This window comes from Acinetobacter sp. MF4642 (assembly GCF_002018925.1).
Taxonomy (GTDB): Bacteria; Pseudomonadota; Gammaproteobacteria; order Pseudomonadales; family Moraxellaceae; genus Acinetobacter; species Acinetobacter johnsonii.
In genome coordinates this window covers 57,672-115,342 of record NZ_MVON01000009.1, presented here as the reverse complement: position 1 = coordinate 115,342, position 57,671 = coordinate 57,672, and the positions used below count along the sequence as shown (strand labels likewise).

The following is a 57,671-nucleotide window of genomic DNA, read 5'->3' as shown; positions in this document are numbered from 1 at the left end:
CGAGCGTATTACTGCAGAAGACATTCCACTTAAAGATGGTGATGTGATTGCAGCTAATACCTTGTTAAGTCATGAAATTATGGTGAAATTGGCTGAAGGTGGTGTTAAACAGTTTAACATTCTATTCACCAATGACATCGATCGTGGTTCATTCGTTGCAGATACTTTACGTGCCGACACCACGACAGGTCGTGAAGAAGCATTGGTAGAAATCTACAAAGTAATGCGTCCAGGCGAGCCACCAACGAAAGAAGCGGCTGAAAACTTATTCAATAACTTATTCTTCTCTTCTGAGCGTTATGACCTCTCTCCAGTGGGTCGTATGAAGTTCAACCGTCGTTTGGGTCGTCCTTACGAAGTGGGTACGGATCAGAAGTCTCGTGAAGTTGAAGGTATTTTGTCGAACGAAGATATCACTGATGTACTCAAAACATTGGTTGAAATCCGTAACGGTAAAGGTGAAGTCGATGATATCGACCACTTGGGTAACCGTCGCGTACGTTCAGTAGGCGAAATGACTGAAAACCAATTCCGTGTTGGTCTAGTTCGTGTAGAACGTGCTGTTAAAGAACGTTTAAGCCAAGCTGAAACAGATAACTTGTCTCCGCAAGATTTGATCAATGCGAAACCAGTGGCTGCTGCAATCAAAGAATTCTTTGGTTCAAGCCAATTATCTCAGTTCATGGACCAAAACAACCCATTGTCTGAGATTACGCACAAACGTCGTGTATCGGCGCTTGGTCCTGGTGGTTTGACACGTGAACGTGCAGGCTTTGAGGTACGTGACGTACACCAAACTCACTATGGCCGTGTATGTCCAATTGAAACGCCGGAAGGTCCAAACATTGGTTTGATCAACTCGCTTTCTGTTTATGCGAAATGTAACAATTTCGGTTTCTTAGAAACACCATACCGTAAAGTGGTTGATGGTCGTGTAACGGATGAAGTTGAGTATCTATCTGCAATTGAAGAAGTAGGTACTGTGATTGCACAGGCCGATTCTGGCGTAGATAAAGACGGTAACTTAACAGAAGAATTTGTTTCTGTACGTCACCAAGGTGATTTCGTACGTATGCCGCCTGAAAAAGTGACGCATATGGACGTTTCTGCACAGCAGGTTGTTTCTGTTGCGGCATCACTGATTCCATTCCTTGAACACGATGACGCCAACCGTGCATTGATGGGTTCAAACATGCAGCGTCAAGCTGTGCCTACATTGATTGCTGACAAACCGCTTGTAGGTACAGGCATGGAAGCAAATGTAGCGCATGACTCAGGTGTGTGTGTGATTGCGGGTCGTGGTGGTCGTATCGAGTTTGTCGATGCTTCACGTGTCGTGATTCGTGTCAACGAAGACGAAATGGTTGCAGGCGAGGCAGGTGTAGATATCTATAACCTGATCAAATATACACGTTCGAACCAAAATACTTGTATTAACCAAAAAGTTCTTGTGAAACTTGGTGATAAAGTCGGTCGTGGCGATGTATTGGCTGACGGTCCATCAACAGATGGCGGTGAGCTTGCGCTCGGTCAAAACATGCGCGTTGCGTTCATGACGTGGAATGGTTACAACTATGAAGACTCGATCTTACTTTCAGAGCGTGTACTTCAAGAAGACCGTTTAACCTCGATTCACATTCAAGAATTATCATGTGTTGCACGTGATACGAAATTAGGTGCTGAAGAGATCACGGCGGATATCCCGAATGTGGGTGAAGCTGCACTGTCTAAGCTTGATGAATCAGGTATCGTATATATCGGTGCTGAAGTGACTGCTGGCGATATCCTTGTAGGTAAAGTAACGCCTAAAGGTGAAACGCAGTTAACACCAGAAGAAAAATTGCTTCGTGCAATCTTCGGTGAAAAAGCAGCTGACGTAAAAGACTCATCTTTACGTGTTCCATCAGGTACCAAAGGTACAGTGATTGACGTTCAAGTGTTTACACGTGATGGTCTTGAAAAAGACGAACGTGCTCAAGCAATTGAAAAAGCTCAGCTTGATTCATACCGTAAAGACTTGAAAGAAGAATACAAAATCTTCGAAGAAGCAGCACGTGAACGTATTGTTCGTTTGTTGACAGGTCAAGAGTCTAACGGTGGTGGTACAACCAAGCGTGGCGATAAGCTTTCTGCAGACGTATTGTCTGGTTTAGAGTTGGTTGATTTACTTGAAATCCAACCGACTGATGAAGCTATTGCAGAGCGTTTAACTCAAATTCAAGTGTTCTTGAAAGAGAAGAGCTTTGAAATTGATGAGAAATTTGCAGAGAAAAAACGCAAACTTTCTACAGGTGATGAATTAACAACAGGTGTATTGAAAGTTGTTAAGGTTTACTTGGCTGTTAAACGTCGCATCCAACCGGGTGATAAGATGGCGGGTCGTCACGGTAACAAGGGTGTTGTTTCTAACATCTTACCTGTTGAAGACATGCCGCACGATGCCAATGGTGTTCCAGTCGACATCGTATTGAACCCACTGGGTGTACCGTCACGTATGAACGTGGGTCAGATTCTAGAGACTCACTTAGGTATGGCAGCGAAAGGTCTTGGCGAAGAAATCGACAAGATGTTAAAAGCGCAACGTACTGTACTTGAGCTTCGTGGATTCTTAGACAAGATTTATAACAAAGTTGGTGGCGAGCAAGAAGATCTTGATAGCTTAACTGATGATGAAATTTTGGTGCTTTCGGGTAACTTACGTACGGGTGTTCCACTTGCAACGCCAGTATTCGATGGTGCTGAAGAATCACAAATTAAAGACTTGTTAGAGCTTGCGAACATTTCACGTACTGGTCAAACAGTATTGTATGATGGTCGTACAGGTGAACAGTTTGACCGTCCTGTAACTGTAGGTTACATGTACATGTTGAAACTGAACCACTTGGTAGACGACAAGATGCACGCGCGTTCTACTGGTTCTTACTCATTAGTAACTCAACAGCCGCTTGGTGGTAAAGCACAATTCGGTGGTCAGCGTTTCGGTGAGATGGAAGTCTGGGCGCTTGAAGCATATGGCGCAGCTTACACGCTTCAAGAAATGCTTACTGTTAAGTCGGATGACGTTGAAGGTCGTACCCGTATCTATAAGAACATTGTAGATGGTAACCATTATATGGACCCAGGTATGCCTGAATCGTTCAACGTATTGACCAAAGAGATCCGTTCTTTAGGTATCAACATTGAACTGAAAAATGGTGACTAAGTTTCTCCATTGAATCTCCCCAACCTCTCTTGTTCAAAGAGAGGCTTCCTCGAAAGGGAAGCGGGGAGATTTCTCAGTTAAAAAACAATATTTGTGACCCAGTTGTGTAGTGAAAGTCTCCACAACACACGGAGAAAAAAATTGAAAGACTTGCTCGATATCATGCGCAAAAAGACGGATTCAGACGGTCATGCTCCAGTTGAGTTTGATCGCATCCGTATTGGTCTTGCGTCACCAGAAATGATTAAGTCATGGTCTCATGGTGAAGTTAAAAAGCCTGAAACCATTAACTATCGTACGTTCAAACCAGAACGTGATGGTTTATTCTGTGCCAAAATTTTTGGTCCAGTCAAAGATTACGAATGCTTGTGTGGTAAATACAAGCGTATGAAATACAAAGGCGTCATTTGTGAAAAATGTGGCGTTGAAGTAACAACTGCGAAAGTTCGTCGTGAGCGTATGGGTCACATCGAGCTGGCTTCTCCAGTTGCACATATTTGGTTCTTAAAATCACTTCCGAGCCGTATCGGTCTATTATTAGACATGACTTTACGTGATATCGAACGTGTATTGTATTTCGAATCTTACGTAGTAACTGACCCAGGTATGACTCCATTTGAGAAATACCAACTTTTAAACGATGAAGAATACTTCAACGCTTTAGAAGAACACGGTGATGAATTCACTGCGAAAATGGGTGCAGAAGCTGTTCAAGACTTGTTGAAAGACATCGATCTTGAAAACGAAATTTCACGTTTACGTGAAGAAATTCCAAACACAACGTCTGAGACGAAGCTTAAAAAAGCGTCTAAGCGTTTGAAGTTGATGGAAGCGTTTAAAGAGTCAAACAACAAGCCAGAATGGATGGTGATGAATGTACTTCCAGTACTTCCACCAGATCTTCGTCCGTTAGTACCACTTGAAGGTGGTCGTTTCGCGACTTCTGATTTGAACGACCTTTACCGTCGTGTGATCAACCGTAACAACCGTTTAAAGCGTCTTCTTGACCTTGCAGCGCCAGACATTATCGTACGTAATGAAAAACGTATGTTACAAGAGTCTGTCGATGCATTGTTAGACAACGGTCGTCGTGGTCGTGCAATCACGGGTTCGAACAAGCGTCCATTGAAATCTTTGGCTGACATGATCAAAGGTAAACAAGGCCGTTTCCGTCAAAACTTACTTGGTAAGCGTGTTGACTATTCAGGTCGTTCGGTAATTACTGTAGGTCCTACTTTACGTTTGCACCAATGTGGTCTTCCGAAGAAAATGGCACTTGAATTATTCAAGCCATTCATTTTCGCAAAACTACAAGCATCTGGCCAAGCAACAACCATCAAAGCTGCGAAGAAAATGGTTGAGCGCGAAACGCCAGAAGTTTGGGACGTTCTTGCTCACGTGATTCGTCAACACCCTGTGATGTTGAACCGTGCGCCTACACTTCACCGTTTGGGTCTTCAAGCATTTGAACCGATTCTGATTGAAGGTAAAGCGATCCGTCTTCACCCGCTCGTTTGTGCTGCGTTTAACGCCGACTTCGACGGTGACCAAATGGCGGTACACGTACCATTAACACTTGAAGCGCAGTTAGAAGCGCGTGCGTTAATGATGTCGACCAACAACATCTTGTCTCCAGCGAACGGTGAGCCAATCATCGTACCGTCTCAGGACGTTGTCTTAGGCTTGTATTACATCACTCGTGATGCGATCAATGCCAAAGGTGAAGGCATGGTGTTTGCAGATACTCACGAAGTTAACCGTGCACTTGCAACAGGTCAGGTAAATTTACACGCTCGCGTAAAAGCACGTGTACACCAGACTGTGATTGACGAAAATGGTAACCGTGAACAACAAACCATTGTTGTGGATACAACACCAGGTCGCTGCTTACTTTGGGAAGTTGTGCCAGAAGGTATGGATTTCCAACAAATCAACGTTGAGATGACCAAGAAAAACATCTCTAAATTGATTAACTCTTGCTACCGTAAATTAGGTCTTAAAGATACAGTGATCTTTGCTGACCAATTGATGTACTTAGGTTTCCGTCAAGCGACACGTTCAGGCGTATCGGTCGGTATGGAAGACATGGTGATTCCACCTGCGAAGTACTCAATTATTGAAAAAGCGGAAGTTGAAGTTCGTGAAATTGAGCAACAGTTCGAACAAGGTTTCGTAACTGCGGGCGAACGTTATAACAAAGTTGTCGATATTTGGGCTCGTACCAACGACCAAGTAGCGAAAGCGATGATGGACAACTTGTCTTTTACCACTGTTAAAAACAAACAGGGTGAAGATGAGAAGCAAAAATCATTCAACTCGATCTATATGATGTCTGACTCAGGTGCCCGTGGTTCGGCAGCTCAGATTCGTCAGTTAGCGGGTATGCGTGGTTTGATGGCGAAACCAGATGGTTCGATCATTGAAACTCCAATTAAAGCGAACTTCCGTGAAGGTTTGACCGTACTTCAGTACTTCATTTCAACACACGGTGCACGTAAAGGTTTGGCCGATACAGCACTGAAAACAGCAAACTCTGGTTACTTGACACGTCGTCTTGTAGACGTAGCGCAAGACTTGGTTATTACTGAGCCTGACTGTGGTACTTTGGGCGGTCTTGTAATGACTCCGTTCATTCAAGGCGGTGACGTAATCGAGAACTTAGGTACTCGAGTACTGGGCCGTGTTGTTGCTGAAGATGTGAAGAAAGCCGGTTCTGACGACGTTATCCTGCCACGTAACACTTTGATTGATGAGAAACTTGCAAACTTCCTAGAAGAGCAAGGTGTCGATGAAGTTAAAGTACGTTCAGTGGTTGCGTGTGAATCTACATTCGGCGTATGTGCGAAATGTTATGGTCGTGACCTTGCGCGTGGTCATCAGGTGAACCCTGGTGAGTCTGTGGGTGTTATGGCTGCACAATCGATTGGCGAACCGGGTACACAGTTAACCATGCGTACGTTCCACGTTGGTGGTGCTGCGAGCCGAACGTCTGCTGCAAATAGCATTCAAGTCCGTAACAAAGGTACTGTACGTTTCCACAATGTGAAAACAGTACAACATGCTAAAGGTCACTTGGTATCAACATCTCGTTCAGGTGAAATTGGTATTGCAGATGACTTAGGCCGTGAACGCGAACGCTACAAAATTCCATACGGTGCGTCGATCATCTTGAAAGATGGCGAATCTGTGGAAGCTGGCGGTATCGTGGCGACTTGGGATCCGCACACCCACCCACTTGTAACAGAAGTTGCAGGTAAAGTACGTTTCAGCCAAATTGCTGATGGCGTTACTGTTACCTCGAAGACTGATGATGCAACGGGTATGACGACGATTGAAATCTTACCTGTGACTGCACGTCCTGCGTCTGGTAAAGATTTACGTCCTGCGGTTGTTCTTGATACGACGGATGGTGGTGAGCAGTTCTACTTCCTACCACAAAACACGATTCTTTCTGTCCGTGATGGCGAAACAATTGGTGTGGGTGACGTTATTGGTCGTGTACCTCAAGAAACTTCACGTACGCGTGACATTACCGGTGGTCTACCGCGCGTAGCTGACTTGTTCGAAGCACGTAAACCGAAAGAGCATGCGATTCTTGCTGAAATTTCAGGTGTTGTAAGCTTTGGTAAAGAGACTAAAGGTAAGAACCGTTTAGTGATTACTCCAGATGATGGTTCTGAGATTTACGAAGAATTGATTCCAAAATGGCGTACCATGAACGTGTTCGAAGGCGAACATGTGAACCGTGGTGAAACTGTTTCTGACGGTCCACAGAACCCACATGACATCTTACGCTTGAAAGGCGAAGTTGCGCTGACCAACTACATCGTGAACGAAGTTCAAGACGTATACCGTCTGCAAGGTGTAAAAATCAACGACAAGCACATTGAAGTGATCGTACGTCAAATGTTGCGTAAAGTTGATATCACTGATGGCGGTGATACAAGCTTCATCAAAGGCGAACAAGTGGATTACATCCGCGTGATGCAAGAGAACCAAGCTGTTCTTGCGCAAAACAAGTTCCCTGCGAAGTTTGAACGTCAATTGATGGGTATTACCAAAGCGTCGCTTTCTACTGACTCGTTCATCTCTGCTGCATCGTTCCAGGAAACCACTCGTGTGTTAACTGAAGCGGCTGTAACAGGTAAAGAAGATGATTTACGTGGCTTGAAAGAGAACGTGGTTGTAGGTCGTTTGATTCCTGCAGGTACTGGTCTTGCGTATCACTTAGAGCGTCGTCGTCAAGAAGCTGAAGCTGCAGAGCACGAGCTTGTAAATGATTTCTCTGATGTGGATCAAGCATTAAGCCAAGCATTTAGCGATGAGTTTAACGGTCTGTAATTAGCCCTTTAAATGAATAAAAAGCCACCTTCGGGTGGCTTTTTTATATACTGATGATAATTAAGTCTATACATATTAGAAATGGCGTTTCAAATTAGACAGATCTCAATTGTTTTACTGACAGTTATGTTCCTTCCAGCTTTGCTTATGATGTTTTTGGCTCCACAGCCTGAAATGCACTGGCAACATGCGGTATGGCACTTCATCACACAAGAACTAAATATTAAGACGGGCATTTCTGGGCCATTTCCCTTTTATACCGTAGCGCTTACTGCCTATTTTTCTGTATTTAGTACAATCTGGGCAGTGGTTTTATTCTGGATGATTTGGCAAGAAGAGCGTGAAAATATTCCCCGCATTGCGCAATTTAAGTTTTGGGATGGCTTAATTATAGGAATATTGTTCATTGGGCTGATTTATTTTAGCTTTTCGATGATGCAATGGCATTTTTCTAAACACGATATGACTGTGGGATTAGGTCGGAATGGTTACCTGTTTCAGAATTTATATCAATATAAACTGGGCATTATTTTCGGTGAGTTATTTTTTAGTTTTTTATTGATATTTAGTCAGTTAGCAATCTTCATATCAGGTTATGGGGCATATGATTTTATGAGAGAAAAATTAAGATATGGCCAGTAAAATCACTGCGCGGATTAAAATCTAAGCTTTTGGAGTTAATGATAAAGAAAGTTTATATAAATCCAATGTAGAAAAATGAAATGCGTTTAAATCGGCTATGAATCATTGATTAGAGCACTTTATAACAGGTAAAGATGCAGTTAAAGTCAAAATTTCACAAAAACCATTTCGTTGATTCAGCCACCTTCGGGGGGCTTTTTTTGTCCTTTTGTTACAGAAGTGGATTTAAGCTTTTATAAATTTCACATTTTTCCTATATTAAAAATATAAGTACACAAATCTCCTTACTTCATTAACGATTAAAAAATAGAGGTGGTTCCACATGAAATTGACATCAAAACTATTGGGCTTAAGCATCTTCGCATTTGTGAGCCAAACGATGGCAGCGCCGATGCCGAATACCATCACCGTGGAGGATAAGGCGGTTGTACCGATTGTCAAAACACAGATTATTCGCAGTGTCGCGGGTCAAGACCCTGTGCGGACGACCGAAGCGACTATTTTTGAAGTGAAAAATGGCGGTAAAGATATTGTGGCGCGTGAAGTGGTTCTCGAAGAAAATGCCAGCCAATTTTCAGATAAAAAAATGTCGGCACCGATTGTGCAAAAGGGTAGCGTGATTGTTCCGACATCCAAAGTTGAAGTGAAATCGACCTTGAGTCAAGGTGGTGTTGTCCTTGCAGAAGGTAAGCAAGTTGATGCACAAGGGGTTGAGTTTAAGAAAGGGCAGCAACCTGTACGTAAGGAGCTGAAACTGGATCAAGTGAAAGATCCGAATAGTCAAGAAAGTGTGACGCGTGCGGTGCTCCAAGAAAATGGCACCACCACCAAAGATGTGGTTGTGGTGAAAGAGCCTGAATAAGCTTGAGTTGAATACGGTAAGAAGCCCTCTCAGGAGGGCTTCTTATTTACAAATTTTCAGCAATAGCACCTGTAACCGTAACATTTCACGGGTTTTAAGTTCATACTGATCTTTTATGTTGTAAGAAATAGCCAATAAGGACAAATCTCATGAAAAAGTATATGAGCATTATTGCAGTGGCATCTTTTTCGACGATGCTGTTGGCAGGTTGTGAGAATATGAGTGCTTCCGAGCAACGTATTGGGACAGCGGCTTTAGGCGGTGCAGTAGGTGGTGCTGCGGGGAATAGCCTCGGTGGCGGTGTAGGTGCAGCCATTGGTGGCGGTGCTGGTGCAGCTGTGGGCAGTAAAGCTCAAGGTGGCTCAAACCGTAGTGCAACCTACAGTGGTGTTGGCGGTGCGATTGGTTCAGCAGTGGGTAAAAGCGTGTTTGGTGGTAATACCGGCGCAGCCATTGGTGGTGCCATCGGCGGTGGTGCAGGCGCTGCAATTGAAGAACGTAAATAATGTTTTAAGTTCAGATTTTCAAAAAGCACTTCATGGAAGTGCTTTTTTTATAGCTGTGCCGGTTTAGGTTTTTTACGACGGATATATAAAGTCTTTTCCACTTCGGCAATTCGAATGCCAGCTTCATCATAAATATTTAAGGTATAAATACGATGTACGGGGGCATAGTTGTCGGCCAGTTGTTTCACGGTCGCGATTTCTTGGGCATCGAGGTGAAAGTCTGCATAGACTGTACTGCGCCCTTGGCTGAGAAATTGGATAGAGGCTGCTTTGTCCCAGACAATATACTTATTGCCTAAGTGATGCATCAGCAGGGTCATATAAAAAGGATCGACCATTGCATATAAGCTCCCGCCAAAATGTACGCCGACAATGTTTCGGTTTTGTCGAGTCAGGGGCATTTTGACGCGAATGTGGTAGTGTTTAAGGTCAAATTTTTCAATTTGAATCCCTGCACCTTTAAAGGGAGCAAAATGATTGAGAAAGTATTTCGCGACAATTGGCTGTGTCACAAGTTTTTTTAAAATGCTCATTTCGGTCAATGGTATCTGATGAACTTCTATCCATACTAGAGAAGATCAAATCAATTGGCATTGATCGTTTTGCCAGTAAAGTATAAAAAACAGTCAATAACAATAAGGAGCTGAATATGGAGCAGCAAAGTCATTGGGTACAGACAACTGATCAGCAAAGACTTTATGTCAAAACATGGGGGAAATCGGAGAATCCTGTCGTAGTCTTGGTGCATGGCTATCCTGATAATCAGGACGTATGGGAGCCTGTGATTCAATACCTCATCCATGATTATTATATTGTGACTTATGACGTACGTGGCGCAGGTATGTCGAGTGTGCCGCGTCGTACACGTGCCTATGCCTTGCCTCAGCTATCGCTAGATTTGGAAAGTGTGGTGAATAGTATGATCCCACAGCGTAGCTTTCATCTGGTTGCGCATGACTGGGGAGCGATTCAGTCATGGGAGTCCGCGACTGAGCCTAAATTTAGAGAGCGTATGCTGTCATTTACCACCATTTCAGGCCCATGCTTAGACCATGCCGCATTTTGGATGCGTGAACAGTTCACACAATACAAGCCTCAATTTTTTAAGCAATTAACGAAGTCTTGGTACATTGCGGCCTTTCAGTTGCCTTTTCTGGCACCAAGCGTATGGCAGTTTTTTAGTCCTGAGCATTGGGGCAAAGTTTTATCGCGTTTAGAAGGACGTTCAGACTTACCGCTGAATCATCACATTGCTGCTGATGGTAAACACGGGGTTGGGCTCTACCGCGCCAACTTTATCCCACGCCTGACGAAACCTCGGGAACGCTTTGCAATTTGTCCCGTACAAGCGATTGTGTTGGAGCAAGATCAGTTTGTGAGTCCAGCGTTAATCGATGAAATACCGAAGTGGGTCGAGAATTTTCAACGGGTGAATGTAAATGCCAACCACTGGGCAATCTTGAGCCAGCCTGAGGTAATTGCTAAAGAAATCAAAAGGTTTGTTCAAAACTGGCGTTGTGTTAAAGCCAGCTGAAATGATCTGTGAAAGAGAAAGGTGCTAGCGACCTGTAAGGGCAGAATTTTTTGGTTATTTTCTGATAAAATGCGCCTTTCTTCCAAGTCACTCTTTTCACTATGTTCGCAATTCTTGCCGCTATTGGGGTCATGTTTGGACTTTCATTAGCTCGTGTGCCTGTAGTATTTGCATTAATTATTGGTGCTGTCACAGGCGGTTTATTGGCTGGTTTAGGGCTACACGGTACCCTCGAAGCATTTAATAATGGGCTTGGGGGCGGCGCAAAAATTGCGTTGGCTTACGGGGTCTTAGGTGCATTTGCTTTGGCTTTGGCACGCTCAGGTTTACCTGACTTGTTGGCCTATAAGCTTATTAAAACATTGAAAGGTTCGAGCAATGAAAAGGCACAAAATCGGGTTAAATATCTGATTTTTATAACCGTCGCGTTAGCAGCCATTTGTTCACAAAACGTCATTCCTGTGCATATTGCGTTTATTCCAGTCCTGATTCCTCCTTTATTAAGTGTGTTTAACCATCTTCAGTTAGACCGTCGACTAATTGCTTGCGTTCTAACCTTTGGCTTGGTTGCCACTTATATGCTGGTACCATTTGGATTTGGTGCGATTTTCCTGAATGACATCTTAGGTCAAAATATTAATACTTTTGGGCAACCCTACGGTTTTAAAATCAATTATGCCGATATCCCTTCAGCAATGGCCATTCCTGTTTTTGGCATGTTTGTCGGTTTATTGGTTGCTGTATTCTTTAGTTACCGTAAGAAACGTGTATACGAAGAAGTACATGTGGAACCAGTGCAGCAAAGTATTTCTTCTGAACTTGATATCACGGGTGAGAAGTCTAAGCCTGAAATTTCAAAGTTTACGTTATCTATGGCTCTCATTGCGGTAGTTGCTACGCTTTGGGTACAAATTGCATCAGATTCCATGATTTTAGCTGGTTTGGTTGGTGTTGCTATTTTGAGCTGTGCAGGCATTTTTAAATGGAAAGAAGCAGATGATGTGATTATTAGCGGTATGCGAATGATGGCATTAGTTGGTTTCATTATGATTGCAGCACAAGGTTTTGCATCTGTTATTTCTGCGACCAATCAAGTGCCAGCATTGGTAGAAGCATCAGTGCAATGGATTGGTTCTAGCCAAGGACTCGCTGCATTTTGGATGCTCTTGATTGGCTTACTGATTACTTTAGGCATTGGTTCTTCGTTCTCTACCATTCCAATTTTAGCAATTATTTATGTGCCGTTGTGTATCCAGTTTGGTTTCAGTCCAGCGGCAACCATTGCGATTATTGGTACGGCTGCAGCACTCGGTGATGCGGGTTCTCCGGCTTCTGACTCCACTTTGGGGCCGACTTCGGGTTTGAACATGGATGGTCAGCATGATCACATGAAAGACAGTGTGATCCCGACCTTTATTCACTTTAATATTCCACTCATGATTTTCGGTTGGATTGCGGCCATGGTGTTGTAATTAAAAATCCAATTATTATAAAAAGGCGATTTTAAATCGTCTTTTTTATTATTTATTCAGATTAAAATAATCGGGTTTATAATGTTAATTCGGATTAAAAAGGTTGGAATTAAAATATATTTATTTTGATTTTTCGTTATTAATTTAAAACCAACTAAAATAGTATATTTAATATTTAAATCAATTAAAAACAATTACTTAAAAATAGCATTTAAAATACATTATTATTATAATTGCATATTAATTACACTCTTGTTTATGATGAGTTAATGTTAATTTTTATATTAATTATTTTACAAACAGAGGTTATTTGAAATGTTGAAGCAAATTGCTCTAATTACATTAATGGGTCTTTCTGCATCTGCTGCAATGGCAGGTCAATGGCAAGTCAAAGTCGGTGGATCTGCAGTTGCACCAACGCAGGACACGAAAATTGCGAATGGTACATTAACGGTTGAAGCAGATAGCGAACTCGCGTTTACGCCATCGGTTGAATATTTCTTTAATGACAATATTTCTGCAGAGTTACTGCTAGCAACGCCAATTAGCCACGATATACTCATTAATGGTGCAGAAGCAGTAAAAATTAAACATTTACCGCCAACATTAACTGCAAAATATAACTTTAAAAACTCAACAGGTTTCACGCCTTATATTGGTGTCGGTGCAACAGCTTTTATTGCATGGGATGAGGAGGGTGTGAAGAGCGTAAAAGAAGATTTTGGTTATGCTGCGCAAATTGGTTTTAACTTCCAACCTGCTGATGCAAAAAACTGGGGTGTGTTTGCCGATGTCCGTTATGCAGATCTGAACCCAGAAGTAAATGTAGATGGCACAACGAAGTTTAAATTAGATATCGATCCAGTAATTTATACACTCGGTTATAGCTACAAATTTTAATAATTAAAAGTAGCTTTTTAAGAACCTCATCGATGATGGGGTTTTTTTATGCAAAGACTAAAGTTGAATAGTGATCAATGCTGAAATAAATCACGATGATTCAGTATTAAAAGAAAATCATCTATAAAATGGATAGAAACAGAATAAGAGAGTGATAAAAATGAAATCTATGTTCGGAATCGGTTTAGTCTGTGGTTTGGCGTGGAGCATGCATGCTCAAGCGGCAAGTTTTAATTGTGATAAAGCAAAAACGACGACAGAACATGCGATTTGTGAGTATCGCCAAATCAACGATGCCGATGTGAAAATGGCCACCACCTATACCATCTTAAAACGTCTTGTTCCGATGGGGACACGTGGCTTGATTCAAGATGAGCAAGTGAAGTGGTTGAGTCTCCGTGACCGCTGTGGTGCTTCACAACGTTGCCTTATGGATGTGTATAAAATGCGCCAGCAGCAGTTAGAACTACAGCTAGATCGTATTTACCGTCAGGGCCCATTTTAAAAAAAGCAAAAAAACTTGCGATTGCTATTGAAAAACGTATCGCTCACTCCAATTCATTAAGCATTCTCTATAAGACTTAATACATTAAGGAGCGATTGATGAGCGAGCAAAACGCACATAAACATAGTTTCCAAGCTGAAGTGGCTCAGCTATTACATTTAGTGACGCACTCACTGTATTCAAATCCTGACATTTTCCTACGTGAATTGATCTCAAATGCATCCGATGCCTGCGATAAATTGCGTTTTGAAGGCATTAATCATCCTGAATATTATGAAAATGACCCGGACTTACATGTGCGCGTCAGCTTTGATGAAGCCAATCAAACACTGATCATTTCAGACAATGGGATTGGTTTAACTGAACAAGAAGCGATTGACCACTTAGGTACGATTGCTAAGTCTGGAACCAAGGACTTTATGTCTAAGCTCACAGGTGACCAAAAATCAGATGCACAACTGATTGGTCAGTTTGGTGTCGGTTTCTACTCAGGCTTTATTGTGGCTGATAAAATTACCGTAGAATCACGCCGTGCAGGTGTGGATGCTGATCAGGCGGTACGTTGGGTCAGTGCGGGCACGGGTGAGTTCGAAGTCGAGCAGATCCACAAAGACAGCCGTGGTACCGGTATTATTTTACATTTGCGTGAAGATGCGTTGGACTATTTACAGTCGCATAAAGTGAAGCAAATTATCAATAAATACTCAGATCACATTAGCCTGCCGATTGAGATGCAAAAAGAGGTTTGGCAGCAAGAAGAAGCGGTTGAAGGTGAAGAGCCAAAACCGGGTCAGTATGTGAAAACGGGTGAGTGGGAAGCGATTAACTCAGCCAGCGCCCTGTGGACACGTAATAAAAATGAAGTGACTGAAGAGCAGTACATCGATTTTTATAAGAATCTCAGCCATGATTTTGAAGCCCCACTGGCATGGGCGCATAACCGTGTCGAAGGCAGTACTGAATATACGCAGTTGTTGTATGTACCGACCAAAGCTGCAGCCAATATCTTTACCCGTGAAGCCAAAGCGGGGATTAAGCTCTATGTAAAACGGGTCTTCATTATGGATGATGCGGATAACTTGATTCCAAACTATTTACGCTTTGTTCAAGGGGTGGTTGATAGTGCCGATTTACCACTGAACGTTAGTCGTGAGTTGTTACAAGAAAGCCGTGATGTGAAAACCATTCGTGAAGGGAATGCACGCCGTGTATTGACCATGTTGGATGCTTTAGCCAAATCGGAAGATGAAAAAGATCAAGAGAAGTTCAAAACCTTCTACCGTGAATTTGGTTCAGTGTTGAAAGAAGGTTTGGGCGAAGACTTGGGTAACCGTGAGCGTATTTTAAAACTTTTACGCTTCTCAACTTCAAACAATGATGTGGTGAGCACTTCTTTGCAGGACTATAAAGCGCGTATGCCTGAGGGGCAAAAAGCGATTTACTATGTGACTGCAGACAGTCTCAATGCCGCGAAGAACTCGCCACAACTTGAGTTATTTAAGAAAAAAGGCATTGAAGTCTTACTCATGGCAGACCGTGTCGATGAATGGGCAATGGAATTTGTGCATGAGTTTGATGGCACACCAATGCAAAACGTGGCGAAAGGTGCAGTCGACTTAGGTGATTTACAAGATGCCGAAGAGAAGAAGGCACTTGAGGCAGCTGCAGAGCAGTTTAAACCTGTGGTTGAAAAACTATCTGACTCATTGAAAGCCAAGACCAAAGAAGTACGTGTGACCACACGTTTGGTGGATTCACCTGCATGCTTGGTGACAGGTGAGGGAGAGCTTTCTCCACAACTGATTCGTATGCTGCAACAAGCGGGTCAGGCCGTACCTGAAAGCAAGCCAATTTTGGAAATTAACCCAGAGCATCCATTGGTGAAAAAATTAGAAAATTCGGCACAGTTTGATGACTTGGCCAATGTGATTTTTGACCAAGCGATGATTGCTGAAGGCGGCTTACCTGATGATCCTGCCGAATATATCAAACGGATTAACAGCTTATTGCTTCAATAAACCATTATATGTTTAAAGAAAGCCTATCGTTAAGATAGGCTTTCTTTTATGTCAATGAGTTGGATCAAGCACCTTAAAAACTGTCGAATGTATTGATTAACTCGGTGGAAAAGAAGTTGATGTGGATATCCGTGGATAAGTGAGAACTTATCCACAGTTCAGCTTAAATATCCACCATGCCATTAAAATAAAGCCTCAAAACGCACCAAGGCACTGACGTAATGGCTGCGGTCTTCACGGTGATCATTAAAATAATTTAAATCGCCTTGGATATAAAACCACTCGCGTAAGAAGGGTTGACGCCACGAGACAAAAGGCCCCCAACGGTTCAAACGCAGGTCGTCGTTGTTGTAGAAACCGCCAGTGTAAATGCCGTAATTAAAACGATTGCCATGAAAGAATTGGTGTTGTCTAAAGCTATAGTTATCCCAGAGTAGATCATCATCTTGTTCGTCTGCATAGGTCAGACTGAACTGATTGGATAAAAAGGCTTGATTGGGGCGTGCATGGGTCAGCTCTAGATTGGTACGTAAATAATTTTCACTGTCGATACCATAACGATAAATCTGTTCAGCATAAGCGCGAAAATCATTGTCGAGTTTCCATTCTCTCGATAATTTGATACGCGCGTAAATATCATCCCCTGAACGGACCCCTAGGTCGAAATCGGTTTCAAAAGGTAGGCGATCTGACAATTGTGACCATCTTAATGCTATTGAACTATTGGCATCACGGGTTTGGCGACGGTCGAAGGATTTGTCGTTGTCTGGACTAGGCGGGTTTTCATTGGTAATCGCGACATTGTTTTGCAGTTCATTATCTAAAGAGTCATCCCCAAACACCACACTGAGTTTATGTTCTAAGGTTGGAAGTTTAACTCGACCCCGAATACGCGGTTTTACATCATATTCATCATGTTTATTCCAGCGGTTATCGACCAAGACACGTAATGTGGCTGTAGCTGGTTTTTTAGGATCGGTTTCACCAAACCAATTGTCCATTTTGGCGGCTGTTCGGTCTGCCCAGTTTCGAACTTCTTTTTGCTGGCGGTCGACCCACGTGCGTTCTTCAGTGAGGTCAGTCGTGGGCACAATCAGCTCGTCCGATTCTTCAGGTAGAACGGTTGGAAGTGAGTCAATCCACTGTGGAATTTGGTATAAAAGTCCACTACCTTTGGGGGGCGATGCGATTTTGTCAATTTCAGCCACGTCGTGAGGTGGCACAAAATGTTGTGTGCTGTTGGTATTGCTTTCCGCCCAAGCCACGTTGACGTATGTACCTAAACTTAGACAGAAAAATAAAGAGATGGATCCCACATGTTGAGTTCTTAGCATGCTTTCGTACTTTATTGTTCTTCGATGTTTTAGTGTTGTAAATTTCACATAAGAACACAAGTAGAAAATACAAAACTCTACAACTCACTGCTCAGTTGTTTTTGAATAGAATCAAATAATTGAAACACGGTGATAGGTTTAGGCAAAGTGGAAATCGTATTTTGAATCAGTTGCCAACTGACGCCGTGCTGTCGGTCTAAGACCAAGCATGGATAGGCGATCTCGGTACGTGAGAGTTCAACCCGCTTTTGACCATGAATCACTCGAATTTTTTGTCGTTCTTTTAACACTAAAATGGGCGTATTTACGTCCGCGGGGCTTTCTTCAAACTGGATGAATTTACGGCTATTGAGTAGATCGGCCAGAATAAATGGATGATAGTCTTCAATATGCCATACCAGTTTGGCCTGTTGGGTATACAGCTGAAAAATCGAAAATGCATCATGCATATGACCCTGTAGCTGGTCCCATTCAATTTCGCGGATGGCTGCGACTTGATGCTGACAACTCTGGGCAAATTGTTGGCTCAGGCGAATGGCTTCCGTGGGACTGTCAGCACCGAATAGAGCCAAATACTTAATAAACTCTCCGTGCTGCTGGGTCTGTTCTGCCAAATAGATGGGATAGTCCAACCAGTGATCGAGTTGGTCGCTGTGGATCAGAAAATCGATATTTTGACCGATCTCGGTGTGCCCTGAAATGTCGAGGCCATAGAGCTTAGGATCTAAATTTGGTTGATGCAGCGTGCACAATTTCGCTTGATATTGCCCCAGATTAATCTGTGTGGGCAGTATGGGTTGCGCAGCAGTAGCTGATGCTTCTGAATTTTCTGTATGGCTATCCTGCAAAACAGGGCATGGTGCTGTCACCTCGCTTTCAAGTGGATCTTGCTGTTGAAATTCAGATGAAATGTCTGTATCTGGTTGTTCAGCCAAGATCGATCGCCTTTGGATAAAATCCTGAATGGCAAGCGTTGAAATAGACGCACTTGGTTTGAGGTCAAATCGAATGGGTGCAGCGGCTTCAATGATAAATTCTTCCTGAGGCGGACATAGCCCATTACTTAAAAGAGGCTGATTGCTGAGAATCAAATGATTTTCTGCTAATACTTCAGATTGAAGATCTAAATCTTTTTGTACGATATCGGACTGATTTTCAGGTTTCTTATCTTGTTTGATACTTAGTTTAATAGGATTGATTGGGACGACATCTTCTACAGTGTTTTCTTTAAAAGACCTGAGTTCAGTTCCTTCAATTTGAGTTGCATTTGGGGCACAGTCAAATTGAAGTTGTATTTCCGTATTGAAATGAAGCGCTGCTTCAGCCTTAGATAAAAGCAGACTAGACTCAGGACGGACTTCGGGGAAGTCTGACACAGACTCTTGGGTTCGTTCAGCCGATGTATCATCTGTAGCAATGCTTAAAAGCTCAATACCCGTGAAAACAAAAGCGTCACTAACTACATTGTCCTGTGCATGCCCTATGTCAGTTTTTTTATGGGATATGGTTGTAACGGGCGGGATAAACTGGTCTCGTGCAACTTCTGCAACTTCTGCAACTTCTGCAACTTCTGCAACTTCTGCAACTTCTGCAACTTCTGCAACTTCTGCAACTTCTGCAACTTCTGCAACTTCTGCAACTTCTGCAACTTCTGCAACTTCTTCGGATATTTCTGGTGTCGTAATAAAAGGTACGTTCTCGGGCTGTTGAACGCTTTGCACATGGATCAAAAACCATTGGTAAGCGTGTTCAAACTTTATGTGCCATGGGCTGCTATACAGTGTAGGTGGGGTGTTTTGAAAAACAATTTGCCAGCCTAAACCTGATTTATATAAAACACCCCATGCGAAAGCCGCCTGCTGTTTTAAGGCATCGGTTAAAGCAGATTCATATTGAAATAGTCCAATATAGGCATGCTGGTAAGGGCTTTGTTGTATCCAGCGTTCAGTCGCCGCTTGAGGCTGAGTCAGCACCTTATAGGCTTCGAGTTGTTTTTGAAAAATGGGTTCATCACAGAGTGCAAAGATTTCACGGATGCGTTTTTTCGAGCGCGCAATTTCAAAAAAAGACAGAGGTTGATGCTCCAAACCATCAATCAATTGATGCAGTTCTTTGATCAGCAGTGCTTTTTCGATTGCTTTCATGCGCTGAACTCTAAAGTTGTTTTTGTGCTTGTTCCAAGTAGCTTGCCAAAACCATATTGATGGCCAGTTCAAGTAATTTATATTCGGTTGAAGTCGGCTGCGTATACTGCTGTGCAAACACAATCAATTGATCAAGGTCAATGGCTTGGGGGGGAATGCGGCCTTGAATGAGGGCTTGTAAATTTTGCATAGGCATGTGCTATTGAGTGCATTTAATTTATTGGTTTTGGAGTTCAGTCTTCTTGTTTGATCATAATTAGAAAAGAATAAATAGGCAAAAATTATTCTGCTCTTGATACGAGAAAAGGGTTGTGAAAAATGTAGATAATTTCGATTTCAGCACAGATTGAATTAAATATTTTTGCCCTAGAGGGTTCATAGCTGAAATTTTTTGTCAGTTCTTTGCAATTTTGGGCAAAAAAAATAGGCAATCAACATTGCCTATTTTTGACCAAGTCAGCACAAATTACGCTTCTTGGTGTGGTGCAGCCGCAGGAGCATCAGCCGTTGCCGTTTGAGTGTCTGCTGGTTTTTTTACAGGAAAATCTGGAACAAAAACAACTTGTGCAGAAACAGTTGCAGAAAGAGCCATTACAGCGACAGCCAAAGCATATTTAACAGCGTTCATGATATTTCCTCTAAAAAGGAGGTCTCACTAAGGAGACTGGGAGTTTTAAAAAGATAAATTTCGCATGAATAATATCAAAAAATGATCGATTTAAGCGCTGGTTTAGGCCATTAAAAGATGAATGGCGAGTTCATTTATTGTTAAAAAACAATTAATTAGAATAAATACTCTAGTCTGGTATAGAGTTTTTACTCCAGTGCTAAGCTGTTTAAATTTAAAGTGAAAATTTAGATTTTCAAGTTTGAAATGAAGCTTGAAAGTAGGACTTTTTTGTCTGAAATGAGACCTGAAAAAGGACTTGGAGTTACATGATTAATTGTTTAAATATTCATCATTTTGAAGTCTTTTGATTGTGCATACTGTGTAAGTTTTTGCTGTGGAATGTTTAAGTTATCTATTTTTGATTAAAAATTCACCTAAGATGAACAGGCAAAAACAACAATAGCTGAGGACAAACAGATGGCCATTGCAAAAGTGGTAGAAGTCAATTCAAGCAGTGCGAAAAGTTTTGAAGATGCGATTCAGACAGGGATCGCAAAAGTCACTGAGACGGTGAAGAATGTTCAAGGTGCTTGGATCAATGAACAAAAAGTGGTGATTAAGGACAACCAAATTGTAGAATATCGGGTCAATCTTAAAATTAGTTTCTTGGTCGATTAAACATAAATCCATTTTTTTTAACCTATAAAAAAATCCCCGCAGGCCGGGGATTTTCTTATCTATGGATAGGGCTCAGTTAAGGTCTGAAACCAGTATCCTTATGATTATTTGGGTGTTTCACAAGACTCATCGGAACACTGTGCCGCATTATTTTCTTCTGCTGGCATTTGTGCTTTTTCAAGGACTTGTAAAAAGACTTCACGCGGCTGTGCACCCGCTAAAGCCACACGTTGATCGAAAACAAAGAAAGGTACACCCGTTACTTTCAGTTGTTCACGCGCCACTTCTTGGTCAAACTTCACGAAATCTGCGTATTCGTCAGAATCCAGCACATCATCTACTTCAACTGGGTTTAAGCCAATACGAGAGGCCACGTCTTCAATGGTTTCACGTTCACCAATCGGTAAGCCTTGCGTCATATAGCTAAAGAAAAAGGCTTCTTTAGCTTCATTGCCTAAACCATGGCTTTGAGCAAGGTGAATAATACGGTGTGCATTGAAACTGTTGCCTGAGTTGGCATTTTCCCAGTTAAATTCAATGCCTTCTTCCGCAGCCATTTTGGCAATATTACGTTGCATCTCTTCCACTTCAGCGACTGTGCGACCATATTTTAGTGCGAGACGTTCTGAGTTCGAAATTTCTTGGCGTACTGGTGCATCTGGATCCAGTTCAAAACTGTGCCAATGCACTTCCAATTCCACACCAGCTTGTTCAGCCGCCGCTTCTAAACGTTTTTTGCCAATATAACAAAAAGGACAAACAACATCTGACCAAATATCTACACGCATGCGATTTCTCAAAAATAGTAAAAAGAGCAATTAAGGAAATGATGGGGATGAGTTATAAAATTTAAAGCAAGGCCATTAAAAAAAGCTGTTTCGCTATGGATTCAATCAGTTGAACCCTCTGGGCTTGACCGTTTATCTGACAACTACGCAGCATAAAGATCGAAAAATATACAATAGGGTTAAGGCGCTCAGTTTGAGTATGCCTTTTTATATCTCTTATCGTTTGGGATTGTTTTATGAAATTTTTAAATTCTCTTCCAGTTTTTTGTTGTGCTCTTCTTTTTATGCCGACTTTGCTGCAAGCCAATGGTGAGATTGTGAGTCTACCGACTTTTAAAACTATGGCGGAATCAGAGCTACGTGCTGAAACGGGTGTGATTCCTTATCAACAGGATGAAAATATTCGTAAAGCCTTGCAGCACCGTATTGTTCAGTTGCAGGATGATGCACAGTCTTTTGTGGTCGATCCGACTATCACTCAAAACATCGATATTTTGCCCCCTGCGGTCACAGCAGATCTAAATTCTGTGCCACCTTTGTTACGTGAGCATGTCTTAAACATCGCCGCTGGTTTGCAGTCGTCTAATCCAACTGAAGGTTTGTATATCATGTTGCAGCCGTTTGGCATTGACCGTAATGCGACCAATGTACAAATTGCCCGTGAACAAATTTCGATTGGGCAGATTGATCGGAATTTTATGCAAGGGATTCAACAGAATAGTCAGCAACCGAGAACAGCTCCAGCGAAGTAATACTTCCTAATTCATTTATCGCCAGTACATTCCTCATCCACTTGGGGAGGGTACGGCCTGAGCGTCCTCAAAGATCGATAACATGTTGAAATATTGATCATGTGCCTTTATTTGCTATGATGAAAAGAAATGAAGAGGAAGCTGAACATGCGACGTATCGTGTTGATTTTAGTTCTTGCGACCAGTGCCGTTTTTGGTTGGATGTATTATCAGTATTCTCAACAACAAAAAGAGCAGCAGCAGCTACAACGCTATGAAACGGTGCTGTATGAAAAGACTGAACAAATTTACAAACAAGCTCAAGATTGGACCACACCGATTCAAGTCGATGTGAAAGACCCACGTCTGACAGGTGACTATCAAATTATGGCGGAGTTTGTGCTCAGTCATATGCTGCAAAATGCCGAAGCGCGTAATCAATATCTGCGAGATTTAAAAGCCTTAAATTGGGATCAATTTTTAAATATTGACCGATTAAGCAAAGACAAAAAGAACAATTATGCTGAAACGGAGCAAATGCTGAAAGACGTACATGCCGTTGTCGATAGCTATGCACAGCAGGTTGAACAACGTCAAAAAGAGGCGATTGCTCAGGCCAAAGATTTAGCAATATCTTCGCGGTTCCGCCATCAACTGACCGACAGCATGAAAGCCAGTGAAAAAAGCCATGAAGCCACCCGCCTGTTTAGTCTTGAGCAGCAGAATTTAGCCAAGGCGGATCAAATTTTCTTGGTGCTGAAAAATAATCAATGGGAAAAGAAAAATAACACCTTTATGTTTTATGAAGATGCCCCACTACAGCAGTTTAATGCGCTGTATAAAGAGATTTTAGCCTTAAATAGCCAAATGCAGCAGGTCGAAAAACAGACCCAAAAAGAGGTAGAACAGAAGTTATAACACCGTGCAAAGATGACAGTCTTGTAAGCGGACTGTCATCTGTTGTTCAAAATTGGCTGCTAGAGTAAAAGCATCACAACGATGACGACTTTTCAGTGCAGGCAGGTGAGTCATGAGAACCATACACGTTTTTGATGATATTCAGCATGTGTATAGTGAGTTTGTAGAAAATAAAAACTATCCAAAATTAGAACGCTTAAGCAACTGGGGGAAGAATCGTTTTTTCTTCAACCAATATTTCAAAATGATTGAAGACTGGCACCACACCGAACAAATCGTGATTCAGTTTAACCAACAGTACTTCAGTCTAGATACGGGCAGCGCACCTGACTTTATGGACAAAGAAAAGTATATGGCTTGGTTGATGGGCGAGCTCTTAATTTAAATCCTTCACAAAAAAACACAGCGCCCGATTCGTTCTAGGCGCTGTGTTTTTATGGGATTAATCAAAAATTTTATCGGCTGCTTGGAACGGCAGGCTGACCACGTCGATTGCCACGGCAAAAGGTAGTAGCACTAATTTTTCAAAAGGATTCATGCCCGACTTCGATTTATAACTTTCCTCTTGATGGGTATAAATGCTCACCTGATAAGGTTTACTCAAGGCTTTTAAGGACGCTAAATTGTTCGCTGCAGGGTAGACCACACCTGCCAGTTTGATCTCGAAACAGAAACGCTGCGCAAACATGCGTTCATCACTGGAACTTGAACATTCCTTCGCGCCATTTTCAATAAAAAACTCCAAATCTTTCTTACTGATGTCTTCTTTGAGTTTCACATAAGACAGTGGTAGTGTCCCTGTGAAATGACCATCATTCTTTTCTGAATAGAAACTTAGTTCTCGGGTCACTTGAATATTTTTCGGCTCCAATTTCCCAATCAAACTGACAAATTGAGGCCCACCTTGGGTAAGGACATAACTTTTTTGTTGCCCTGCAATCACTAAACTATGCGCAGGTAAATTCGGCAGAGGCTGAGCAGGTTTGCCAAAAGCCACCACTTGGTCTTCAATCAAGGTCACTTTGTTGGTACGGGTATAGGTTTTATTGTCTTTGGTCATCAGGGTTTTGGTGGCACAGCCTGTGAATAATGTTCCCATGACGCCTAAGCAAATGATGGTTTTTAAAGGTGATGCAAACATCGATAGACTCCGACTCATTTGAAATATAGTTAAGCTGAATTTTTATTGTCTTTAAGCCTATCATTAAAATGTTCAAAAAGTCGCCAAAGCTCAAAATTTTAAAGTCATGAACGTTCTAGGAGTCGCTCAATGCCGTGGCAACAGATTTTATTTTTTATCCATCTGCTGTTTCTAGATAACGAATGAATGTTCATTTGAGTAGGAACTGGCTATGATCATGCAGGCGCTTGATAAAAAATTATGGACTGGCGAATACGTCATAACAAGGTGGGGACTAGGCTGATGCAAGACTTGATTTGTTATAAAGAACTGCCTGTGTGGACTGCGCAAACCATTCCGCAAGGGTTTAAAAATCAACACAATACCAAAGCGGGTACGTGGGCCAAGCTACAGATTTATCAAGGTGAACTAAGCTTTGCTTTTTTAGATGAGGCAGGCCAAGTGCAATCTGAACATGTGTTTACCCCTGAGCAACAGCAACCGTTTATTCAGCCTCAAGCATGGCATAAAATTGTTTCGACCAGCGACGACATAGAGTGTCAGTTGCAATTTTACTGCACCCCGCAGGATTATTTTTATAAGAAATATCAGCTTTCACCTACTCACTCAGAAATTTTGGCGGCTACGCCGTATTTACACAGTGGCCGAGCTTTGGATGTGGGCTGCGGACAAGGGCGAAATGCGCTGTACTTAAGACAGCAAGGCTTTGAGGTGGATGCTTGGGATGTGAATCCGCAAAGTTTGCAAAAACTACAGCAAATTATAGATGCCGAAGATATTCAAAAGATTCATGTGCAACAGCGTGACCTTAATGCTGACCCAAGCATTACAGGTAAATACGACTTTATTTGCTGTACGGTGGTGATGATGTTTTTAGAAGCGCCAACGGTGAAACCATTGATTGCGCAGATGCAGCAAGCCACAAATGTAAATGGGTTTAACTTGATCGTCTGTGCGATGGATACGCCTGACCTGCCTGCACAGCCTGACTTTCCTTTTGCTTTTAAAGCAGGGGAGTTAAGTGCGCTATACGATGGCTGGAACATCGTGAAATACAATGAAAATGTAGGTGAGTTACATCGGGTTGATGCGCAGGGTAATCGGATTAAGCAGCATTTTGCAACGTTATTGGCGCAGCGAATAATTGATTAGCATTATATTTTTTATAATATATATATAACCTAGGTTATATTCGATAGAATTAGGCTGGGTTATTTTATAAATTTTATCTATGAAGCGTTATCAGGTCTTAGATTTGTTTTCGGGTGCAGGGGGAATGGCTGAAGGTTTTCTTCAGGCTGGCTTTGACATCCCTTTTGCATCTGATAGAAGTCCTCAAGCTGCATTGACATATGAATATCGTCATAGAGAACAGTTGGGTTACAAACTTGATTATTTTTGTGGTGATGTTCAAGAGCTAGCAGAAGAAAAAAAGCTCAAAGAATTTTTAGGAAAAGATTTTTTTAATATAGATGTCATTTGTGGTGGCCCACCTTGTCAGGGTTTTAGTATGGCGGGGAAAAGAAACCCAGATGATTTAAGAAATCAGCTTGTTCGTAGTTACATCAATATATTAAAACAAATACAACCAAAGTATTTTGTCATGGAAAATGTGACAGGAATTTTGTCAGCAAAATTTTCTGTATATCAAGGCCAATTTCAAAGTTATGAAAATGAATTAGTAACTAAGGTTCTTTTGAAAGAGTTTACAGAAATTGGTTACGAAAATGTTGTTATTAAAACGTTAGATGCAAGTAATTATGGTGTTCCACAACGAAGAAAGCGTGTGATTTTTTTAGGGACACGTGATGATATCAACATTCAACTTGTGCATCCTGAACCTTTAAAATCTCAAAAAACCACTGCTAGAGATGCTCTTTCTGATTTAGAGCATATAGAAATTGGTTCAAAAATTGAAAAGTATACAAATCAAGCAAAGTCTAATTATCAAATTGATTCAAAAGCTGGGCGTACTCCTAATTCAAAAGGTAAAAAAGTCAAAAGTAAGAAATTGGCTAATCATGAAACAAGCAAACATACTTCGCTTGTAATGGAAAGATTTGGATTACTTTCCCCAGGTGATGACTTTAAAAAAATTTATAATAATTTATCTGAAGAGCAACAAGAGCGTTATAAGACTCGTAAACATAATTGCCGTCGTATGTTGCCGAATGAACCATCACCGACTGTTCTTACATTACCTGATGATATGGTTCATTACTCAAAAAATAGAATTTTGACGGTTCGTGAATTGGCGCGTTTACAGTCTTTTGATGACAGTTTTGAGTTTTTGGGTAAAAGAACGACAGGTGGAATTCTGAGAAAGCAGGAAACACCGCAATACACATTAGTAGGTAATGCTGTACCACCATTATTAGCTAAAGCAATTGCATTAGAAATTAAGAAGAATTTAGAGTTATTGGAATTAGAAGATTATGACAACAGAAAAGTTGCACTTTAAAACAAGTTCTGGAATTAAAAGTATTGTTGGTAAGGATTTAATTACCGATAAATTTGTAGCCATTTTTGAATTAGTTAAAAACTCTTATGATGCTGGAGCTAAACAAGTAACAATTACTTTTGATAAGGATAAGATCACTATTCTAGATGATGGACATGGGATGTCCAAAGATGATCTAGTTGAGAAGTGGCTAAATCTTGCTTATTCAGATAAAAAAGAAGGTAAAGCAAATAATGATCGAGCATTTGTAGGATCAAAAGGTATTGGCCGATTCTCGGCAGATCGTTTGGGTAGAAAACTTAGAATTTCTACTAAAATTAAAAGCGAAAAAATTTACCATCGTTTAGAAGTGGATTGGGATGAATTCGACAAAGATTTGAGTAAATTATTTGAAAAAGTAGATTTGGATTATTCATTTAACACAAGTAAAAATAGTACAGAAGAATCATATACTCACATTGAGATCACAGACCTTAATGAAAATTGGACTTTAGAGGAGATAAATAAAGCTAAAGAAAGCTTAAGACGTCTGAAAAATCCATTTTTAAAAGATGATGGGTTTAAAATTTTAGTTATTGATACAAATGATTTAGCAAATACTGAAGAATATATAGAAAGCAATATTGCTGAAGTACTGAAAGATAAAAGTATTACTGTTGAAGCAATAATTGATGAAAACATAAATATTTCATTGTTTGATCGTGGTGAAAAAATTTTTGAATTAAATAAGAAAAATGATTCAATACTTGAAAATTGTCCAATAACTATTTCTGTAAATTTTTTAACATTTTCAGCAAAGTTAAATTTTACACGTAAGATGAAAGTAGAGCCTATTAATTTTGGTAATCTATTCATTTATAAAAATAATTTTAGAGTTGTGCCTTATGGTGACATGGATTTTGATACTTTTGGCCTAAATATGAGAAAAGCGCAAGGTTATAATAGGTATCTAGGGCATCGTGAAATTATTGGTCACATAAGTATTAAAGATTTTTCCAACTTATACTTTAAGGAAGCTTCCTCTCGTGATAATGGATTCGTTAGTAATATTTATGTTGATGAATTAAAGGAAATTTATTTACATTATGTTCATCGAGTGCTTGAAGCTTATGTACATCTTGTATCTTGGGGGGAATTAAAAAGTGAAGATAAGGAAAATATACAAGAAGTACAATTTGAAGACGCTGATAACTCAGAGGTAATTCAGTTCAAAAATTATATTGCTAAAAGAGGTCAAATAGTTTTTTTTAAAGAAAATGTTAAATTTGATGAAAACAAGCCTGAAAAAAAACTAGAGCAAATAGTTGAAAATATATCTAAAGAGCAAAAGAAAGAAATTGAGCCTTTGATCAAAGAAGTAAAGAAACAAGTAAGTGATTTAAAGAAAGCATCTCAAGAAAGTGAGAAAATTGTAAAAGAAAAAGAAAAAAATATAGAGATTTTAGAAAGACAAGAAAAAAACTTAGCTATTAAAAGAAGTGAATCTTCCTATAGTGAACAGCTAAATCATCATCTAACATTGTTTAGTAAGCGTCTAGGTTCAGTAATTGAGGGCTTAGCTGAATTAGAAGAAAAAATAACAGATTCAGTCCAAAAAAATGAATTAAGATCAAAAAACAGAACCTTACGAAGAACAGCGGATGAAATGATCGCCTTCAGAGATATTTTGAGTAAGTCAGACTTGGATGCTAAGTCACCACAAACTATCAACTGGGTAGATTTACTTAAATGGCGTGTTGAAAATACAGACTTTCCAATAAACGTTAATGTTCTTTGTGAGGGTAATATAAGTAAGTTTTGGACTATAAAGGTAAATATTTTAGAGTTCGTATTAATGGTTGATAATTTTATTAATAATGCCGAAGAACATGGTGCAAAATATATAGAATTTGAGTTTAAAGAAAAAACACTTCTCATAAAAAGTGATTCTTCAGCTATTGAAAGTGACCTATTGGAAAAGGTTTTTCAATTGGGAGTATCTACGAAGAAAAATGGTACAGGAATTGGCCTCAATCAAATTCAAAAATCATTGAAAAAGTTAAAAATGACTATCTCAGTTCGAAATGAAAATAATTTGGTGTGTTTTGAAGTATTCAGGGGATAATAAATGCGATCTGATTTTAATATCGTGATAGTAGACGATCTATTTGATGATGAAGATGATAGAGGTGTTTTAGATAAATTTATTGGTTATATCAAATCTACAGTAGCAAATAGAGGATTTGTTGCACAAGTAAATGAGTTTTCTTCAGCAACTGCTGTACTTAGTAGTATGGACTTAAATGTAAGAAAAAGAATAGATCTTTACATAAGTGATAATAATCTAGAAGATGGTGAAAATGATGGAATAGATTTTTATCTAAATTTAAAAAGAGACTTTATTTGTGATTTTATTCTGTATACACAATCTGGTGTAGACGGAATTATTAATAAAATAAAGGAAGATTTAGACCAGCATAAAGATCCGAGTCTATTTTCCAGATTTACTTTTGTCAGTAGGCAAAATGATGCTATTTGGAAAAGTAAGTCAGATGACGTTGTAAAACATATCATTACACAACGTGAGCAATTTAATAATTTAAGAGGTTTATTTGCTCAAAGTACATCTAAGATGCATACGCATCTGGCTGGAGTAGTTTTTAATAGTGGTGAGGAGGCGCGATTTCAGACAACTATTGAAAAAGCCTTTCAACAGCGTCACATTGATCAAGATTGTAGAAAAAAACTTCATGAAATTAGATTGATAAGAAATGCCTTAATGCATGAAGATGAGCAACGATGCCCTGATACATTTAGATATTTTATTGAATATTCAACACCAGTATTTAGTAGTAGTCGTGTTAATGAAAGTATTATTAAACTTAAATTATTCGAGACAGATCAGTTTCATCTACTTAGACAGCGATTGAAATCTTTGGAGTCACAAATTCTCCATATATCATAAAAGAAACCCCGCAATAAGCGGGGTTTCTTTTTATCTCAGTATTTAACTAAATATTAAACACGTTCAATAATCGTTGCGATACCTTGACCTAGACCGATACACATAGTCGCAAGACCAATTTGCGTATCTTGTTGTTCCATCACGTTCAACAACGTCGTTGTAATACGTGAACCAGAACAACCCAATGGGTGACCCAGTGCAATCGCACCACCATTTAAGTTAATGATGTCTTGCTTCTCATAAACACCTAAGCCTTTCATCACTGATAAGCCTTGAGCAGCAAACGCTTCATTTAACTCGATGGTTTGGATATCTGCCATGCTTAAGCCAGCACGTTTAAGCGCTTTTTGAGTTGCTGGTACTGGACCATAACCCATGATCGCAGCATCACAGCCTGCAACCGCCATAGAGCGAATTACAGCACGAGGCTTAAGACCTAAAGCTTGAGCACGTTCAGCAGACATCAACAACATTGCAGATGCACCATCAGACAAAGCTGAAGAAGTCGCAGCTGTTACTGTACCGCCTTTCGGGTCAAATACAGGACGTAAACCTTTGAATGCTTCAAGGTTTGCATCTGGACGAATCACTTCGTCGATGTCGCAAAGGATTTTAAAGCCATTGGCATCATGACCTTCAACACCCACGATTTCATTTTTGAAACGACCTTCTTGCGTTGCAGCCCAAGCGCGGCGGTGAGACTCAACACCGAAAGCATCTTGTTCTTCACGGGTAATGCCGTTCATACGACCTAACATTTCAGCCGTTAAGCCCATCATGTTAGACGCTTTTGCATAGTGCTTAGACGCTTCTGGGTTCAGGTCGATGCCGTGCATCATGCCGACGTGACCCATGTGCTCTACACCACCGATGATGAAGATATCACCTTGGTTAGTTGCAATCTGTGCAGCAGCGGTGTGAAGCGCTTGCATAGAAGAACCACAAAGACGGTTAACCGTTTGACCTGCCACAGTTTTTGGAAGATCAGCCAATAAACCAATGTTACGGCCAATGTTCATACCTTGTTCTAAAGTCTGGTTTACACAGCCCCAGATCAGGTCTTCAACTTCATTGGTGTCAAACTGGTTACGAGCAACTAAAGCACGAACCAATTCAGCCGATAAGCTGTCAGCACGTACATTGCGGAACATACCGTTTTTGGTTTTACCCATTGCTGAACGTACGCCATCAACGATGACAACGTCACGTGGATTTAAAGTAGCCATTCACGTTGCTCCTTAACCGTAGAATTTTTTGTTGTTAGCAGCCATGTCACGCAACATTTGTGGCGCTTCATAAGCCTTACCTAAGTGTGCGTATTTGTCGCAAAGTGCAACGTATTCAGCAACACCTGTTTGGTCGATGTAACGGCATGGACCACCACGGAATGGAGGGAAACCTACACCCATAATCATCGCCATGTCTGCTTCAGAAGCAGTCGCTACGATGTTGTCTTCTAAGCAACGAACAGTTTCGTTACAGAAAGCAAGCATCATACGGTCAATGATTTCTTGAGCATCAAACTCGCGTTTTTCTGCAGTTGCCACAGTAGCAACAAGCTCATACGCAGTTGGATCAACCACTTTGGCTTTTTTGCCTTTACGGTCAAGTTCGTATTTGTAGAAACCAACGTCGTTCTTTTGACCCAAACGTTTGTTTTCGTACATGATTTCGATTGAACCTTTGAAGTCTGGCTTCATACGGTCAGGGAAACCTTCCGCCATGACTTCTGCACCATGAACGCCCGTGTCGATACCAACAACGTCGATTAGGTAAGCAGGACCCATAGGCCAGCCGAATTTTTCCATGACTTTGTCGACTTGTTGGAAGTCAGCACCGTCTTTCAATAGAAGGTCAAATGCACCGAAGTAAGGGAACAATACACGGTTTACAAGGAAACCTGGGCAGTCGTTCACTACGATTGGTGTTTTACCCATTTTCTGAGCAAGAACTACAGTGGTCGCAATCGCTTCAGCCGAAGTCTTCTCACCTCGGATCACTTCTACCAATGGCATCATGTGTACTGGGTTAAAGAAGTGCATACCGACAAAGTTTTCAGGACGTTGTAGGTTTTCAGCCAAACGTGTGATTGAAATTGTTGAAGTATTTGAAGCAATGATCGTGTTGTCACGAACATTCTTCTCAGTTTCAGCAAGTACAATGCCTTTTACTTTTGGATTTTCAGTTACTGCTTCAATCACGATGTCCACTTCTTTAAACTCGTCATAGCTTAAAGTTGGACGGATGCGCGCAAGCGTTTCACCCATTTGAGCAGGTTTCATCTTCTTACGTTCAACTTGTTTGGTCAGTAAGCCATTGGCTTCTTTCATACCCAAAGCAAGTTGCGGGTTACCAATGTCTTTCATGATGATTGGTGTGCCTTTGCTTGCCGCTTGGTAAGCAATACCGCCACCCATGATACCCGCGCCTAATACAGCCGCTTGGTTTACAGGGTGTGCACCTTTTTCATATTTCTTCGAAGTTTTCTTCACCACTTGGTCATTGATGAATAGACCAATTAACGCATTTGCTTGTGGTGTAATGGCTGCTTTTGCAAAACCAGCCGCTTCAGCTTGAAGTGCTTCATTACGTGGAAGGCTTGCACCTGCTTGTAATGAGTCAAGAAGAAGTTTAGGCGCAGGGTATTGAGCAGGATTTGCTTTTGCAAGAACTGCACCTTTCGCCGAGTTGAACGCCATCATTTGTTCGATTGGGTTCAATTTAACTGGGTCAAGTTTTTCTTGGCGTTTTGCTTTCCAGTCTACACGGCCTGCAAGGGCTTGTTTAACCAAGTCAATCGCAGCGTCTTGTAGTTTGTCTGCAGCAACAACCGCATCAACCGCACCGTCTTTCAGTGCCGCAGCAGGTTTTTTAGGATTAGCCATTGCCATCCATTCAACTGCATTGTCGATACCAATTAGACGGCTTAAACGAACCGTACCACCGAAACCAGGGAAGATGCCCAGTTTGATTTCAGGAAGACCGACTTGAGCCGCTTCTGACATCACACGATAGTCACACACGAGGCACATTTCAAAGCCGCCGCCCAATGCCATACCATTGATCGCTGCAACTTTAGGAATCTCTAAATCTTCAAATGCGTTGAAGATGTCGTGAACAGGCAATGCCCAATCCACAATCGCTTGTTCGCCTTGAGCGAAGTTTGCACCAAATTCAGTAATATCTGCGCCAACGATAAATGTAGATTTAGCCGAAGTAACGATTAAGCCTTTGATGTCACCGTTTGCTTTAACAGCGTCAATTGCAGCTTTAAAATCTTCAATCGTTGCACGGTTAAATTTGTTGACCGACTCACCTTGTAAGTCAAAGCGGAATTCTGCAATTCCGTCCGAAAGCATTTGGACGGTAATGGCATTGCCAGCGTGGATCATGCCTGATCTCCTTTATTTTGGAGGACTTCTAAGTTGATGTTGTGAAGCGAGTACGTCATTCCTACGTACATCTATGCTCCGCCAATCTTACGATAACTATATCGAAAAAGAACATAACAAGTTGTATCAAGCCGTGACGCAAGGGTCATCTATTTTTATTCAATTATTTCGTGTGCTTGCGTGATGTATTTTTGAATGATGCGGCCTAAATAGAGTGAAGTTTTTGTTTCATTTAAGATTTTTTATGGATGAGCGATCAAAAAACGATTAGACAGCGCCCTTATGTTTCAAGTCAATCTTTGTGCCGATTTTGGCAATTTAGTCAATGCTACACTTGTAGGTAAACCCAAACAGAATGAAAACTTGTGATGAAAAGCTGGAAATAGGACGTACTTTGCAGCCTATGTTACAATTCGCAGTCTAGACCGAATATCGGTCTTTTTCTTTTATTTCGTTTTCTTTAGTTTCCAGGTTTTCATATGATTAAGTGGATCATTCTGGCGATTTTTATTCTTTCTGCACTTTATATTCAGCAACGTGGGAAGGTTCGTCACTCGTTTTATCGTCAATTTTTCGATCATTCAACGATTCTTGCACCGATTAACTACCTCATGTACATGTTTTCAAAGGTGCCGAATCAGCCGTATATCGACACCCAGCATTTTCAAGACTTAAGGGTGTTGGATGAAAACTGGGAAATGATTCGTGATGAAGCAAAAGCTTTATATGAGAAAGGCGGAATTAAAGCATCGAGCAGTTATGATGACTTAGGGTTTAATTCCTTTTTCAAAACAGGCTGGAAGCGTTTTTATCTGAAATGGTATGACTCTGCGCATCCGTCAGCTGCTGAACTTTGTCCAAAAACGACGGCGTTGCTGAAAACCTTGCCGACCATTAAAGCCGCGATGTTTACTGAACTGGCACCAGACAGCCGTTTGGTTCGTCACCGTGACCCCTATGCGGGTTCATTGCGTTATCACTTGGGGCTGATCACACCGAATGATGACCGCTGCTTTATTGATGTGGATGGTGAGCGCTATTCATGGCGTGATGGTGAAAGTGTGGTCTTTGATGAAACTTATATTCACTATGCTGAAAACACCACTGATCAAAACCGCATTATTTTCTTTGCTGATGTCGAGCGTCCATTAAAGACACGCTTTATGGAGCGTTTCAATCACTGGTTTGGTAAAAAAGTGATGACCGCTGCCAGTTCTCCAAATGAAGCAGGGGATCAAACGGGTGGGCTGAATAAAGTCTTTGGTTGTGTCTATCAAGTGCGGATCAAAGCCAAAGCTTTGAAGAAAACCAACCGTCAACTGTACTACTTCTTAAAGTGGTTCCTGATGCTTGGAATTTTCTTTTTGATCTTTGTTCGACCTTATGTGTTTTAAAGCACATTAAGCGCCCTGAGGGGCGTTTTTTATTTGGGCAGAAAAGGGGGAAGCCTATCTGCCCTTTTGATTTTTCTATTTATTTCAAGGCTCACAGTGGATTCGAACCACGTATGGCTTTATGCTTTATCCAGTTAAAACTAAAAACAACATGAGCGCGTATCTGTGTCATTTTTAAGATCGCAACTTATAACTTAGATAAAGCATGAGGTTTCAAGGTGCAAAAGTTTCGTTCGAAGATGGACTGGTGGTTTTTGGGGTTTATTATTGCGATGTCAGGCTTGTTGGCCCAATTGATTTTAACCACCTATGGCAAAGGCATTTTGATGCAAAATCTTTTGTTCGTTGTGGTCTATGCTTTGACTATCGGGTTGCTGTGGTGGCCACTGTGGAGCACCCGCTATGTGGTCGATCAGGAGCAACTGACAATTCGCAGTCTCTGTTTTAAATGGATCATTCCCTTAAGCGCGATACAGTCGGTTTCTGAAACAGATAATTCCATCAGTTCACCTGCTTTGTCTCTAGACCGTCTAAAGATTGAATACTTAAAAGAGGGCCAAACCAAAACCATTTTGGTGTCACCGAAAGACAAAATAGCGTTTAAAGCTGCGTTAAAATTGTCATAAATACAGTCTTAGGCACGTTGTATGCTTTACGGGGCTAAGCGAGTGAAAGCCTTGCTCAAATATGCCGTGAGGACTAAAGTAAAATGAACTTGAGTTCTGTTCATCCCACAAACCTCCACATGCAAAACGTCTACTTGCCGTTGAAGGATATGCTTATGAAGTCGTATCAATTGAGTCCGACACAAATTCAAACTTTAGTACCGCATATGGGAAGTTGTATCGCATCAGATATGATTACGGTGCAAGGCCTAAAAGTGGCCTACATGTACCGTGAAGAAGCACAATCTAGCGATGAAAGTGGTTGGGTGTTTTTATCGGGTGAAGAAGGAGATGACTATATTGAAGACCCTGAAAATTTAGGTTTTTATGAGGTCAATGTGATTGCCAATTATGATGCGGACATCATTGCTCACTTAAATGCGCCTGCGGGAAGTCACTTTGCCCGCAATGAACAAGGTGTGTTTGAACGGATCGATTTTGAGGCGATGGATCTGGAGTAAGCGTTCAATCTCAGTATCAACGTCTTTTGCCAGCAGACTGGTTTTGAAATGCACTTTCATGAGCTTGAAATGCGTCAGACCTGCCCAATCTAAAAGACAGATCAAAGGCTAAGCCTGCACAGAGCAGTTGACGGCGAGCCGAGAAAATTAGGGAACCCTGTGAACGAAAACGCACGAGAACATATCGAAAAAATTTTAGCCAATATGACCACACTGCCGGGCGTTTATCGCATGCTCGGCAAAGACGGTGAACTGCTGTATGTGGGCAAAGCGAAAAATTTAAAAAATCGTGTTTCCAGTTATTTTGTCAAAACTATTGAGCACCCGAAGACCCAAGCTTTGGTGGCGCGCATTTATGACATCGAAACCTTAGTCGTTCGTTCCGAAACTGAAGCGCTGCTGCTTGAACAAAACCTGATTAAGCTGCACCGTCCTCCGTATAACATTATGCTCAGGGACGATAAATCCTATGTGTATATCTTTGTCTCTGCCGACAAACCTTATCCACGGATTGCATCAGGTCGAGGCAAAGGCAAACACCAAGTTGGAAAGTTTTTTGGACCGTATCCGAGCGCTTATAATGCACGGGATACTTTGTTGGTTTTGCAAAAGCTGTTTAATGTTCGTCAGTGTGAAAATAGCTATTTTTCACAGCGTAAGCGTCCTTGTTTGCAGTATCAAATCAAACGTTGTTCAGCGCCGTGTGTAGGACTCATTAGCCCTGAAGAGTATAAAAATGATGTCGATAACTCGATTCGTTTTTTACAAGGGGACACCAAAGAGCTGAATCAAGAACTGATTGCGAAAATGGAGCAAGCGGCCGAAGCCCTAAAGTTTGAAAAAGCGGTGTTTTACCGTGACCGTATGGCGCTGCTGCGGGATGTCCAGTCTCAACAAGCTATTTATAAGCTCAAAGGTGAGGCCGATATTTTAGCGATTGCCTATCAGGCAGGAGTGACCTGTGTGCAGATTATGCATGTGCGCAACGGGAAAATGCTCGGAGGTAAAAGCTACTTCCCAGATATGCTCGGAGATGATTTGGGGCAAATGCTGGCCGACTTCATAGCGAACTTTTATTTCCAAGTGGCAGATGAAGTACCCAGTGAGTTGATTGTAAATGTTGAATTGCCCGATCGAAAAGAACTGGAACAAGCGTTACAACAACAGTTTGATAAGAAAGTACAAATTAAACATAGCGTGCGTGAGACACGTGCAGAGTGGTTAGAGCTGGCACAGATGAATGTGCAGCATGCGATCAAAGGGCAATTGGCCAATCACTTTGAACTGAATGAGCGTTTCCATCAACTTGAACAAGTGGTGGGGCGTCCGATTGATCGGATCGAATGTTTTGACATCTCACATACCATGGGCGAAGAAACCGTTGCTTCGTGTGTGGTGTTCGACAGTGGCGGCATTCGTAAGCGCGATTATCGTCAGTTTTCAATTCAAGACATTACCGCGGGTGATGACTATGCCGCAATGCGTCAAGCGCTGACCCGTCGTTACAAAAAAGCCATGCTGCCTGATTTATTGCTGATTGATGGTGGCAAAGGGCAGTTGCATATGGCGATGGAAGTCATGCAAGAGCTGGGTTTAGAGGCCTTTATGGTCGGGGTGTCAAAAGGTGAAGGGCGTAAACCGGGCCTTGAAACCCTACACTTTACCGATGGAACTAAAATTCAGTTGCCTGAAGATCATAAAGCGTTGCATTTGATACAACAGGTACGTGATGAGGCACATCGGTTTGCGATTACTAAACACAGGGCTAAACGTGATAAAAAACGGGGTTCATCGATTTTGGAAGTGATTCCGGGGTTGGGGCCGAAACGCCGCCGCGATTTATTGACGCACTTTGGTGGGATTCAAGGGGTGTTGAAAGCCTCCGAAAAAGACTTAACCCTAGTCCCCGGTTTGGGTGAAGTGATGGCCCGTACTATTTATAAAGTTTTGCATGAGTAGAACCGCATCTACTACGATGGCAAAAGTGCTTATTGACCCATGGGTCATTGATCATTCACATTGGTTGAATTGTGTTGTAAAGATATAGACGGAATTTAAAACAAGGATGCCACATGTCGCTTCAACACAGTTATCAGGCTTTAGCAGAACAAGAATGGATTGATATTCCTACAGGTTGGTTACAAGGACGCACGATTTATGGGGGACTGGTCGCAGGTTTAATGATGCAAAAAGCATTGTCGACTCTTGCCGATGACACGAAGCATTTACTCAGTTGTAGCGTGACTTTTGTTGGCCCAGTACAACAGGCCAAAGTTCGTTTAACCAGCGAGATTCTACGTCAAGGTAAGTCGGTTACCACCTTGGAAGTACGTTTATGGCAAGATGATGCGGTCCAAAGTATTTTGGTGGCAAGCTTCGGGACACAGCGTGAATCGAGTATCCATGTTCATCAAGAACCTGTAGCACCCGCGTTTCCATCGATTGATGGTCTTACAACAGCGCCGCATCACCCGCTTGCACCTGAGTGCTTTAAGCAGCTAGATATGGTTTGGGTGACAGGGCAGTATCCATGTACAGCCAGCCCAAAGCCTGACTTTTCTGGCTGGTATCGGTTTAATCCAGACTTACATGAAAATCGAGATATGACCGTAGCCGACCTCATGGTGTCGATGGATATTTGGCCACCAGGGGTGCTACCGATGTTTAAAAGTATGGCACCTGCCAGTTCGCTAACATGGCATTTGACCTATGTGCATCCGCTGAAAAATCAGTTACACGATTGGATGAAGTACCGCGTTGAAACGCAATATGCTGCGGATGGATATTCCACCGAAGCCGCCTATTTGTGGGATGATCAGAATCGTTTAATTGCAATTTCACGTCAAACAGTTACCGTGTTTGCCTAGTGACACCTTAGGTCAATTCGTATAAAGTGGGCGCTATTAACGATGGATTAAACCTCAAAAAAGTGTGCATTTTCATCGTACATGAGGGAAACAACTGGCGGTGTTTATGACTACAGGTCGCATCCTGAATATTCCTAATATCTTGACCTTGGCGCGTATTGCCTTAATTCCGGTCTTTTTGTTGGTGGCCTATTGGCCCCCTGTAATGGGTATCGCTGAACAAGCGGTAAGTATGTCTCGTCATATTTTGTTGACGTCTATTTTTGTCGTTGCAGCGGTGACAGATTGGTTCGATGGTTATTTGGCGCGGACTTTAAATCAGACCTCTGCATTTGGACGTTTCTTAGACCCTGTAGCGGATAAATTGATGGTGGCAGCGGCACTGATCGTGTTGGTGCAGTGGAAACCAGAAATTTCGATGGCATTTGCGGCGATTGTAATTATTTCCCGTGAAATTACGGTGTCAGCACTGCGTGAATGGATGGCGGAATTAGGTGCACGTACCAATGTAGCCGTGTCTACGGTCGGGAAATATAAAACCGCTTTTCAAATGATTGCGATTACCGTGTTCTTACTGAATTGGCAGCCGCTTGAAATGTTGGCTTATGCATTGTTGTATACCGCGGTAATTTTGACTTTATGGTCGATGTTTATTTATCTCAAAGCGGCTTGGCCGTACTTAAAACAGCCTTAAGCATTTTTTATATTTAAAACTCCAGCAAAATTGCTGGAGTTTTTGTTTGATGATTTAGCATATATCAATGTAAAAATTTTACTTATAGCAGCATTTTGATCAGTTATTTATGCATCCAGTTCGTAGATTCTTGCTTGAAGTTTCCCATCTTTTCCAAATTCGTTTAAATGACCATCCAGATCCATCCACATTTTAGTGATGGGCTTATTATCTAAATTTGCACCGACCCAAGTAAATACACCCTTTAAATCATAAATTCCATCATTATCTTGAAGGGAAAAGTCACACATGACTGCAAAACCTGCTCGAACTAAAATCACATCATTCTGATGGTCAGCTGGTTTTGCACCACTTAACCAATCAGGGTCACCAGTGATTTTAAATTGAAGCAGTTGAACACTTGGGGATTGCTTGATAAACATGTTAGTAACTGAACTTAAAATCTCTTCAAAGGGGTTGGGAGATAAAAATTCAAGCATATGTTTGCTCTCTAATAGTTGTTCGAAATCGGTTTTCATATTTAACTCTTTATTTAATAATCCTATTCTAGTTCTAAAAATTGTGCCAGAACTAACTATGCGTTTCTTCCTCAGTATCATCTTCAAAAGTTTTGGCAATTTTTTCAATATTGAGGCTCTTGGCCATGGCATCGAAAATTTCCTTATAAACCCCATCCTGACGGTACAGCGCTTCATGTTCTCCATGTTCAGCAATCCAGCCTTCCTTCATGACATAGGTATAATCGGCATCGATAATTTGCGACAGACTATGCGAAATAATAATCACCGTTCGCCCTTGTTTGATCTCATCGAGGCTCTGTTTAATTTGCTCGCTAGCAATCGCATCGAGGCTGGCAGTTGGTTCATCGAGAAAAATAATCGGTGGATTTTTGAGGAACATCCGTGCCAGTGCAATGCGTTGTTGTTGCCCGCCTGAAAGCATCAGTGCATCGGATTGGTAAGCTGAGGGGAGCTGCAAAATTTGTTCATGAATAGAGGCTTTTGCTGCGGCAGCATAGACCTCTTCATCACTGGCATTGATTTTTCCATAGCGAATATTGTCTAAAATACTGCCTTGGAAAATGTGATTTTTCTGTAAGACGAGGCCAATGTGCTCGCGTAAATAGGCGGTGTCGATGTCTTGTAAATCAATTCCATCAAGCTCAATTTTTCCTGTATCTGGCTGATAAAATTTATCTAATAGGCTAATTAAAGTGGATTTTCCTGCACCGGATAAACCGACCAAGGCCGTGATTTTGTTGGGTCGAATTTCCATGTTGACTTGCTTAAGCGCATGATGACCATTGGGGTAGAAAAAATCGACACTCTTTAGGCTGAATTTTCCCTGAATTTTGGGTTTGAGTGCACCACTTTGCTCGATTTCATCATCTGCTTCTAAAATTTTAAAAAAACTTTCCGCGTAAATCATCGCATCATTCACTTCATCATAAATACGGTGCAATGAACGAATTGGCGCAGAGACATTATTGAACAATAAAATATGAAACATGATCATCCCGATGCTCATTTGTCCATCGAGTACAAAGTACGCTGTGAGGATGATAATCAGCACAATCCCGATTTGTTCAATAAAAGTCTTTAAGCCATCAAATAAAAAGCTGAGTTGGCGCGTTTGCATCTGATTATCGGTCAGTGCTTTTTGCAGTTTCAGTTGTTTGGTCGACTCAATAGACTCTCGGTTAAAGGACTTAATCACGCTAATCGACTGGATAATACTGAGAATGCCTTGGCTCTTTTTTTCTCGACCATCACGCAGGTTGCGTCGCCATCCCCCCAGTTTCTTAGCTTGTTGCAAGGTCAGCCAAAAGTAAATTGGGATAATACTGGTCGCCACCAAACCGACGTAGAAGTTGGCATAGTACATCAGTCCCAGTGCCACAATGGCACTGCTAAAAAGTGGCAAAATATCGATAAAAAAGATTTGTACCAGACGGGTCAGTGAACCAATGCCACGGTCAATTCGCGTTTGTAGCTTACCCGCTTGGTTTTGATCGGCATTAAAAAAAGCCAAACGGTAGTTGAGGAATTTTTCGATAATACTTTGCGCCAAGTCTTGTGATACTAGAATGCGGAGCTTTTCCCCATAAAACTTTTGACCAAACTGAACTAAGGCACTGATGATTTCTTTACTGAGTAAAATCACAGAAATGGTGATCAAAATATGGAGGCCTTCGGTCAGTCCTTGGCCTTGTTCGACCAGACGGTTGATACTGTCGACGGCATATTGCAAAGTTAGAGCATTGACCTGCGCGGTGAAGGAGCCAATCAGCGTCAGGATCAAGGTCGCAATCACCAATATCCGATAGGGACGGACAAAGGGGCGAAGCTTTTGAAACAACTGCCAAAGGTTCATACATGCTTCTTTTTATTGTGAAAGTTCACATGAGTGTATGCATAAGGAGGCTAGGCGACAAGCTGTGACTTTGTTTTGATTTGTGTCGTTCTAAATTCAGTTAAACTGTTTGCAGAGGAGGAAAAGTCATGACCTTAGATCTGTTTAGTCCTGAACCGCAAGCAAACTTGCTCCCATTCGATGGGCAGGTGCAGGACTTGGGCTTGATTTTAACGGCAGAGCAAAGTGCGAAATATTTGGATTATTTTTTAGCACATTTGGCATGGCAACCTGACGAGGTCGTACTGTATGGCAAACGTTATGTCACGGAACGAAAAGTGGTGTGGTATGGCGATGCCAAGTATGAATATCACTATTCGGGCAGTGCCAAGCAAGCACTGTTATGGAATCCAGCTTTGTTTCGTTTAAAACAACATATTGAGCAATTGGTGGGACATCCATTTAACTCATGTCTAGCTAATTTATATGAAAATGGTAGCCAAGCCGTGGGCTGGCATAGTGATGATGAGCCTTCACTACGTTCGCCGCAGAAAGAAAATGTGGTGATTGCCTCACTCAGTTTTGGTGCAACCCGTAAGTTTTGCTTTAAGCACAAGTTTAAACCAGAGAAAGTCGAGCTGATGTTGCATAGCGGGCAATTGATCGTGATGCGTGGACAGACCCAGCGCTACTGGAAACATGCTTTGATGAAATCCAGTAAAATCACTGAGCCGCGTCTGAATTTAACCTTTCGCTATTTCTATCCAACGCTTCAACGCTAAGTATAATTAAGCTTCAATATTATGCAGCAGATGGCATTTCTGTTCGATCTGTAAGGCACTATGTCTTAATATTTCAACCATTTTTTTCAGATCCACAAATTCAAACCGATTTTTTGAAGCCAATAAGGTCAGTGCCAACGGTGTATCTTTGGGTGAAAATTTGACAGGTACAGACAGACTGGCAAGGTTGGGGTCAAACTCGCCATTGGAAAAATAATAGCCCTGTTTCTTAATGGCTTTCATTTTCTGTAAGAATTCATCTTGGCTCGCGGCAAAATTGACCTCGGCCAGCTGAGCCGAAAATTTTTGATAATATTCAATAATTTTAGCTTTGCTGAGCTGTGAAATCACCACTTTAGGCGATGAACCCAAATACACGGGACGTGGGCAACCGCGCCCATAAGAAAATAACTCAAGGTCTTTAAAGACTTCACCATATAGGTCAATACAGTGCTCTGCGTTAAGCTGGGTGAGAATACAGCAAAACTCCGTTCGCTCAACGATGTCTTGCATAAAAGGAATGCTGATTTGTAAGAGTGGGTCTGTGGTTCGAGAGATATAGTCCAAAACAGCAATCTGAGAGCCTAAAGTATAGTCACCACTGGTACCACTTAAGCGCTGTAAAAGTCCTGCGGATACCAATTCCTTTAAGTAACGGTAACTGGTGGGCTGTGATAGTCCCAGTTCGGCACTGATGATATCGACATTGATAATCGGGCGTGACACAGAAAAGAGGTCTAAGACAGTGAGAATTTTACCGAAACTTGAAAGTGCCATAAGAACCTACTTAGTCAAAATAAAAGCCATTTGAACGACAGTTACTATATAACAAAAACCCTAGACTCGACATGGCTTTCGTTCTGAGCGCATGGCTTTCGTGGACTTTTATCAGCACTTGTAACGCAATAAAAAGGGTGAAATATGATCTTTAAAATATGTAAATTATCATATTAAGATATTTTAATTGACAAAAATCCATATTTTTGGAAAAATTATCATTATAAATGTCTTTTAATGAATAATGCTTTTGTTATTTGTTGAGCTATTTTCTTTCCTTTCAACATGGCGCTGTCTTTGACCATGTCTGTAAAAGACTTCATTTATTTGAATCATTTTTTCATCCGTCTTCGCATGAGGTGAGGACGAAGTGATGCTGTTTGTCTGAGCAATGCTGTGTTGAAGAGTTGTTTAAATGTTGTCATTCAGCGCATTTAGAGATGAATTTATGTTCCTCACCAAACAGTTACTCGCATTCCGTCCAAATAAATTGGACTGGATTTTTGCGACGAAAACCTTTTTGGCAGGCATGCTTTCACTTTATGTCGCATTTTCATTAGATTTGGCTTATCCCATTTGGGCGATTGGAACGGTCTTCGTTATCGCAAACCCATATGCAGGAATGACCTCCTCAAAAAGTCTTTATCGGGTATTGGGAACGTTGCTGGGAGCGATTGTTTCGATTGCAGTCACGCCAAACCTGATCAACACTCCTGAATTGTTCACATTATTTTTAGCCACATGGGTCGGGTTTTGTCTATATTTTTCATTATTGGATCGGACGCCGCGTAGCTATATTTTTATGTTGGCGGGTTATACCACGGTCATTATTTGCTACAACATTGTCTATAACATTGAAACCACCTCCATGTTTGATATGGCGATTGGTCGCTGTATTGAAATCACTGTGGGAGTACTGTGTAGTGCAGTGGTGAATGCGGTACTGTTTCCCATGCATATTGGTCCCGTAGTCAAAACCCGTGTTTCACAGACTTTTCAAGACACCCGAGCGGTTTTTGATCAGATTTTGACAGATGATGTTAAGGCCATTAATTACAGCACTACGCTTAGTCATATCACGCGGGATATTGCCGATATTCATGTGATGGCCGTGCATTTGAGCTATGAAAAATCGACTTTGCAGGGCATGACCAAACCGCTCCAAGAAATGCTGCATCAACTCAGTATGTTGGTGACAAACTTGGTGGCCATGGCCGAGCGAATTCAGCAGTTAGATCACATTGACTCACGCTACCGTCCAGCTTTAGAAAAGGAGCATGCAGAGATTGTAAAATTTTTACAAAGTGATCAGGTCATTTTAGAGCAGGACTTAAATCAGCTACCTGAGCAGTTTGAGTCGAGTTTTCAAGCCGTGTTTGATAGTGCCTTGCCACAGCAGCAAGTCATGTTGGCCAGTTTAAAAATGGATGTGCGTCATTTCACCCAAAATATACGTGCTATTAAGTTGATTTGGCAGCGTATCCAACAGGGGGATGACAACTTACCCGCAATCGTGACCCCGATTAGTACAAACTATCCCAACTTACATCGAGATCATGGCGTAGCCGTGCGTGGCGGCATTTCAGCTTTTATTGTGGTGCTTGTGGCGACTGGCTTTTGGATTGTCAGTGGTTGGAAAGCGGGTTTTATGATGGCAGAGATGGCCGCTATTTGTGCCTGTATTCTGACCAGCATGGACAATCCTGTTCCTGCCTTAAAAATTTTTATCCGTGCCAGTCTATATGCGGCGATTATTGTCTTTATTTATGCTTATGGCATCTTTCCGCACATTAGTGCTTTTTGGATGTTGGCTGTGGTGTTGGCCCCTTTTTGTATGTACTGTCTGATGCTGTTTTTACATCCACCACTCACAGGTTTAGCGCTACCTTTGATAATGGGTGTGGTCATGGGCTTAAACCTGCAAAACCGTTATCACCTTGACCAAGTGATGTTTTTTGATGCATCGATTGGGACGGTGCTTGGCCCCATCATTTCTGTCTATGTGATTCACTTGGTACGTGCGATGTCGCCGGACATTACAGCCAAGCGAATCCTGTCTTTACATTATAAAGCGATACGACAAGCGCTTTACTTGCCTTATGGGGTGGAATTTAGAGTGCATTTGCGCAGTATGTTGGATCGGATAGGCGTACTGAATACCAAATTGGTACAGTCCGATCGTTTGAAGCAAAAAATCAATTTGGCCCTGATTGAATCCAGTGCGGTGATTGATTTAACTCGGGTGCAAGAACTGATTGAAAAAATGCCTATGCAGACCTCTATCACGCTGCATCTACAAGAACTACAAAGCCAAATGGATGATTACTTCCACGCTAAAGAATTAGACCATAGCGACCTACAAGTCAGACAACACATTTTGGACAAAATTCAGATCATTCAGGCCGAGCTTATACAGCTGCAAGACCTAAGCATTGCTCGGCGTTTGCAAGTTTCACTGAATAATATTCAAAGCAGTCTCTGTCATGCGACATGGGACGAAATGTCTCAAGTCCGTTTGCTGGGAGCATAACGATGGGTGAACTTAATATCTATGGTGTGTATGTGCCAGTTTTGGTCATTCAGGCGGTATTGGCCTACATCGTATTACGGTTACTCATGCGGGTGACCGATCCTTGGGTCGACAAAGGCTGGATTTTTTTACCCAGTATTTTTTATTTATGCCTCTACATTACTGTGCTTGGCGTAGTCCATTGGGGTTTTATCGTGAGCTTTGCCTAAGCGCACATCTGATTGAAATGAATGAGGTAAAATGAAATGGCATCCTTTGATTGGCGTAAACTGAGCCGCCCCATCACTTTAGTGCTGATTGCGGGTATCGCGATCGCGGTGCTCGTGCATCTTTGGCATTATTATAATACTGAACCGTGGACACGTGATGGGCGGGTTCGTGGCGATGTGATTCAAGTGTCTTCCGATGTATCAGGCTTAGTCACGGAAGTTTTAGTGCATGATAATCAAAGCGTCAAACAAGGGCAGGTGCTGTTTAAAATTGATGTGGCGCGTCAGGCGCTTGATGTGGAACAAGCCAAATCAGACTTGGCTAAAGCCAAAGCCAGTTTGGCTGCTGCCGAAGCGGAGTTGTTTCAAAGCAAAGCCAATTTGACCAAATCACAAGCCAATAGTCACTTGGCCGATAAAAATGCAGAACGCTATGCCAATTTGATGGATGGTGCTATATCAAAGCAAGAGCAGGATCAGATGTTTGCCGTACGAGATCAATCACATGCCGAACATGAACAAATGCAAGCGGCGATTCAGCAGGCCAAAGCCAATATTGCGCAGCAACAGGCGTTAATCGATGTAGCCACCAGTAATTTACATTTGGCTGAATTAAACTTAAACCGTTCCGAAGTGGTGGCACCCGCCGATGGCACACTGTCTAATTTTGAGATGAAAGCAGGGAATTATGTCAAAGTGGGGCAGGCGGTAGCGGCTTTATTAGATCGCTCACAGCTTTATGTGGTCGGTTATTTTGAAGAAACTAAGTTAAATAAAATTTATCTCGGTGCACCTGCGACTGTACAGTTGATGGGCGACTCAAACATCTTAAAAGGACATGTGCAGGGGATTGCTTCAGGCATTGAAGATCGTGAACGAACTACAAGTACAGGTTTGTTGGCCAATGTAAATCCAACCTTTAGTTGGGTACGTTTAGCGCAGCGCGTTCCTGTGAAAATTGCACTGGATGATATTCCGAAAAATGAATTGGCCTTTGTCGCGGGGCGAACCGTAACGGTACATATTACCGAGTCACAGCACTAAATTGACCTCTGTTCATTTCAAAAAAAAGCATCCAATGAGGATGCTTTTTTTTGAACGCTATTTGATGTGTTGAGATCCGACTCCAGTCATAAAAACCATGTCATCTGTTTTAAGAAAGGCTTACTTAAGGTGTTAGACCTTCAGGATTGCGATACCAACTTTCAATAAATAATGTTGCGGCAAGACTATCAGCAGAAACTTTTTTGCCTCGGCCTTGCGCATGGTAATGGCTCAGCTCATCACGGGCTGTACGAGTACTTAAGCGTTCATCCACCATCCATGTTTCAATATTGGTTTGATGGCGTAAACGACGTGCGAACTTACGTGCTCGAGCAGATAATTCTGACTCGCTATCATCCATATTGAGTGGTAAACCGACTAAAAATACATTGGGCTGATATTGTTTAATAATTTTATGCAGTTCATCCCAGTTGGGGATGCCATCTTTCATTGGAAATAAAGCCAAGGGCGTTGCACTTTCAATCAGCGCTTGACCGACAGCCATGCCCATTTTTTGTGTACCGAAGTCAAATGCCATAATCATTTGAGGTGTGTTTAAATCAGGCATGTCCAATCTCAGAAGACAACCATGTTCGGTCTAGCCCGAGCTTTTTATAGGCAGCGTCCCAACGGTCGTCATAAGGAATATTAAAAATCAAATCCATATCAGCATCGCAGACTAGCCAATCACCACGAGACAGCTCATCTTCCAGTTGGTTTTTGGTCCAACTGGTATAGCCCAAAGCAATTTGATAGCGACCTACGCCTTCGTTATGCGCAATCGCATCTAAAATATCTTTAGACGTGGTGATACAGATATTTTCGCCCACCGCAATGGAAGAGTGCCATGTCGGCTGACCCGTATGTAAGACAAAGCCAGCTTCTGGACGCAAAGGCCCACCTTGTAGAACATCGTGTGGTCGTACGTGATCAGCTTCAATTTCAAGATCATTGAGCAGTTCTTTGACTGAAAGTCCTGAAGGGCGGTTGATGATGATGCCTTGAGCACCTTCCTCATCGTGTCGGGCCAAATAAATCACGGTATGGGCAAAGACTTCATCTGCCATATCGGGTGGGGCAATGAGACAGCGATGCGTCAGATATTGTTTGCTCACCTAAAGGCTTCTCCTTGAAATTAAAATGCTTCTAGTCAAATGTTGTTATCTACCACGTTACTAGACTAATGCACTTTCTCCAAATCTTTTTTTGTGATCCAGTCTACATAAATTAGGCAGATTGAAACTTCAACTGACGTAACTGCTTGGCATGTTGTAGCGTGGTGTCATTAATTTCAACGCCGCCTGTCATGCGTGCGAGCTCATCGATACGCTCATCTTCTTCTAAGTTTAAAATGGTGCTACTGGCAGGGTCGGTCTGACGTTTTTTCACCAACAAGTGCTGGTCGGACTGTGCTGCAACTTGAGCTTGGTGGGTAATACACAAAATTTGCACATGCGAACCCAAGTCGGCCAAGAGACGACCGACAATTTCTGCCGTGCCACCGCTAATACCGACGTCAATTTCATCGAAGACTAAAACTTCTGCTTCAGTTTTTTCAGCATTCATCACTTGCATCACCAACGCGATACGTGACAACTCTCCCCCTGAGGCAACTTTGGCTAATGGTTGCGGTGGAATGCCTTTGTTGGCGGTGAACAGTAATTGGATAAAACTTAGGCCTTCACTAGAAACCTGCTCCATTGGTTCAAACTTAAACTCAAAGTGCGCTTCAGGTAGGGCCAATTGTTTGACCTGTTCGGTTAAATGTTTTGCCAATGGTGCGGCTGCATCGCGACGAATTTGGTCAAGGTGCTGGGCTTTATTTAACAGGTCCTGATGCGAGACTTCAACTTGCTCGGCAAGTGTTTCTGGATCTTCTAATAAATGGAGCTGTGCCAGTTCAGATTGCCATTGTTCATGCTCTTGTTTTAAGTGTTCTGGCTGCGTGCGGTACTTACGGGCAAAACGGTGGAACATCTCAAGTTGGGTGTTTAACTCTTCCATGCGTTCTGGGTCATAACTTTGACGGTCAATAAACTGACGTAGATTGGCCGTGGCATCGTCAAGCTCACTTTGTGCATTCAGCAAAGAAGTATGAATTTCAGCCAATTGTTCACTACGTCCTGCATGTGACTCTAAGCGGCGAATAATACTGGAAATTTCTTGATTAATATTTTGTTCAGCATCATCTAAGGCCGTAACGGCATAACTACAGTCCTGCATGATATTTTCATGATGAGACAGGCGGTCGAACTCTTGTTCAATCTCTTTATAGTCGATTTGCACCACATCTTCGAGTTCTTCTAATTGTAAATTCAAAGTATCCATACGTTGTTTACGCGTGGCTTGAGCATCCAATGCGGCTTGGTGCTGACGAATGTCTTTTTGCCATGTGCTATAGGCTTCACGCACAGCTTGCGCTTCTGGGTAGAAGTTATGATAGAGGTCTAACCAGCGTCTTGGATAAGGCGGTTCTAATAGCTGTTGTTGACTGTGTTGGCTATACAGTTGTACCAGCAAACGCCCGATTTCTTTCAATTCAGCTAAGCTGCTCGGACGACCATTAATCCATGCTTTACTGCGGCCAGTGGCAAAAATAACCCGTCTTAAATGAATTTCTCCTGACTCATCATCTAACTCATGTGCCTTTAACCATGAGGCTTCAGGACTGTGCTCTTGATAGCTGAAAATAGCCGTGACATCGGCTTTGTCTGAACCGAAACGGACATAGTTGGTGTCGGTACGTTCTCCCAGACAGGCGGACAGTGCATCTAGCAATAATGATTTGCCTGCACCTGTTTCCCCAGTCAGGACATTAAAACCTTGATCGATATCAAGTGCTAAGTGATCGGCTAAAGCAAAATTAATTAAAGTTAAATGTGTCAGCATAAACGCATCCGAGCTGCGAAAAGTTTTAGTTTAAGATAGTGAAGTTTTATTCAGCCGACAAGACGGCAACGCTATTCGTTTTGTGCAAAGTCGGCTTATTTTAACGTGAATCTGAAAGTCGACCTAGCAGATTTTTTTAAATCCGACTGTTATAGCAAACTCAGCACAAACATGTGGGTATGCGATGTATACAGAAAGAGTACGACTCAGCGAACGGATCGCATCGGCAAAAAACACGCCAAAATAGGCTAGAAAGTGAGGCAATTATACGATGGTCGGACTTTAACAAAATACTGATTGAGGGGAATAAAACATCGATTGATTAGTTAATCGCACATCTTTAAACTAGCGAATCAATACGAATATAAATGCGCATTATCTGGAGTGTACGCATGTCAACTCAGTTCGACCATGTCTCTGTCATTAAAAAATCCAATGTTTATTTTGGCGGTTTATGCATCAGTCATACTGTGCAATTTGAAGATGGCACTAAAAAAACGTTAGGGGTCATTCTTCCGACAGAGCAAGCTTTGACGTTTGAAACACATGTGGCAGAGCGTATGGAAATTATTTCAGGCGAATGCCGTGTACAAATTGCAGACAGCGAAGAGAGCGAATTGTTCCGCGCAGGTCAGTCTTTTTATGTGCCTGGCAATAGTCGGTTTAAAATTGAAACCGACGAAGTGTTGGACTACGTGTGCCATTTAGAAGGCTAAGCTTTCAACTGATACTCGCCAAGTAATTTCAAGCGAAATCGGTTAAACTATCCGTTGCACAGCAATCCTGTAAAGTCAGCTTTACAGGATTTTTATTTTGGCACATCGTGTCGATGGTCATTTATCTTTTTAGAGGTCCTACATGGCTAAACCTGAATATTTCTATGGCGTTCATTCGGTGGAGTCATTGTTGGAACTTGAACCTGAACGCGTACTGACGCTTTTTACCTTAAAAGGGCGTGATGACCAGCGTTTAAAGCGCGTACTTGAGTTGGCTGAACCGTTTGGTATTAGCGTACAACAAACGGGTCGTGATCGATTAGAAAAAATGGCTGGCTTACCGTTTCATCAAGGGGTCGTGGCTGCGGTCCGTCCTAATCCGGTTTTCAATGAAAAAGATCTAGAAGCTTTACTTAAACAATCGCCAAATTGTTTATTACTGGGTTTAGATCAAGTCACCGATCCGCATAACCTCGGCGCATGTATCCGTACCGCGGCTGCAATGGGCGTTGAGGCCGTGATTGTGCCTCGTGATCGTTCTGCAAGTTTGACCCCGACCGCGCGCAAAGTTGCGGCAGGTGGTGCGGAAAAAGTCAAATTTATCCAAGTGACCAATTTGGCTCGGACTTTAGCGCAAATTAAAGATGAGTTTAATGTGCGTGTGGTCGGTACCATGTTGGATGAAAAAGCCTTGCCGCTACAAGAGTTCGATTTTACTGGAACGGCTGTATGTGTGGTGATGGGCGCTGAAGACACTGGTCTGCGTCCAATTACCCAGTCTCAATGCGATCAAACGGTTTATATTCCGATGGCGGGCAATCTACAAAGTTTGAATGTCAGTGTAGCAACGGGTATGGCTTTGTATGAAGCATGCCGTCAACGTAATGCCTAAGTTTTTTTAATTCCTGATTCAATGTAAGCCCAATGATGACCCCTCAAAAACAAGGCTATGTCTTTATTGCCATCACCATGTGTATTTGGGGGGGATTTACCTTAACGGCGCGGCTCAGTGCCAATTGGGGCATTGGTGCGTGGGATATTACCGCCTTACGTTTTCTGTTGGCGTTTTGCATCTTAATGCCAATATTGATCTATAAAAAAGATACCGCCTTTTTGTGGAAGAAAGAGCCTTTTATTTTGGCGATGATTGGTGGGGTGTGTTACTGCATCACCGCTTATAGCGCTTTTCATTATGTGCCTGCGGCACATGCTGCAATCTTTCTCAATGGTTGCATTCCACTTTGTACAGCTGTTGCAGCTTATCTGCTATTTCGACAACCGTTTGACCGGCATACTTGGCTCAGCCTCAGTATTATGTTGCTGGCACTGGCGGCCATGAGTGGGTTGATGTATCAAGAAACAGGTATCGCTTTTAGTCTCGGCGATGGTTTATTTTTCCTTAGTGCGGTGCTTTGGGGAACATTTACTGTCTTGCTTCGGCAATGGAAATTATCCGCATGGCATTCGATGGCAGGTGTTGCGATCTGGTCTGCGATGGTATTTGTGCCGATTTATGTTTTGTTTTTGCCTAAAACCTTAGCACATGTGCAACCTGTGCAATTGATTGCTCAGGTCATATTTCATGGCATATTTGTGGTGATTGTAGCAACCCTTACTTATGTAGAAGCCATTAAACGTTTGGGGGCATTTAAAACGGGCAGTATTGTGACGTTGGCGCCTTTTATTGCTGCGATTATTGCGGTTCCTTTGCTCAATGAACCTTTGAGTGTTGCCATTTTATGTGGTCTTGTCGGAATGGGTGTCGGGGCCTTACAACCGTGGCGTTGGCTACGGCAGGACAGTTTGAAAGCCCAACTTGAACAACAAAAAAAGCAGTCATAGTCGACTGCTTTTTTTAGACTTCTGAATGGGCTAAATACTTTAAATGCAAAGGCCTGAGCTGTGCGTATAAGTGTTCCAAGTGTCCATCATTTACCACAATATCATCAGCTAACGATTGTTTTTGTTCACGGGACATTTGCGCTTTAATGATGGTTTGAATTTGTTCAATGGTTTGATGGTCACGTTGAGAAGCACGCAAAATTTGTAGATCTATAGAAGCATCAATCAACAGGGTGTGTTGGGTTAGTTCATGTTGATTGGTCTCAAACAGTAGCGGTGAAACCAAAATCACATAAGGGCTAGTCGCATCTTGCAGTTGTTGTCTGATGGACTGGCGAATAGCAGGGTGGGTGATATTTTCCAATTGCGTGCGGGCAGCTGGGTCTTGGAAAATGTGTTCGCGTAAAGCGCGGCGATTCAGTTCGCCGTTGTCTAGGAGCACCCAATCTCCAAACTGGGCTTGAATTTGCTGAAGTGCAGGCTGACCTACAGCAACAATTTCTCGAGCAACGACATCGGCATCGATCACTTGTATGCCTTGTTGTTCAAACCAGTGGCTTGCGGCAGATTTTCCACTACCAATCCCACCCGTCAGACCTAAAATAAATGACATATTATTTTAATTGCCTAAGTAAATTTTCATAATTTGTTCGCCCCACAAAAAGGCAATCCATCCTGCGATGGCAATATACGGGCCAAAAGCAAAAGGCTGATTTTCTTTGCGCACTTTGAGCAGAATGATGCCGATAATGGCACCTACGAAAGAGGAAAGTAGCACAATCAGCGGCAGCAGCAAAGGGCCCATCCATGCGCCTAAAGCAGCAAGTAACTTAAAGTCGCCATAACCCATACCTTCCTTGCCTGTGATGAGCTTAAACAGATAGTAGACAATCCATAAGCATAAGAAACCAATGATGTAACCCCAAATGGCCGCAGTCGGTGTGGTGTAAATCGCATAACTATTGACCCCTAAACCCAGACCTGCAAGGGTGAGGGTATAGCGATCAGGTAAAAGTTGAGTGTCAAAATCAATAAAAGTTAAGGCGATTAAAATGTAAGTGAGTACGAGACCGAACAGCATTTGGACTGTTGGGCCAAAGACTGCAAGCACGACTAATGCACAAATGGCGGTCAGGAGCTCAATCGCAGGGTAGCGAATGCTGATCGGGTTATGACAAGTGCCACACTTTCCTCGTAGCAGTAACCAACTCATCACAGGGATATTTTGATACCAATGTATGGCACTTTGGCATTTGGGGCAGGTCGATGCAGGCTTACTCAACGTGAGCTTCGTTTCATCAATAATCGGCTGCTCAGGATGAAGTAGAAATTGGCAGTCTGTGCGCCATTCTTGTTCCATCATTTTTGGCGTGCGATAGATCACCACATTCAGAAAACTACCGATGCACAAACTAAAAACTCCAACGGCGAAATAAAGCGCCATTGGAGTATTGATAAGATAGGAAATTATTTCTTGCATTAAACCACAGAACCCATTTGGAAGATTGGTAGATACATGGCAATCACTAGGCCACCCACAAGTACACCCAAGACCGCCATGATCAGAGGTTCCATCATTGCCGTTAAGCCATCCACAGCATTATCGACTTCATTTTCATAGTGGGTTGCAACTTTATCCAGCATGGCATCGAGCGCACCAGATTCTTCACCAATCGCTACCATTTGTACTGCCATTGATGGAAATTTATTAGTGGCACGCATCGCGAATTGAAGTTGTTGTCCTGTTGCGACATCTTCACGGATTTTCATCACGGCTTCTTCATAGACTACGTTATTGGTTGCACCCGCTGTAGACTCGAGGGCATCAATTAAAGGTACACCTGCAGCAAAGGTTGTCGATAGGGTACGGCTATAGCGTGCGATAATCGCTTTGTAGACTAAATCACCAAAAATCGGGGCTTTCAGTGCAGCTTTATCCAACATGTCACGAAACTTTTTACTGCGTTTTTTGGTTTCGAGTAAAGCTGTAATCACAACACCAACGACAATAATTAAAATGAACCAGTATTTCTGCATCCATTCGGACATATTTACCACCATTTGGGTGAATGCGGGTAAGTCTGCACCAAAGGAACTAAATAGTTCTTGGAAAACGGGGACGACTTTGACCATCAAAATAATAGTCACGATCACCGCAACCACAACGACGGTTGCTGGGTACTTCATGGCCTTTTTAATTTTTTGTTTTAGTAATTCACTTTTTTCTTTATAGACCGCCACACGATCCAGCATGGTCTCAAGTGCACCTGATTGTTCGCCTGATTCAACCAATGAACAGAATAAATTGTCGAAATATTGCGGATATTTTTTGAGTGCTCCAGCAAAGGTGTTACCACCTTCGACTTCACCTTTAATGCCCAGTACAACTTCACGCATAGACGGGTTTTCTAAGCCTTCAGCCACAATTTCGAAACCTTGTACCAGCGGTACACCCGCTTTCATCATGGTTGCGAGCTGTCGGGTGAAAATTGTGATGTCCAGTGTGGTCACTTTTTTCTTCATTATCCCTTCAAGAATATTCTTTTTCTTTTCTCGAATACTCTTGATGGTAATCCCTTGTTTACGCAAAGTAACTTTGGCGAGGGCAAGATTACGTGCAGGCAATTCCCCTTTAATTTTTGCCCCTTTACGATCAATCCCTTCATAATTGAAGGTTGGCATCATCTGTGCTTTTTTGACAGCCATGCATTTATCCTTATTCTTTCAATATTTCAACTATTCGCTGGTTACACGATTCACTTCTTGTAAGGAAGTGACCCCCTGCATAACCTTGAGTAAACCTGAACGACGTAAATTGTTAAATCCTAATTTTGCAGATGCTTCCGCAATCTGCAAGGCATTGCCATCTTCCATAATAATTTTTGAAATTTCTGGCGTGACTTTCATGACTTCATAAATACCAACACGTCCTTTATAGCCTTCACGGCACTCAGCACATCCCCCTGGTTGATAAATTTTGAAGTTTGGGTCTTTGATATCTGTTGAAGTAAAACCCATTTCGAGCAAACTTTGTTCGGGAATGTCGGCAGCGACTTTGCATTGGCTACATAAACGGCGTGCTAAACGCTGTGCAATCACTAAATTGACCGAGGTCGCAATGTTAAAAGATGGAACCCCCATATTACGTAAGCGTGTCAGAGTTTCAGGTGCACTATTGGTGTGGAGTGTCGACATGACCATGTGACCTGTCTGCGCGGCTTTAATTGCGATTTCAGCTGTTTCAAGGTCGCGAATCTCACCCACCATCACAATATCAGGATCTTGACGTAAGAAGGACTTCAGCGCAGCAGAGAAGGTGAGGCCGACTTTATTGTTCACATTGACCTGATTAATACCTTCTAAGTTAATCTCAACAGGGTCTTCCGCAGTTGAAATATTGGTGTCTTCTTTATTTAAAATATTCAAACCTGTATACAGCGATACCGTTTTACCTGAACCTGTCGGGCCAGTAATTAACAACATGCCTTGCGGTTTGTCTAAAGCCTGCATAAATAGGTCTTTTTGATCTGGTTCATAACCTAAAGCATCAATCCCCAGCATAGCACTGGATGGATCGAGAATACGTAGAACCAGCTTTTCGCCAAATAAGGTTGGAAGTGAGTTGACACGGAAGTCGATGGCTTTGTTTTTCGACAGCTTTAATTTAATTCGGCCATCTTGCGGGACGCGCTTTTCAGAGATGTCCATTTGTGACATAACTTTTAAACGTGAGGCAAGACGAGTCGCCAGTTGTAGTGGTGGACTGGCAATATGACGCAGAACCCCATCTACTCGATAACGGACACGGTAAGATTTTTCATAAGGTTCAAAGTGCAAGTCTGATGCGCCCATACGAATCGCATCAATCAGTAATTTATTGATGTATTTGACGATCGGTGCTTCATCACCTTGCGGGGAGTCATCCTTCTCATCATTCGGCTTTTCAAAATCTTGTTCTAGATCTAAATCAATATCTTCATCAGAAAATTCAAAACTATCAGCTTGTGCAAAATTTTGCTCGATCAGTTTTTCAAGCTGGGGATGTTCAACAATAACCGCTTCAATGTTCATTTTAGAATTGAAACGAATCGCGTCCATTGCATCCATGTTGGTTGGATTGCTGGTGGCGATATAGAGGATATTGCCACGACGGTAAATCGGCAACACACGATGCTTGGTGATGAGTTTGTCTTCGACCAGATCTCGTAGAATTTGTACCGAATCATAGACACTTAAGTCAAAAACAGGCTCTCCAAACTCCAAAGAAATCGTCTCAGCGATCATTTGTGGGGAGAGTTTATAATTTTCAATCAGATAAGGAACGATGTCTTGCTGAGCTTTTTTTGCAGAGAGCATTGCCTGCTGCATATTTTCAGCAGGCATGCGTCCGTCTTCGACTAAGCGTCGAATGAAGCCTGTGAACTTAGGCAAACCATTTGATACTGACATTCCCCAGATCCTTAACTTCTCAATTGTTTATAATTGGTATCGTAAAATTATACTTTTGTTGCACAAAAATACCATATCTGAAAGTGTTGTCACTACCTTAATATCGCTTAAAAGCATGAACTGGTCGTGATAGCAGGCGATTTTTTTACAAAAAGATGTCTTTATTTTCATTCGTATTATTTTGATTGCCGAAGAAATTCTAGAAGAAAACTATCTTTGAAAAATAAATACCGTGTAGAATGAGGCCGTTTTAATGAACTGTTTTGAATAGGGTGCTGTATGTCGGGTTCGACGATTAAGCCATGGGTTGTCGGCAATTGGAAGATGAACCCAATGCAGGCAGATGCCAAGCAATTGCTTCAAGAATTTAAACAGCTCTTGCAAGAGAATGAAATAGCAGAAGAAAAATGTAATATTGGGCTTGCGCCTGTGACGCTGGCTTTGACGTCAACGCAGGCTGAATTGGCGAATGCTATACGTTCAGTTTTTACCGTTGCGCAAGACGTATCGCGTTTTGGCAACATGGGTGCATATACCGGTGAAGTGAGCGCAGAGCTGCTTAAAGATAGTCAAATCGAATATGTTTTAATTGGTCACTCAGAACGTCGTGAATATTTTGCTGAAAGTGCAGCAATTTTAAATGCGAAAGCCCAAAATGCCTTAAATGCGGGTTTAAAAGTCATTTACTGTGTCGGTGAAAGCTTAGAACAGCGTGAATCGGGTCAGGCAGAAGTAGTGGTTTTACAACAAATTTGCGATTTAGCCAGTGTGGTAACGGCAGAGCAGTGGCCTCATATTGTGATTGCCTACGAGCCGATTTGGGCCATTGGTACAGGAAAAACTGCTTCACCAGAAGACGCGCAAACCATGCATGCTA

General features: G+C 42.0%; 51 protein-coding genes (2 of these 51 cut by a window edge). 32 read left to right on the top strand and 19 right to left on the bottom strand.

All coding sequences use genetic code 11. The annotated features are described in order from the left end of the window. From rpoB to MF4642_RS07245, 5 genes are all read left to right on the top strand, one after another. A protein-coding gene (rpoB, locus tag MF4642_RS07265; protein ID WP_078425779.1) for a DNA-directed RNA polymerase subunit beta crosses the window boundary here: on the top strand, positions 1-3,202 show its 3' portion. The gene continues 887 nt to the left of window position 1, outside the view; 3,202 of the gene's 4,089 nt are visible here — the last part of the coding sequence; its start codon lies off the left edge, out of view; it ends in the stop codon at positions 3,200-3,202. Positions 3,203-3,343: 141 nt separating this feature from the next. After that, complete coding sequence (rpoC, locus tag MF4642_RS07260; RefSeq protein ID WP_078425778.1) at positions 3,344-7,543, top strand: DNA-directed RNA polymerase subunit beta'; 4,200 nt, start codon at positions 3,344-3,346, stop codon at positions 7,541-7,543. 81 nt (positions 7,544-7,624) lie between these two features. Next, entirely contained in the window at positions 7,625-8,185 is a 561-nt protein-coding gene (locus MF4642_RS07255) for a hypothetical protein (protein WP_005400976.1), read from the top strand. A 322-nt stretch (positions 8,186-8,507) separates the two neighbouring features. Beyond that, on the top strand, positions 8,508-9,047 hold the full coding sequence (locus tag MF4642_RS07250; protein WP_005400975.1) for a hypothetical protein: 540 nt from the start codon (positions 8,508-8,510) through the stop codon (positions 9,045-9,047). 149 nt (positions 9,048-9,196) lie between these two features. Then, entirely contained in the window at positions 9,197-9,553 is a 357-nt protein-coding gene (locus MF4642_RS07245; protein WP_078425777.1) for a DNA transfer protein p32, read from the top strand. A 47-nt stretch (positions 9,554-9,600) separates the two neighbouring features. Here MF4642_RS07245 and MF4642_RS07240 read toward each other — a convergent pair whose 3' ends face one another. Further along, positions 9,601-10,086, bottom strand: a complete 486-nt coding sequence (locus tag MF4642_RS07240) for a DUF4442 domain-containing protein (protein WP_078425776.1) — start codon at positions 10,084-10,086, stop codon at positions 9,601-9,603. Positions 10,087-10,202: 116 nt separating this feature from the next. On the opposite strand from MF4642_RS07240, the gene MF4642_RS07235 reads away from it, so the two are divergent. The 5 genes from MF4642_RS07235 (at position 10,203) to htpG (ending at position 15,982) form a co-directional block, all read left to right on the top strand. Beyond that, the gene (locus tag MF4642_RS07235; protein ID WP_078425775.1) at positions 10,203-11,087 is read left to right on the top strand and encodes an alpha/beta fold hydrolase; all 885 of its coding nucleotides are present in this window, start codon (positions 10,203-10,205) and stop codon (positions 11,085-11,087) included. Between the two features lie 101 nt (positions 11,088-11,188). Then, positions 11,189-12,559 (top strand): Na+/H+ antiporter family protein, encoded by a 1,371-nt coding sequence (locus MF4642_RS07230; protein WP_004978663.1) that lies wholly within the window; start codon positions 11,189-11,191, stop codon positions 12,557-12,559. Positions 12,560-12,874: 315 nt separating this feature from the next. Next, positions 12,875-13,459 carry an OmpW/AlkL family protein gene (locus tag MF4642_RS07225; protein WP_078425774.1) on the top strand — a complete coding sequence of 195 codons (585 nt, stop codon included), beginning with the start codon at positions 12,875-12,877 and terminating at the stop codon, positions 13,457-13,459. Between the two features lie 160 nt (positions 13,460-13,619). Continuing rightward, entirely contained in the window at positions 13,620-13,964 is a 345-nt protein-coding gene (locus tag MF4642_RS07220) for a lysozyme inhibitor LprI family protein (RefSeq protein WP_078425773.1), read from the top strand. A 98-nt stretch (positions 13,965-14,062) separates the two neighbouring features. Further along, positions 14,063-15,982, top strand: coding sequence for a molecular chaperone HtpG (htpG, locus tag MF4642_RS07215; RefSeq protein WP_078425772.1), 1,920 nt, complete (start codon positions 14,063-14,065; stop codon positions 15,980-15,982). A 182-nt stretch (positions 15,983-16,164) separates the two neighbouring features. On the opposite strand, the gene MF4642_RS07210 is transcribed toward htpG, so the two are convergent. The 4 genes from MF4642_RS07210 to MF4642_RS16950 all read right to left on the bottom strand — a co-directional run bounded on the left by MF4642_RS07210 (position 16,165) and on the right by MF4642_RS16950 (position 20,088). Continuing rightward, complete coding sequence (locus MF4642_RS07210) at positions 16,165-17,316, bottom strand: hypothetical protein (RefSeq protein WP_005400967.1); 1,152 nt, start codon at positions 17,314-17,316, stop codon at positions 16,165-16,167. A 77-nt stretch (positions 17,317-17,393) separates the two neighbouring features. After that, entirely contained in the window at positions 17,394-19,460 is a 2,067-nt protein-coding gene (locus tag MF4642_RS16900) for a hypothetical protein (protein WP_078425771.1), read from the bottom strand. A 10-nt stretch (positions 19,461-19,470) separates the two neighbouring features. Then, entirely contained in the window at positions 19,471-19,650 is a 180-nt protein-coding gene (locus MF4642_RS07200; protein ID WP_162841304.1) for a hypothetical protein, read from the bottom strand. 276 nt (positions 19,651-19,926) lie between these two features. Continuing rightward, a complete protein-coding gene (locus tag MF4642_RS16950) occupies positions 19,927-20,088 on the bottom strand; it encodes a hypothetical protein (protein WP_004692748.1) in 162 nt (53 codons plus the stop codon). A 459-nt stretch (positions 20,089-20,547) separates the two neighbouring features. On the opposite strand from MF4642_RS16950, the gene MF4642_RS07195 reads away from it, so the two are divergent. Beyond that, positions 20,548-20,748: a dodecin family protein gene (locus tag MF4642_RS07195; RefSeq protein ID WP_004978694.1), complete on the top strand. Its 201-nt coding sequence runs from the start codon at positions 20,548-20,550 to the stop codon at positions 20,746-20,748. A 104-nt stretch (positions 20,749-20,852) separates the two neighbouring features. Here MF4642_RS07195 and MF4642_RS07190 read toward each other — a convergent pair whose 3' ends face one another. Beyond that, positions 20,853-21,536: a DsbA family protein gene (locus tag MF4642_RS07190; RefSeq protein ID WP_078425769.1), complete on the bottom strand. Its 684-nt coding sequence runs from the start codon at positions 21,534-21,536 to the stop codon at positions 20,853-20,855. Positions 21,537-21,772: 236 nt separating this feature from the next. On the opposite strand from MF4642_RS07190, the gene MF4642_RS07185 reads away from it, so the two are divergent. From MF4642_RS07185 to MF4642_RS07175, 3 genes are all read left to right on the top strand, one after another. Further along, the gene (locus MF4642_RS07185; protein WP_078425768.1) at positions 21,773-22,288 is read left to right on the top strand and encodes a hypothetical protein; all 516 of its coding nucleotides are present in this window, start codon (positions 21,773-21,775) and stop codon (positions 22,286-22,288) included. Positions 22,289-22,435: 147 nt separating this feature from the next. Next, a complete protein-coding gene (locus tag MF4642_RS07180; RefSeq protein ID WP_078425767.1) occupies positions 22,436-23,185 on the top strand; it encodes a hypothetical protein in 750 nt (249 codons plus the stop codon). Positions 23,186-23,297: 112 nt separating this feature from the next. Further along, positions 23,298-23,570 carry a hypothetical protein gene (locus MF4642_RS07175; RefSeq protein WP_005400961.1) on the top strand — a complete coding sequence of 91 codons (273 nt, stop codon included), beginning with the start codon at positions 23,298-23,300 and terminating at the stop codon, positions 23,568-23,570. Positions 23,571-23,627: 57 nt separating this feature from the next. Here MF4642_RS07175 and MF4642_RS07170 read toward each other — a convergent pair whose 3' ends face one another. Then, positions 23,628-24,326 carry a hypothetical protein gene (locus tag MF4642_RS07170; protein ID WP_058868774.1) on the bottom strand — a complete coding sequence of 233 codons (699 nt, stop codon included), beginning with the start codon at positions 24,324-24,326 and terminating at the stop codon, positions 23,628-23,630. 282 nt (positions 24,327-24,608) lie between these two features. Here MF4642_RS07170 and tehB point away from each other — a divergent pair, with 282 nt between their 5' ends. From tehB to MF4642_RS07150, 4 genes are all read left to right on the top strand, one after another. Further along, a complete protein-coding gene (gene tehB / locus MF4642_RS07165) occupies positions 24,609-25,478 on the top strand; it encodes an SAM-dependent methyltransferase TehB (protein ID WP_078425766.1) in 870 nt (289 codons plus the stop codon). A 79-nt stretch (positions 25,479-25,557) separates the two neighbouring features. Further along, positions 25,558-26,787 carry a DNA cytosine methyltransferase gene (locus MF4642_RS07160; protein WP_078425765.1) on the top strand — a complete coding sequence of 410 codons (1,230 nt, stop codon included), beginning with the start codon at positions 25,558-25,560 and terminating at the stop codon, positions 26,785-26,787. Then, on the top strand, positions 26,762-28,891 hold the full coding sequence (locus MF4642_RS07155) for an ATP-binding protein (RefSeq protein WP_078425764.1): 2,130 nt from the start codon (positions 26,762-26,764) through the stop codon (positions 28,889-28,891). The genes MF4642_RS07160 and MF4642_RS07155 overlap by 26 nt, the downstream gene beginning before the upstream one ends. A gap of 3 nt (positions 28,892-28,894) precedes the next feature. After that, a complete protein-coding gene (locus MF4642_RS07150) occupies positions 28,895-29,731 on the top strand; it encodes a hypothetical protein (RefSeq protein WP_078425763.1) in 837 nt (278 codons plus the stop codon). A 53-nt stretch (positions 29,732-29,784) separates the two neighbouring features. Here MF4642_RS07150 and fadA read toward each other — a convergent pair whose 3' ends face one another. After that, positions 29,785-30,957 carry an acetyl-CoA C-acyltransferase FadA gene (fadA, locus tag MF4642_RS07145; protein ID WP_004692736.1) on the bottom strand — a complete coding sequence of 391 codons (1,173 nt, stop codon included), beginning with the start codon at positions 30,955-30,957 and terminating at the stop codon, positions 29,785-29,787. A gap of 12 nt (positions 30,958-30,969) precedes the next feature. Then, entirely contained in the window at positions 30,970-33,123 is a 2,154-nt protein-coding gene (gene fadB / locus MF4642_RS07140; protein ID WP_004978714.1) for a fatty acid oxidation complex subunit alpha FadB, read from the bottom strand. Positions 33,124-33,602: 479 nt separating this feature from the next. Here fadB and lpxO point away from each other — a divergent pair, with 479 nt between their 5' ends. The 6 genes from lpxO to pgsA all read left to right on the top strand — a co-directional run bounded on the left by lpxO (position 33,603) and on the right by pgsA (position 39,204). Continuing rightward, the gene (gene lpxO, locus MF4642_RS07135) at positions 33,603-34,517 is read left to right on the top strand and encodes a lipid A hydroxylase LpxO (RefSeq protein WP_078425762.1); all 915 of its coding nucleotides are present in this window, start codon (positions 33,603-33,605) and stop codon (positions 34,515-34,517) included. Positions 34,518-34,735: 218 nt separating this feature from the next. Next, a complete protein-coding gene (locus MF4642_RS07130; RefSeq protein WP_078425761.1) occupies positions 34,736-35,143 on the top strand; it encodes a PH domain-containing protein in 408 nt (135 codons plus the stop codon). A gap of 155 nt (positions 35,144-35,298) precedes the next feature. Beyond that, the gene (locus MF4642_RS07125) at positions 35,299-35,643 is read left to right on the top strand and encodes a DUF2185 domain-containing protein (protein WP_078425760.1); all 345 of its coding nucleotides are present in this window, start codon (positions 35,299-35,301) and stop codon (positions 35,641-35,643) included. 159 nt (positions 35,644-35,802) lie between these two features. Next, the gene (gene uvrC / locus MF4642_RS07120) at positions 35,803-37,602 is read left to right on the top strand and encodes an excinuclease ABC subunit UvrC (protein WP_078425759.1); all 1,800 of its coding nucleotides are present in this window, start codon (positions 35,803-35,805) and stop codon (positions 37,600-37,602) included. Between the two features lie 113 nt (positions 37,603-37,715). After that, complete coding sequence (locus MF4642_RS07115) at positions 37,716-38,510, top strand: thioesterase family protein (RefSeq protein WP_078425758.1); 795 nt, start codon at positions 37,716-37,718, stop codon at positions 38,508-38,510. 106 nt (positions 38,511-38,616) lie between these two features. Next, positions 38,617-39,204 (top strand): CDP-diacylglycerol--glycerol-3-phosphate 3-phosphatidyltransferase, encoded by a 588-nt coding sequence (pgsA, locus tag MF4642_RS07110; RefSeq protein ID WP_004692729.1) that lies wholly within the window; start codon positions 38,617-38,619, stop codon positions 39,202-39,204. A gap of 107 nt (positions 39,205-39,311) precedes the next feature. Here pgsA and MF4642_RS07105 read toward each other — a convergent pair whose 3' ends face one another. Both MF4642_RS07105 and MF4642_RS07100 read right to left on the bottom strand, forming a co-directional pair. Continuing rightward, complete coding sequence (locus MF4642_RS07105) at positions 39,312-39,722, bottom strand: hypothetical protein (RefSeq protein WP_078425757.1); 411 nt, start codon at positions 39,720-39,722, stop codon at positions 39,312-39,314. Positions 39,723-39,774: 52 nt separating this feature from the next. Next, the gene (locus tag MF4642_RS07100; RefSeq protein WP_078425756.1) at positions 39,775-41,577 is read right to left on the bottom strand and encodes an ABC transporter ATP-binding protein; all 1,803 of its coding nucleotides are present in this window, start codon (positions 41,575-41,577) and stop codon (positions 39,775-39,777) included. 128 nt (positions 41,578-41,705) lie between these two features. Here MF4642_RS07100 and MF4642_RS07095 point away from each other — a divergent pair, with 128 nt between their 5' ends. Continuing rightward, positions 41,706-42,338 carry an alpha-ketoglutarate-dependent dioxygenase AlkB family protein gene (locus tag MF4642_RS07095; protein WP_078425755.1) on the top strand — a complete coding sequence of 211 codons (633 nt, stop codon included), beginning with the start codon at positions 41,706-41,708 and terminating at the stop codon, positions 42,336-42,338. A 6-nt stretch (positions 42,339-42,344) separates the two neighbouring features. Here the strand turns inward: MF4642_RS07095 and MF4642_RS07090 are convergent, their stop codons facing one another. Next, a complete protein-coding gene (locus tag MF4642_RS07090) occupies positions 42,345-43,115 on the bottom strand; it encodes an IclR family transcriptional regulator (RefSeq protein ID WP_004692725.1) in 771 nt (256 codons plus the stop codon). A 448-nt stretch (positions 43,116-43,563) separates the two neighbouring features. Between MF4642_RS07090 and MF4642_RS07085 the strand changes: the two genes are divergently transcribed. The 3 genes from MF4642_RS07085 to MF4642_RS07075 are packed head-to-tail and all read left to right on the top strand — an operon-like array spanning position 43,564 to position 46,898. Further along, a complete protein-coding gene (locus MF4642_RS07085) occupies positions 43,564-45,645 on the top strand; it encodes an FUSC family protein (protein WP_078425754.1) in 2,082 nt (693 codons plus the stop codon). 2 nt (positions 45,646-45,647) lie between these two features. Next, complete coding sequence (locus tag MF4642_RS07080; RefSeq protein WP_004692723.1) at positions 45,648-45,854, top strand: DUF1656 domain-containing protein; 207 nt, start codon at positions 45,648-45,650, stop codon at positions 45,852-45,854. Between the two features lie 36 nt (positions 45,855-45,890). Further along, positions 45,891-46,898, top strand: coding sequence for an HlyD family secretion protein (locus MF4642_RS07075; protein ID WP_078425753.1), 1,008 nt, complete (start codon positions 45,891-45,893; stop codon positions 46,896-46,898). Positions 46,899-47,022: 124 nt separating this feature from the next. Here the strand turns inward: MF4642_RS07075 and ruvX are convergent, their stop codons facing one another. The 3 genes from ruvX to recN form a co-directional block, all read right to left on the bottom strand. Then, positions 47,023-47,466: a Holliday junction resolvase RuvX gene (gene ruvX / locus MF4642_RS07070; RefSeq protein WP_078425752.1), complete on the bottom strand. Its 444-nt coding sequence runs from the start codon at positions 47,464-47,466 to the stop codon at positions 47,023-47,025. Next, positions 47,459-48,013, bottom strand: a complete 555-nt coding sequence (locus tag MF4642_RS07065; RefSeq protein ID WP_004692720.1) for a YqgE/AlgH family protein — start codon at positions 48,011-48,013, stop codon at positions 47,459-47,461. The genes ruvX and MF4642_RS07065 overlap by 8 nt, the downstream gene beginning before the upstream one ends. 112 nt (positions 48,014-48,125) lie before the next feature. Then, positions 48,126-49,787: a DNA repair protein RecN gene (gene recN, locus MF4642_RS07060; protein WP_078425751.1), complete on the bottom strand. Its 1,662-nt coding sequence runs from the start codon at positions 49,785-49,787 to the stop codon at positions 48,126-48,128. Between the two features lie 392 nt (positions 49,788-50,179). Here recN and MF4642_RS07055 point away from each other — a divergent pair, with 392 nt between their 5' ends. The 3 genes from MF4642_RS07055 (at position 50,180) to MF4642_RS07045 (ending at position 52,345) form a co-directional block, all read left to right on the top strand. Continuing rightward, positions 50,180-50,503, top strand: a complete 324-nt coding sequence (locus MF4642_RS07055; RefSeq protein WP_004692718.1) for a pyrimidine/purine nucleoside phosphorylase — start codon at positions 50,180-50,182, stop codon at positions 50,501-50,503. A gap of 142 nt (positions 50,504-50,645) precedes the next feature. Continuing rightward, complete coding sequence (gene rlmB, locus MF4642_RS07050; RefSeq protein WP_078425750.1) at positions 50,646-51,395, top strand: 23S rRNA (guanosine(2251)-2'-O)-methyltransferase RlmB; 750 nt, start codon at positions 50,646-50,648, stop codon at positions 51,393-51,395. Positions 51,396-51,427: 32 nt separating this feature from the next. After that, the gene (locus MF4642_RS07045) at positions 51,428-52,345 is read left to right on the top strand and encodes a DMT family transporter (RefSeq protein ID WP_162841303.1); all 918 of its coding nucleotides are present in this window, start codon (positions 51,428-51,430) and stop codon (positions 52,343-52,345) included. 13 nt (positions 52,346-52,358) lie between these two features. Here the strand turns inward: MF4642_RS07045 and coaE are convergent, their stop codons facing one another. The 4 genes from coaE to pilB are packed head-to-tail and all read right to left on the bottom strand — an operon-like array spanning position 52,359 to position 56,794. Continuing rightward, positions 52,359-52,958 carry a dephospho-CoA kinase gene (gene coaE, locus MF4642_RS07040; RefSeq protein WP_078425749.1) on the bottom strand — a complete coding sequence of 200 codons (600 nt, stop codon included), beginning with the start codon at positions 52,956-52,958 and terminating at the stop codon, positions 52,359-52,361. A 6-nt stretch (positions 52,959-52,964) separates the two neighbouring features. Further along, positions 52,965-53,825 (bottom strand): prepilin peptidase, encoded by an 861-nt coding sequence (locus MF4642_RS07035; protein WP_078425748.1) that lies wholly within the window; start codon positions 53,823-53,825, stop codon positions 52,965-52,967. Then, positions 53,825-55,051, bottom strand: a complete 1,227-nt coding sequence (locus MF4642_RS07030; RefSeq protein ID WP_078425747.1) for a type II secretion system F family protein — start codon at positions 55,049-55,051, stop codon at positions 53,825-53,827. Before MF4642_RS07030 ends, MF4642_RS07035 begins: the two co-directional genes overlap by 1 nt. Positions 55,052-55,081: 30 nt before the next feature. Continuing rightward, complete coding sequence (gene pilB, locus MF4642_RS07025; RefSeq protein ID WP_078425746.1) at positions 55,082-56,794, bottom strand: type IV-A pilus assembly ATPase PilB; 1,713 nt, start codon at positions 56,792-56,794, stop codon at positions 55,082-55,084. Positions 56,795-57,073: 279 nt separating this feature from the next. Here pilB and tpiA point away from each other — a divergent pair, with 279 nt between their 5' ends. Continuing rightward, positions 57,074-57,671, top strand: partial view of a triose-phosphate isomerase gene (gene tpiA / locus MF4642_RS07020; RefSeq protein ID WP_078425745.1) — the 5' portion only. 194 nt of this gene lie beyond the right edge of the window; the window shows 598 of its 792 coding nt (coding positions 1-598); the start codon lies at positions 57,074-57,076; its stop codon lies beyond the right edge, outside the window.

What these genes read in the sequence shown, in the direction of transcription:
- coaE (WP_078425749.1), bottom strand. Translation starts at nt 52,958, where the DNA reads ATGTCATTTATTTTAGGTCTGACGGGTGGGATTGGTAGTGGAAAATCT.
- MF4642_RS07075 (WP_078425753.1), top strand. Translation starts at nt 45,891, where the DNA reads ATGGCATCCTTTGATTGGCGTAAACTGAGCCGCCCCATCACTTTAGTG.
- MF4642_RS07125 (WP_078425760.1), top strand. Translation starts at nt 35,299, where the DNA reads ATGAAGTCGTATCAATTGAGTCCGACACAAATTCAAACTTTAGTACCG.
- MF4642_RS07150 (WP_078425763.1), top strand. Translation starts at nt 28,895, where the DNA reads ATGCGATCTGATTTTAATATCGTGATAGTAGACGATCTATTTGATGAT.
- MF4642_RS07225 (WP_078425774.1), top strand. Translation starts at nt 12,875, where the DNA reads ATGTTGAAGCAAATTGCTCTAATTACATTAATGGGTCTTTCTGCATCT.
- MF4642_RS07105 (WP_078425757.1), bottom strand. Translation starts at nt 39,722, where the DNA reads ATGAAAACCGATTTCGAACAACTATTAGAGAGCAAACATATGCTTGAA.
- MF4642_RS07240 (WP_078425776.1), bottom strand. Translation starts at nt 10,086, where the DNA reads ATGAGCATTTTAAAAAAACTTGTGACACAGCCAATTGTCGCGAAATAC.
- rlmB (WP_078425750.1), top strand. Translation starts at nt 50,646, where the DNA reads ATGGCTAAACCTGAATATTTCTATGGCGTTCATTCGGTGGAGTCATTG.
- MF4642_RS07115 (WP_078425758.1), top strand. Translation starts at nt 37,716, where the DNA reads ATGTCGCTTCAACACAGTTATCAGGCTTTAGCAGAACAAGAATGGATT.
- MF4642_RS07255 (WP_005400976.1), top strand. Translation starts at nt 7,625, where the DNA reads ATGGCGTTTCAAATTAGACAGATCTCAATTGTTTTACTGACAGTTATG.
- MF4642_RS07080 (WP_004692723.1), top strand. Translation starts at nt 45,648, where the DNA reads ATGGGTGAACTTAATATCTATGGTGTGTATGTGCCAGTTTTGGTCATT.
- tehB (WP_078425766.1), top strand. Translation starts at nt 24,609, where the DNA reads ATGCAAGACTTGATTTGTTATAAAGAACTGCCTGTGTGGACTGCGCAA.
- MF4642_RS07210 (WP_005400967.1), bottom strand. Translation starts at nt 17,316, where the DNA reads ATGCTAAGAACTCAACATGTGGGATCCATCTCTTTATTTTTCTGTCTA.
- MF4642_RS07175 (WP_005400961.1), top strand. Translation starts at nt 23,298, where the DNA reads ATGAGAACCATACACGTTTTTGATGATATTCAGCATGTGTATAGTGAG.
- MF4642_RS07035 (WP_078425748.1), bottom strand. Translation starts at nt 53,825, where the DNA reads ATGCAAGAAATAATTTCCTATCTTATCAATACTCCAATGGCGCTTTAT.
- htpG (WP_078425772.1), top strand. Translation starts at nt 14,063, where the DNA reads ATGAGCGAGCAAAACGCACATAAACATAGTTTCCAAGCTGAAGTGGCT.
- MF4642_RS07055 (WP_004692718.1), top strand. Translation starts at nt 50,180, where the DNA reads ATGTCAACTCAGTTCGACCATGTCTCTGTCATTAAAAAATCCAATGTT.
- MF4642_RS07220 (WP_078425773.1), top strand. Translation starts at nt 13,620, where the DNA reads ATGAAATCTATGTTCGGAATCGGTTTAGTCTGTGGTTTGGCGTGGAGC.
- ruvX (WP_078425752.1), bottom strand. Translation starts at nt 47,466, where the DNA reads ATGCCTGATTTAAACACACCTCAAATGATTATGGCATTTGACTTCGGT.
- MF4642_RS16900 (WP_078425771.1), bottom strand. Translation starts at nt 19,460, where the DNA reads ATGAAAGCAATCGAAAAAGCACTGCTGATCAAAGAACTGCATCAATTG.
- MF4642_RS07030 (WP_078425747.1), bottom strand. Translation starts at nt 55,051, where the DNA reads ATGGCTGTCAAAAAAGCACAGATGATGCCAACCTTCAATTATGAAGGG.
- recN (WP_078425751.1), bottom strand. Translation starts at nt 49,787, where the DNA reads ATGCTGACACATTTAACTTTAATTAATTTTGCTTTAGCCGATCACTTA.
- MF4642_RS07195 (WP_004978694.1), top strand. Translation starts at nt 20,548, where the DNA reads ATGGCCATTGCAAAAGTGGTAGAAGTCAATTCAAGCAGTGCGAAAAGT.
- MF4642_RS07180 (WP_078425767.1), top strand. Translation starts at nt 22,436, where the DNA reads ATGCGACGTATCGTGTTGATTTTAGTTCTTGCGACCAGTGCCGTTTTT.
- MF4642_RS07230 (WP_004978663.1), top strand. Translation starts at nt 11,189, where the DNA reads ATGTTCGCAATTCTTGCCGCTATTGGGGTCATGTTTGGACTTTCATTA.
- MF4642_RS07245 (WP_078425777.1), top strand. Translation starts at nt 9,197, where the DNA reads ATGAAAAAGTATATGAGCATTATTGCAGTGGCATCTTTTTCGACGATG.
- MF4642_RS07095 (WP_078425755.1), top strand. Translation starts at nt 41,706, where the DNA reads ATGACCTTAGATCTGTTTAGTCCTGAACCGCAAGCAAACTTGCTCCCA.
- pgsA (WP_004692729.1), top strand. Translation starts at nt 38,617, where the DNA reads ATGACTACAGGTCGCATCCTGAATATTCCTAATATCTTGACCTTGGCG.
- lpxO (WP_078425762.1), top strand. Translation starts at nt 33,603, where the DNA reads ATGATTAAGTGGATCATTCTGGCGATTTTTATTCTTTCTGCACTTTAT.
- MF4642_RS16950 (WP_004692748.1), bottom strand. Translation starts at nt 20,088, where the DNA reads ATGAACGCTGTTAAATATGCTTTGGCTGTCGCTGTAATGGCTCTTTCT.
- MF4642_RS07090 (WP_004692725.1), bottom strand. Translation starts at nt 43,115, where the DNA reads ATGGCACTTTCAAGTTTCGGTAAAATTCTCACTGTCTTAGACCTCTTT.
- MF4642_RS07155 (WP_078425764.1), top strand. Translation starts at nt 26,762, where the DNA reads ATGACAACAGAAAAGTTGCACTTTAAAACAAGTTCTGGAATTAAAAGT.
- MF4642_RS07235 (WP_078425775.1), top strand. Translation starts at nt 10,203, where the DNA reads ATGGAGCAGCAAAGTCATTGGGTACAGACAACTGATCAGCAAAGACTT.
- MF4642_RS07170 (WP_058868774.1), bottom strand. Translation starts at nt 24,326, where the DNA reads ATGTTTGCATCACCTTTAAAAACCATCATTTGCTTAGGCGTCATGGGA.
- MF4642_RS07100 (WP_078425756.1), bottom strand. Translation starts at nt 41,577, where the DNA reads ATGAACCTTTGGCAGTTGTTTCAAAAGCTTCGCCCCTTTGTCCGTCCC.
- MF4642_RS07185 (WP_078425768.1), top strand. Translation starts at nt 21,773, where the DNA reads ATGAAATTTTTAAATTCTCTTCCAGTTTTTTGTTGTGCTCTTCTTTTT.
- MF4642_RS07190 (WP_078425769.1), bottom strand. Translation starts at nt 21,536, where the DNA reads ATGCGTGTAGATATTTGGTCAGATGTTGTTTGTCCTTTTTGTTATATT.
- MF4642_RS07045 (WP_162841303.1), top strand. Translation starts at nt 51,428, where the DNA reads ATGATGACCCCTCAAAAACAAGGCTATGTCTTTATTGCCATCACCATG.
- MF4642_RS07085 (WP_078425754.1), top strand. Translation starts at nt 43,564, where the DNA reads ATGTTCCTCACCAAACAGTTACTCGCATTCCGTCCAAATAAATTGGAC.
- pilB (WP_078425746.1), bottom strand. Translation starts at nt 56,794, where the DNA reads ATGTCAGTATCAAATGGTTTGCCTAAGTTCACAGGCTTCATTCGACGC.
- MF4642_RS07250 (WP_005400975.1), top strand. Translation starts at nt 8,508, where the DNA reads ATGAAATTGACATCAAAACTATTGGGCTTAAGCATCTTCGCATTTGTG.
- MF4642_RS07200 (WP_162841304.1), bottom strand. Translation starts at nt 19,650, where the DNA reads ATGCAAAATTTACAAGCCCTCATTCAAGGCCGCATTCCCCCCCAAGCC.
- fadA (WP_004692736.1), bottom strand. Translation starts at nt 30,957, where the DNA reads ATGGCTACTTTAAATCCACGTGACGTTGTCATCGTTGATGGCGTACGT.
- MF4642_RS07160 (WP_078425765.1), top strand. Translation starts at nt 25,558, where the DNA reads ATGAAGCGTTATCAGGTCTTAGATTTGTTTTCGGGTGCAGGGGGAATG.
- fadB (WP_004978714.1), bottom strand. Translation starts at nt 33,123, where the DNA reads ATGATCCACGCTGGCAATGCCATTACCGTCCAAATGCTTTCGGACGGA.